This window comes from Thermodesulfobacterium thermophilum DSM 1276 (assembly GCF_000421605.1).
GTDB lineage: Bacteria > Desulfobacterota > Thermodesulfobacteria > Thermodesulfobacteriales > Thermodesulfobacteriaceae > Thermodesulfobacterium > Thermodesulfobacterium thermophilum.
Genome location: NZ_ATXI01000011.1, coordinates 1 through 57,123, shown reverse-complemented (window position 1 = coordinate 57,123; position 57,123 = coordinate 1). Strand labels below are relative to the sequence as shown.

Below are 57,123 nucleotides of genomic sequence, written 5' to 3'. Positions count from 1 at the left end.
TGCCTAAGGAGGTAGAAAAGGAGGCGTTAAAGCAACTTAAGCGATTAGAATACATGCATCCTGACTCTTCTGAGGCGGCGGTAATAAGAAATTACCTCGAATGGTTGATAGATCTTCCTTGGAACAAGTCTACTCGAGACAACTTAGACCTCAAACATGTTAAAAAAGTGTTGGACAAAGACCACTATGATTTAGAGAAGGTAAAAGACAGAATAATTGAGTTCTTAGCAGTCAAAAAAATCAATCCTAAGGCCAAGGGTGCCATCCTTTGTTTTGTAGGACCTCCTGGGGTTGGTAAAACAAGTCTTGGAAGATCCATTGCTGAAGCCTTAGGTAGAAAGTTTGTGAGAGTAGCCTTAGGTGGGGTAAGGGATGAAGCTGAAATAAGGGGCCATAGAAGAACCTATGTAGGAGCTTTGCCAGGAAGGATCATTCAAGGAATAAAACAAGCTGGGGTAAACAACCCGGTGTTTTTACTTGATGAAATAGACAAGCTGTGTAGTGATTTTCACGGAGACCCTGCAGCAGCTCTTTTAGAGGTTCTTGACCCAGAACAAAACAAAGACTTTGTAGACCACTATTTAGACGTTCCCTTTGACCTCTCTAAGGTTCTCTTTATAGCCACAGCCAACATGACAGAACCTATACCACGGGTACTTTTAGACAGAATGGAGGTAATCTACCTTTCAGGATATACCTATCAAGAAAAATTAGAAATTGCCAAAAGACACATCTTGCCTAAGCTTTTAAAAGAACACGGGCTGAAAAAGAACATTCTTAAAATCTCTGACGAGGTTATTCTAAAGGTTATCGAAGAATATACTTACGAATCAGGGGTACGTGAGTTAGAAAGAAAGCTTGCGGCTATCTGTAGAAAGGTAGCCAGAAAGCTCGCCGAAGGAGAAAAGGGAGCTTTTAAGGTTACAGAGGAAAATTTAGTAGAATTTTTAGGTCCTCCTGAATACATAGAGGAGCTTAAACAAGAAGAAGACGAAATAGGAGTAGCTACTGGCCTTGCCTGGACACCTAATGGTGGAGAGGTGCTCTACGTAGAGGCGGTAGTTATGCCAGGAAAAGGAAACCTCATCCTAACAGGGCATTTAGGAGAGGTGATGAAGGAAAGCGCCCAGGCAGCTCTATCCTATATTCGTTCTAAGTATAAAGAGTTGGGGATTGACCCTAAGTTTTATTCAAAGTATGACATCCACGTCCACGTGCCGTCTGGGGCCATACCTAAGGATGGACCAAGTGCTGGGATTACCATAGCAGTAGCGATGGTATCTGCCTTAACCAAAAAGGCTATTTCCAAAGATTATGCGATGACCGGAGAAGTCACCCTTAGGGGTAAAGTGCTTCCTGTAGGGGGGATAAAAGAAAAAAGTCTTGCTGCCTTAAGAAAAGGAGTTAAAAACGTCCTTATCCCTGATAGAAATTCAAAGGACTTGGAAGATATACCCAAGGAACTGAGAGAAAAAATAAACTTTATCTTGGTCTCACACCTTGACGAAGTTATAAAATTAGTTATCAAAAATTAATCCCAAGCCCTTTATTTTTTTTATTTTTCTGTAATATTTATCTCTAATTATAGTTACAAAGGTATATATTATAAAATGAATAAAAATTTCAACAATAAAAAAGGAAGGAAGGTTAAAGAAACTCCTGAAAGTCGCAAACGAGAACTATTGGAAGCGGTTGATGAAAACTGCAACCCCATCACCATCCTAAAGCGAGAAGAAATCCATCAAAAAGGCTATTTTCATAAAACAGTCCATATTTTTTTGTTTAACAAGGAAGGGGAAATCTATCTTCAAAAAAAATCTAAGTTGGTTGAGGAAAACCCTGGCTTGTGGACTTCCTCGGCTTCAGGACATGTTTTGGTAGGAGAAAGTTTTTTAACCACTGCTCAAAGAGAGTTAAAAGAAGAGCTCTCTATAAGAACAAAATTAGAGGAAGTACTTCGTATCGCCCCAAAAGACTTGAACAACGACATAGACTGTTTAGTCCTTTTTACGGGAACTACCAGTAAAACACCTAAGCCCAACCCTTTAGAAATAGAAACAGGCGGTTTTTTTCCCTTAGAAAAAGTAGATAAATGGGTACAGAAAAACCCAGAAGATTTTACCTTTTCTTTTAGGTTGTTGTGGCAACTTTATTGGAAGGTTATGACTCAAAAAGCTCTGAAGGGAAGATAAGACCTTCTTTTTCGATGATATTTTTTAACAGGTCTAAATCTCTATCTCTTATATATTGGGGTATAGGGGCCATCGCAAGCCGATGAAGTTTTACCTCCTTTTCTGTTGGAGAAAGGTTTAACTCAAGGATTTGTTTTCTTAAGTTCTCCATAAGCTTTAAGTATATTTCATATTCTGGGCCAAACTGCATTTCTAAACTTTCTCTTATCCTTCTTGCTACCGCAGGGCTTGCCCCAGAAGTAGAGATGGCTATGGTTAAACTTCCTCTTTTTACCACAGAAGGCACGATAAAACTGCAAAATTCAGGAACATCTACCATGTTACAAAATACCCTTTTTGCGTTGGCTTCGTCATATATAGACCTTTGGGTAGAAGGGTCGTTGGTTGCAGCAACCACCAACCAGGCTCCTTCAAGGTCTCCTGTCTGATAAATCCTTTTTTCCCAGATTATCTGACCTTCTTCAGCTAACTTTTGTAAAACTGGAGTAGCTTCAGGAGAAATCAACTTAACGAAAGCTTTAGCCTGAAGCAAAGACAAAACCTTTCTTTCACCAACTTTTCCTCCTCCTATAACCACACAAAGCTTCCCTTCTAAGTTTAAAAAAACCGGAAAATAGACGTTAGTCAACCTCTCCCCATCCTTCAAGTTTAGACCTCCAAAACTGAGTAGCCTTAGGGTATAGTTTTACAAATTCCACTTTTAAATAGCCTTTTTCTTTTACTACCTGTTTAACCTCGATGTTTATCTTTGCTGCCCTAAAATGTGCAAGCATAGCCAGATAACTACTCTCCTTTTTAAACCTTACCCTAAAGGTTTCGCTTACCACCTGATTTTTTTCAAAAAAACTTAAAACTTCTTCAAAAAGATTTACAGGTAGTTTATTATAAACCTCTTCTTTAAATTCTTCAAATTCATAAAGGTTCAGAGCAAGCCTTATCAATCTTAGGTAAATAAAATGAGGGTCTACCTCTCCCAAATAAGGAAAGACTACCCTTAAGTCCTCAAGATTAGAAAATGGAGTCACGTATTTAATCCTATATTTCCCATCTTCGGACTTAAAAACTACCCCTTCTCTTTTTTCTTGGTGGTAACGCCTTAAAAGTTCTCTTATGTTTTCATAATCCTTTACCGGGTCAAAAGGCCCATAGATTTCAGGGGCGTTAAAACCATAGGTTTCAAGGAGATTCAACTTTTCTGACTGAGACAAAAATCCTCCTACACCTGTTTTCATAAAATCAAAAACAAAGTAGTTTACATCCTCTGTGATATAAGCAGGATATTCACTAACAAAAGGATTCTCTGGTCCGGCTACTTCAGCACAAACCACTAAATTTGGATGTTTCTCAAAAAACTCAGGAAGATTAGGTAAAAAATCCTCCCATCGATCGGTAGCAAAAGGACAGATGAATCCTCTTCGGGTAAAACCTAAGATTTCATCTCCTACTTTAAAAAGTCTTACGTTATACCCTTCTACCTTTTCTTCAGCATAAAAAGGAGAAGTCATATATCTTACCAATCCAGTTTTTAATACATAAACCCTGGGAATCTGAGGGTAACCTCTTACCAAAACCTGGTCGTTAAAAAACGTTCCCATGGGAAAACTTTTAAAATCCTTGTTTAGCCTAAAAAAGCCTTTATCTTTCCAGGTAAAAAAGAGAATCTTCCCTGTTTGTAAACCTTTTTCCCATTCTTCTAAGGGATACCTTTTTAAATCTGGATTTTTCTTCCAGCAGTGTTGAAAATACTCCCTTACTTCTTTTTCATTCTCGGTAAAGACTAACATATCCCTTCTCTCCTTCTTTGTCTTCGATGGTAATTTTTAACTCAGGCAAAAATTTAGGGATCAACCAGGCTTGAGTAAGAAGATGTTTGGTTACTTTAGCAACAGAAAAACCAAAAAATTTAGCAGACCGCAGTTTTAAAAGGGCTAAACTTATAGGTATCAAGACCTGGTCTGCCAGATGTTCTTCAAACTGAGATTTAGTGCTTAGAAAATTTTTCCATTCTCTTGTTACCTTTTTCCCTATCTCCTCTGCTGGATAGCCACGTTTCCCCAGCTCGGTAAATCCAGCATATAGGACCTTTTCCTTATCTAAAGATTTTAAGAAAACAAAAGTTCCGTCAGATTTAGACTTCACTCTTTCTTTATAGACTATAAGGTTCTCACAGTTTGGTAACTCTGACAATACACCTTTTAGTTGCCTTTCTACGATATGTGCAGGAAGTCTTTCAGATGATACACTATAAACGGTGAGGTTTTCAGGAATAAAACACTCTGGTAAAGTCGGCAGAAAAAACTCTTTCCAGGGTTTAATGAAAGCTCTTATCTTCCCCCCACCTGCAGGATAAAACCCATAGGCTTCAAGATGAAGGTCTACCTCCAGACCAAAAAGTTTGGCCATTGGTAAAAAGACTTCTTTTACATAGTGATAACAGGGGCTAAAAGGAACATGGGTACCTCCTTTGATCACCACCTCTCCACCTTCACTTAAACTCAGAGGATACACAACTGTCTGGAAAAGAAGCAAGGTTGAGCCTGCAGTTCCTATATCAAAGGAATAGTGCAACTTTTCTGGAAGTTTTTTGGGAATAAAAACTATCTCTTGAGAACCTAACTCATCCCCTTTTACCTCTGCCTCTGAAAGATAGGCTAATGCTTTAACACAGGCTAAATGCTGAGGCTGAAGACCTGGTTTAGGTCTTTTAGCTCTAAGGTTAAAAATTTTAAAAGGTTTACCGGTGACTACCGAAAGCGATAAAGAGGTGCGTAAAACCTGACCACCACCTTCACCGTAAGCACCATCTATAACAAGCATTTTTCATCAAGCTCTTTTTCCATCTTTTCGATTTCACTTATCAAAAACTCTACCAACCACTCCACCATCTTTTTGCCTTTTTCAAAGGATGCCTTGCTTGGGTTACCCCATATTCCAGTACTCCAGTATTTTTCTTTCTCAAACACCACCCTAAACTTAGGAAATTTAGGATAATCTTCAAATCCCCCGTCTTTTACCAAATCTGGTTTTAGGTAAAGCATAAGGGAGGTTTCCCATTCTCCTGCATGAGAATCCTCCTCAGGAATACCCATATCTTTTAAACAAGGCCTAAGTAGCTGAAAAATGTCGGCTACAAAAAAATTACAATAAGGAACTAACGATATAAAAGATTCAGCTGCGTCTACCAGATAGGCGTTGTGGGTACCTCCTGCATGTCCAGAAAGAACCATAAAATTTTTAAAACCACAAAGATAAAACTGATGAAAAAGGTTTAGCATCAATTTTTTTAATATCTCTCCGGTAATACTTATCGTCCCAGCAAGGGTGCTCGTACTTCTACAAAGACCATAATAAATCGGTGGGGCTATAAGAACCTTTTTTTTCTCGGCTACCTTTTTACAGACCTCATAGATAGTATAAAGGTCTGTAGCTAAAGGTAAATGAGGACCATGAGCCTCAACAGAACCTACAGGGAAAATAACGGTCTTTACTTGTTTTTTAGCCTCTTCAAATTCTAAAGAAGTAATCTCCTCTACTAACATAATTTAACCTCTTGGAACTATCGATATTTTGATTATTTGAATTATAATTAAAATTTGCTATGAAGAAAAGGGTTTATATAAAAACTTTTGGTTGTCAAATGAATGAAAACGATTCAGAAAAGGTACTCATTCTTTTAAAAGAAGAGTATGTTCCTACCGATAACCCTGAAGAAGCAGACCTTATCATAGTAAATACCTGTTCTGTAAGGGAAAAACCTCAACACAAAGTCTATAGTGAGGTAGGGAGGTATAAACCCTTAAAAAAGAAAAAAAAACATCTCCTCATAGGTATTATGGGATGTGTTGCCCAACAAGAAGGAGAAAACCTGATTAAAAAACTTCCCTATGTAGATTTCGTGTTAGGAACCCAAAGTTTTTATCAAATAAAGGAGGTTATAACTAAACTTCAAAAGGATCCTAAACCTATTGTGTTAACCGAATTAACTAACGAGTTTAAACCACCTTTAGTGCTTCCTGAGGAGACTTTATCTAAAAACACCGAAAAGGTTACTGCTTTTGTCACGATAATGCAAGGATGTGATAATTTTTGTTCTTATTGTATCGTTCCTTATGTCAGAGGAAGAGAAACAAGTAGACCTCCAGAAGAAATCATAGAAGAGATAAAGAGATTGGTAGAATTAGGGGTAAGGGAGGTTACCCTTTTAGGACAAAACGTAAACTCCTATGGGCTAAAGGAAAAAGGTTATCCTGATTTTCCAGAACTCTTGAACCAAATTGCAGCCATAGAAGACTTATGGAGGATAAGGTTTACTACCAGTCATCCTAAAGACCTTTCAGAGAAACTAATAAGAACTATGGCTGAAAATCCCAAAATATGTCATCATATCCATCTCCCTCTTCAGGCTGGTTCAAACAGAATATTAAAACGAATGAACCGTAAATATACTAAAGAAGAATATTTAGAAAAAGTAGCAAAACTTAGGGAGCTAATTCCTGACATAGCCATCACCACCGATATCATCGTAGGATTTCCGGGAGAAACCGAGGAGGATTTTGAAGAAACTTTAGAGATGCTAAAAACCGTAAGGTATCATGAAATTTTTTCCTTTAAGTACTCAGATCGTCCGTTTACCACAGCTAAAAACTTCGAGGACAAAATTCCTGAAGAAGAAAAAGAAAGAAGACTAAAATTAGTTCAGGAGCTACAAAACACCATTACCCAAGAAATCTATCAACAATACGTAGGTAAAGAAATGGAAGTGTTGGTTGAAGGTTTTAGCTCAAAATCGAAAACTCAACTTATGGGACGCACCACCACCAACGTAATAGTGAATTTTTCCTCTCCAAGGCTTGACCTAAAAGGTAGTTTGGTCAAAGTTCTGATAGAAGAAGCAGGAAAACACTCTTTAAAAGGAAGCTATCTTAAAACTCTAAAATAAACTAAATAAATTATATTAAATATTGCAATTTATACAAAAATTGCAATATTTACAAACTTAAGTCTATTTTTTAGTTTATGCATTTTTGTATAACGTTTGGTAGAGCTATTATAAAAACGGTATGTTTTTTGCCAAAAGTTATATGAAAGTGTTTACTGACTATTCTTTAAAACTTTGAGAAAAGAGGTTTTATAAATGAGAGGTATAGCGAAAGGCTTGATAATACTTAGTTTTTTGAGTTTAGTATTTACAGATATAGGCTTTGGGAAAAAGGAAACGACGGTAGGAGGTAAATACTATCCTCCTAATCTAAACCCAACCAAGGTTAAAGAGTTTTGTCAAGAAATACAGCCTCTCTGGCAAAAACAACTGCAGCTTTCTTCTGAAGTGCGTGTCTTGTGGGCACAAACTCCACCTAATTGGGAGGCTATACAGCAAAAGGAAATAGAAATTCAAAAAATCAGGGTTGATATCCAAAAAAAGGCTTATGGAAAAGGACTTCCTTATGGTCCGAGGAAAGGGTTAAACTTCAGAAAACTATGTGGATGGTAAAAATTTCTCTTTTTACTATCAGAGTGGTTACAAACCTTAAAACTTAATGTTGTATTCCTTTAGTTTATAATAAAGGGTCCTCAGAGAAATCCCTAAAAGTTTTGCCGCCTCTTTTTTTATTCCCTTGGGTCTTTTTTAAGGCTTCTATGATGGCATTTTTTTCCAAGGATCTAAGGTCTACTACTTCTTCAGATAAAAAGCCTGATTTTTCTGAAGGTTTACTTTCTGTATAAAAAGGGAGGGACTTTTGGTATCCCAAATCTACCTCAATCTCTTTGCCTTCTGACATCAGGAAAGCCCTTTCTAACAAGTTTTCAAGTTCTCTTACGTTACCTGGAAAGGGATATTTTAACAAAAATTCCTTAGAATTTGAACTTAAAGGTAAGAGGTCTCGCTGTAACTTTTTAGCTAACCTATGGATGATAAACTCCGCTATCTTTAATATAGCTTGCTTTCTTTCTCTCAAGGGTTTTACCTCTATAGGAAATACATTAATCCTAAAAAATAAATCCTCCCTAAACTTACCTTCTTTAACCAACTTAATAAGGTCCCGGTTGGTTGCCGTAATAAACCTGACGTTAGTCTTTATAGAGGTTAAACTTCCTAATCTTTCAAAGGTTTTATTTTGTAATACACTTAAAAATTTTGCCTGTACGGTAAGGTTCATCTCTGAAATTTCGTCTAAGAATAACGTTCCATCTTTGGCTAACTCTATCTTTCCGGGTTTACTCTTTAAGGCCCCTGTAAAAGCACCCTTTTCATACCCAAATAGTTCGGCTTCTATTAACGTTTCAGGGATGGCTGCACAATTAACCTCTACAAATTTACCTGGCCTTCGGCTAAGACGATGGATGACCTTAGCTATCAACGACTTTCCTGTACCTGTCTCACCGTATAAAATCACAGTAGTGTCTGTAGGGGCTACTTTTACTACTTTATCGTAAACTTCCTCCATCCCTAAAAATAAGATTTCTAAAGGAGGAAGTTCTTCTTGGGTTTCTTCCTCAGAATCTTCCTTGGGTTTTTTAGCTAAGATGTTTTGAACTAAACTTAAAAAGTCTTCAGGACTGGAAAGAGGTTTGGTAATATAATCTACAGCCCCCTTTTTCATGGCCTCTACCGCAGAACTTACAGTAGCATAGGCGGTTATTACTAAAAATAAAGTATTAGGTAAGGCAGGTTTTACCTTTTTGATAAAATCTATTCCACTCATCTTAGGAAGTTTAAGGTCTGTAATGATAAGGTCTGGGTTAAAATCAAAAATCAAACACCTTTTTAAAAGCTAACTCAGGGTCTTCACAGGTTTCTACCTGATAACCTCCCTCTTTTAGCAACACCTCTAAAAGGGTGGCAAAAGAAAGGTCGTCTTCTAAGATAAAAATCTTGGCATTTCTAACCATATGGCTGTTCCTTCTCCTGGTTTGGTTTGAACTTTAATCTTAATCTTCATGGCCTCACATAGCTTTTCTACTATTGCCAAACCTAAGCCTGATCCTTTAGGTTTGGTAGTAAAAAAAGGAGTAAACGCTTTTTTCAAAGTCTCTTCATCCATACCTATCCCGTTGTCTATTACCCCTAACCTCAGGGTTTCTCCTTTGTCTTCTATTTCTACTTTTATCTCTTTTTTCTCCTGGTTGGTTTCTAACACAGCATCAAAGGCATTTTGAATTAAGTTTACCACTATTTCTTTTAATTTGTCAGGATCAGTTATGATACTAAAATCCTCTCCTTTAATAAAAAAGTTACGTCTACTTGAGGATACTTATCTTTAAAACTTAACCAAACCTCTTCTACCAGTTCTCTTAAGTCAAACTGCTTAGGTTCTATCTTGACAGGATTAACATAAAAAATCAACTCATCTGTTAACCTTTCTATCCTTAAAGCCTCGTTAAAAATAATTCCTAAATACCTTTTATAATCTCTTTCTGTTATCTTTTCTGCCAAATACTGAGAAAAGCCTTTGATACTTCCTAAGGGATTTCTGATCTCGTGAGATAAAATCTTCGCCATGGTAGAAATACTTTCTAATTGCTTCATCTTAAGTTCCATACGTTCATAACGGATGAGAAACTTGGTACCTATCCCACCTGCTGTTAAAAGCCCTAAGCAGGCCAACATTTTTAAGAAAAACAAAAACTGAGCCCTTTTTACGATAAACGAAAAGGTATTTATGTTTAGCCCCACCCTAAGATAAAGGTTATATTTTTAAGTATAAAAGTTAAAATCTGCCAGAAAAATCTGTTTATAAGGTTCTTCTTGGTCTGAATAAAAACGATAATAGGGTAGTTTGTGCCTCTTTAACTCTATTAATTCTTCAGGGTCTATTTTATAGCCTATCAGTTCTGGGTTAGAATGAAGGATAATGTCTCCGTCTTCGTCATAAAGCATGATAAATTCTAAGTTTTCCCAATTTTGGCTTAAAATGATGTTTAAAAAGGTGTTGTAGTTGATCTCATCAAGGTTGGCATAAGTCATAACTCCCTGAAGGGTGATAGCTATCATCATAGCTTGGTCCTCAAGGGCTTTCTGGGCTAAAAGCTTTGAATTTTTATAAAAAAAATCGCACTTAAAAACAAGGTAACTACAGCTAAAGCTACAACCCCCCATAGAATTAAGGTAGATTTAAAACTTATCTGTTTAAAAATTTGGTTTAATTTTTCCATAACAACTTTCTAATATACCACAACTCTGTCAATCTCATAAAATGAGGGTATAATTTTATCTGATGAAAAACCCTGTAGTAAGCGTAATCATCCCTACTTACAATCGAGCTTACATCCTGTTTAAGGCTATCAAAAGTGTACTTAACCAAACCTTTAAAGACTTAGAAATCATCGTAGTAGACGACGGGTCCACAGACCTAACCCCTAAACTTATTACCCCATACCCTGTAGTCTATGTAAAAAAGCCAAGAAAAGGGGTAGCTCATGCCAGAAATAGGGGGCTTTTTCATGCCAAAGGGCGTTACATCGCCTTTTTAGACAGCGACGATGTGTTTACCCCTACCAAACTTGAAGAACAGTTAACTTTTTTTGAAAAATACCCTTCTTATAAAATCGTTCAAACAGATGAGATCTGGTACAAAGGAGAAAAAAGACTTAACCCAAAAAAGATTCATAAAAAAGCCGAAGGCTGGTTTTTTGAAAGGGCTGTTAAGTTGTGCGTTGTTTCTATGTCTACGGTTTTGATAAAAAGAAAACTTTTTGAAGAAATTGGGGTGTTTGACGAAGAATTTTGGGTATGCGAAGACTACGAATTTTGGTTAAGGGTTGCGATAAAAAACCCTGTAGGATTGATACCTAAACCTTTAGTAATCAAAAGCGGCGGAAGAGAAGATCAGCTTTCTGCTACCAAAGGGCTTGATTATTATAGAACTTTAGCCCTTATAAAGCTCTTTAAAAACTACCAAAAGGAATTAAGTTTAGAACAGAAATTGATACTATTTGGAGAGGCTAAAAATAAGTTTAACATTTTTTATAAAGGAGCTTTAAAACACGGCAACCTTTATCAAGCTTTTAAGTTGAAAAAACTTTTTGAAGAAACCTTTAAAGAATCTGTAATTAGTCCTTTGAAACCTTTGCCTAAACCATGAAAGAAGAAAAAATGTTTAGCAAAAAAGATTGGTTGGTAAAGTTTACTAAACCCTTAGAGTTTGCCTATAAAAATAATTTTCAAAATCTACACAAAATAAAATATTTAGAAAAAACACTTTTAAAATTTATAGAAAACCTTCCCCAAGAATTTGAACCTTATCGAGAAAAATTTTTAGAACTTTGTTATGGTTTAGATCAGGCAGCTTTAGACGAAAAAAAGGAAAAAATAAAGGCGTTGTTTGATTTGTGTATTGCTTTAGGGATTAATAAAGAAGGAACTTCTGAGGTTGAAGAACCTCCAGAAGAACCGATAAACCAGGAGGTTTATCAAGAACCGACTTTTTCTTTAGAAGAATACAGACAAGCTAAAGAGGAACTTAAAAAACCTGTTCAGTTTTTAAAAGGGGTAGGGCCTAAGATTGCCAAAAAGTTTGCTAAAAAAGACATTCATACGATCGAAGACCTATTGTTTTTCCTGCCAAGGGATTATGAAGACCGAAGACATTTAATCCCTATTTCTAATTTAAATTTAAAAGAAGGACAAAAGGCGGTGGTTTTTGGTGAAGTCATCAAAAGTGGAATTGTTTATACCTCAAGAAGAAAGGTCTTTGAAGCCCAGCTTACTGATGGCACTGGATTTCTCCTCCTTCGGTGGTTTAACTTTAAGGACTTTTTTTTGAGAAACCTTTTACAATCGGGCAAAAGAGTTTATGCCATAGGGGAGGTAGGTAAATTCGGTAGGGTTTTTGAGATGGTCCATCCTGAAATAATACCAGAGGGAGAAGAGGATAAGCTCGAGTTAGAGTTAGGAAAGATTGTACCTGTTTACTCTGCGGTTGAAGGTTTGAGTGAAAGGCAACTAAGAAAGATCATCAAAAATGCGGTAGAAGATTATGCAGATTTTTTAGAAAATTTTATTCCACGCGAATTCTTAAAAAAAAGAAGGCTTTTGCCATTAAACTTAGCCATAAAAAATTTGCATTTTCCAGAGGATGAAAAAGACCTTTCTTTGCTTAAAAAAGAGGAAAGCGTCTATCACAAGAGCTTGGCTTATGATGAATTTTTCTTCTTAGAATTAGCCTTGGCTTTGAAAAAAAGTAAAGTCAAAAAAGAACAGGGAATATCTTTTAGAACTGACGGAGAAAAAGTAAAAGCCTTTTTAGCCAAACTTCCTTTTGAGCTTACCTCAGCTCAAAAAAGGGTGTTAGAAGAAATCAAAAAAGACATGGCCAGTCCAGTGCCTATGAACCGGTTAGTACAAGGAGATGTAGGGTGTGGAAAAACGGTTGTAGCCTTTATTGCTGCACTCACTGCGATAGAAAACGGATATCAGGTAGCGATGATGGCTCCTACTGAAATCCTTGCTGAGCAACATTACCATAACTTTAGACGTTATGCCCAGCTCATGGGAGTAAACGTAGCCCTTCTTTCTGGAGGGGTCCCTCCTGCTAAAAAAAGAGAAATTTATTATGGATTGGCTACTGGGTTTATAGATTTTGTGATAGGAACCCATGCCCTTTTTCAAGAAAGAGTAGAGTTTAAAAGACTGGGACTGGTTATCATAGACGAACAACATCGTTTTGGTGTTTTACAAAGGGCAGCCTTAAGAGAAAAGGCTAAAGGTATAACCCCAGATACCTTGGTTATGACAGCCACCCCTATCCCCAGAACCCTTGGGCTTACCATCTACGGAGATTTAGACCTTTCGATAATAGACGAAATGCCTAAAGGCAGAAAACCTATCATTACCAAACTTTTCATAGAATATAACAAACACAAAGCCTATGCAGCAGTTAAAGAAGAATTAAAGAAAGGACATCAAGCTTATGTAATCCTTCCTCTGATAGAAGAATCAGAAAAACTCGACCTTAAGGCAGTAACCACCTACGGTGAAGAGTTACAAACAAAGTTTTTTCCAGAGTTTAAAGTAGGGATTTTACACGGAAAGATGAGTTCTTTGGAAAAAGAAAAAATCATGCATCAGTTTAAGCGCAAAGAAATAGACATCTTAGTTTCTACCACGGTGGTAGAAGTCGGTGTAGACGTCCCCAATGCTACAGTTATGATAATAGAACATGCTGAAAGGTTCGGTTTGTCTCAACTTCATCAGCTAAGAGGAAGGGTTGGAAGGGGAGAGGCGCAGTCTTATTGTTTTTTGATAGCTTATAAGATATCTATGGAAAGCGAGGCTTACAGACGCTTGCAGATACTATGTCAAACAAACGACGGGTTTAAAATAGCAGAAGAAGACTTAAAACTCAGAGGCCCTGGAGACTTCTTAGGGACAAAACAATCGGGATATCTTGAATTTAAAAAAGCTGACTTAGTAAAGGACTACCCAATCCTTTTGTGGGCAAGGGAAGATGCCTTTTCTTTGATAGAAAAAGACCCAGACCTTAGTAAACATCCTATTCTTAAAGAAGAACTAACCAGAAGATGGGAGGAAAGATTAAAACTTTCAGAAATAGCCTAAATTTTAATAAAACAAGGAGCTTAAGATGGAAGATAACTTTAAGATAGGTATCATCGGTGGAAAAGGAAAGATGGGAGAATTTTTTGCAAGGTTCTTTCAAGGGAAAGGATATGAAGTACTTGTGTCAGACAAAGATACTAAACTGGACAACAAAAGCCTTTTGCAAGAAGCTAAAGTTATCCTTATCTCTGTCCCTATGTCTGTGTTTCCGAAAGTGGTAGAAGAGATTGCAGAGTTTACTACTCCAGAACACTGGATATTAGATGTGTGTTCTCTTAAATTAGAGCCTTATAAAATAATGAAAAGTTTACTTAAAAAACCTGAGGTGTTAGCTACCCATCCCCTTTTTGGTCCTTATGAGACCTCGCTAAAGGGAAAAACCATAGCCTATTTTCCGATACGCGGTAAAAATCTTTTAAACTGGTTTATCAAGGTTATGTCTGAAGATGGTTTAAATTTAATAAAAATTTCTCCCAAAAAACACGACCAGATTATGGGATTAGTTCAGGTATTAAACCACTTTTGGTTGGTATTGTTAGGAAACATCATAAACCATTCAGGTTTTCGCCTTGAAGAAATAGTCTCTTTAGCCACCCCAAGTTTTCTAAAACAGCTCGAAATATTGCAAAGATTAGCCTATCAAGACGAGAAATTATATGCAAAAATACAGCTTGATAACCCTTATGGGAAAAGGTTTAGAAACCTTCTTTACAGAGAGTGTAAAAAGTTTATCAAGGCTTTAAATTCCTCTGAGGCTCAGGATCTCTTTGAGACTAATTTCAGAGAAGTAAAAACCTTAGCTAAAACCTTAGAAAATCTTTTGAAAAGTTCTCATCCTAACTAAATAAAGAAGTAAAAATCCAAAGGCTATCATTCCTAAGCAAAGAACCTGCCCCATCGTCATCCAGCCAAAAATAAGGTCAAAACTCTGGGCAGGTTCTCTTAAAAACTCAAACAAGAACCGTAAGACCCCATAGCTTATTAAAAAAATAGCAAACTTTGTCCCTGGAGCCCATTCTTTTTTTCTTAAACTCCAGAGAAAAAGAAACAACAAAAGTCCGGTCACTAACCCCTCATAAAGCTGTACAGGATGGCGAGGTAAAGACCCTCCCTCAGGAAAAACCATACCCCAGGGTAAGGACGTAGGTTTTCCGTAAATCTCTCCGTTGATAAAATTACCGATCCTTCCCCAGAAAAGCCCTATAGGAGCACACACAGCTATCAAATCAGCCCACCATAAAAAAGACTGCCTTTTATATTTTACATAACCATACCCTACTACCAACGCACCTATCAATCCTCCGTGAAAGGACATCCCTCCTTTCCAAATAGCTATTATCTCCCATGGATGGGTTAAAAAATAATCAGGATAGTAAAAAAAACAAAAACCTAAACGTGCACCGAGGATTAATCCTAAAAAACTGTAAAAAAGAAGGTTTTCTAAAAAGGGATAAAGATGAGTAAGGTTTCTTTCTTTTAATTGATACCTTGTAAGAAAAAGTACACAGAAAAAACTTATAACATACATTAATCCATACCAACGGGCTTCAAAAGGGCCTATTTTAAAGATTACCGGGTCAATTTGTGGATGTATAAGCATCGCAAAGATCCTTTATCACACATTTTTCACATTTAGGCTTTCTGGCTAAACATACCTTTCTTCCATGAGCTTGCAAAAGATGAGGAAAGACAAACCACTCATCCTTAGGGACTATTTCCATCAGCTCTTTTTCTATTTTTTCTGGTTGATTAGATTTTACCAAACCAATCCTCTGAGAAAGTCTTCTAACGTGAGTATCAACAGGAATGCCCTCTACTATTCCGTAAGCATTAGCCAACACGATGTTGGCAGTTTTCCTTGCAACCCCAGGAAGTTCTAAAAGGGCCTCCATCGTCTTAGGGACTTCTCCGTTATACTTTTCTACGAGGATTCGGCAAGCCTCTTTTATATATTTAGCCTTTTGCTGATAAAAACCTGTGCTTTTGATATCTTCTGCAAGTTCCTCTAACGAGGCTTTAGCAAAATCCTCTGCTGTCCGATATTTTTGAAAAAGTTTTGCCGTTACCTCGTTTACCCTCTCGTCAGTACACTGTGCAGAAAGTATGGTAGAGATTAAAAGCTGTAAAGGATTTTCAAATTTAAGGGCTATTTTAGCGTCTGGATATGAAGTTTTAAGCCTTTCTATTATCAGTTTTACCTTTTGTTTAACCTCCATCCAAAGAACCTCCTATTTGTTTAAGCCCTTGCATAAGGTTTTGATAAAATACCTTTTTTTCTTCCTCTGAAAGAGGTGGTATGTCACTTTTAAAACCAAGGTTTAACTTATTCTCTACCTCTTTTGCCCTCTCAACCAACCTTGCACTTAAAGAACTCTCTAAGGTTTCTACAGCGTTAAAAAATCTTAACAATCTCAAAAATTGTCTTTCATTAAAAGTAGTTTCTGAGAAGGAACCTTTTTCTATGATCTCTTCTGCATCAAGAATAAGCTTTTTCAAACGGTCAAGAAGGGGTATCTGGATTTGTTTTCTAAGTTGCTCTTCAAGCATTAAAAACTCCCAAGCTACTCTTAAAAGGTCCGGTGATTGAAAATCTTTATGCAGTAAAACCTCCCGAAACCAAAAGGAAAACTCTTTACGTAAAAGGTCTACCAAGAACATAAAATCAAATTCTTGCCGATTAAAAAGAGCTTCTAACTCTTCTAAATCAACCTTTAAGGCCTTAAATATTTCTGGTAGATTTTGTTTTTTGTAAATATGAAGTAACGCCCAAAAAAAGAATTTTGGCTCAAAGCCTACCCCTTTTTCTTCGATAAAAAAACTATTTTCGCTATTTAAAAACTCTTTAAACAGCTCTTTTATCCATTCTAAGGTATAAAACTTCATCTTTCAAACCAAAACCTTTTTTATCTCTTCTTTAATTTTACTAACCTCTGGTTTTTCAGAAAAACTTCCTTGGGCCAAAAGTTCTTTTCCTCCTCCTTTAAGCCCCAGAGGTTGCAAGGCTCTAAAAAACTTAGATGCAGGATGTTTATCCCCCAAGTCTTTGGTAACCATACACAAGGCTAAACTACCCTTTTCCTTTTCTCCTATCAGGAAAATCACACAAGAACCTAACTTATTCTTAAACCAATCCCCTATTTCCCTTAAGTCTTCCATTTTTTCGGTTTTAAAAGAGGAAACCAATACTTTTATACCTCCTACCTCTTCTACCTCGGAAAGTTTTTGTTCTAAATCTTGTTTCAAATCAAAACTCTTTAGACGTTTAAGCTCCTTTTCTTTTTCTTCTAAAAGTGTAAGTAAGGCTTCTACTTTTTTCTCTAATTCCTTAGGAGAAGTCTTAAGAAGCTGAGCAAGATTCATCAGACGTCTTTCTTGATTTTTTATCCATTGATAGGCCTTCATACCAGCTACAGCTTCTATTCTTCTTATACCTGAAGCTACGCTACTTTCTGAAACAATTTTTACTAAACCTATCTCTCCTGTGCTCTTTACATGAGTACCACCACAAAGTTCGATAGAAACATCACCGATTTTAACCACCCTAACCACATCCTGGTATTTTTCTTCAAAAAGGGCGATTGCTCCCATAGCTTCTGCTTCTTCTCTGTTAACCCATGCAAACTCTAAGGGATAGTTCTCTAACACCCAACGGTTGACAAGTTCTTCTATATGGTCTATTTCCTCTTGGGTCAAACCAGAAAAATGGGTAAAGTCAAAACGCAAGCGTTCCTCTTCTACCAACGAACCAGCTTGCCTTACATGGGGACCTAAAACCCTTCTTAACGCTGCATGTAAAAGATGGGTAGCGGTATGATGCTTAGCGATATGGGCTCTTCTTTCTACGTCTACTTTTAACTGAACTTCTTCGTTTGGTTTAAGTATCCCTTCGATTAGTTTTACTTTATGGTAGATAAGGTCTCCTACCTTATATACTTCTAAAACTTGAGCTTTACCCTCTTTACCAAATATCCATCCTTGGTCATAAACTTGACCACCGCCTTCTGGATAAAAAGGAGTAACGTTGGTAATCAAATAGTAAATCCCGTTTTCTTTTTCTAAACCTAATATCTTAGCTGAAGCTTCTAACGTATCGTAACCTACAAAAAAGGTTTGTATGCCTTCTTTGGCCTTTTCTTTTATAAACTCAGGCAATTTTTCTAAGGTACCTTTCCAGGTCTTTCTGCTTTCTTCTCTTGCCTTTTCTCTTAATTTTTCAAAACCCTCAGTATCTAAGGTAAAACCCATCCCGATCGCATAGTCCCTTACCAAGTCATAGGGAAAACCATAGGTATCATACAACTTAAAAATTAAATCGCCTGGTATGAGATTGACACCTTTTTCTTTAAGTTGAGCGACTTCCTTTTCAAGGATGTTAAGCCCTGTCTCAAGGGTTTCTAAAAATTTTTCTTCTTCAACCCTGATTACCTTTTCAGCAAATTCCTGACCTTGTAAAACTTCAGGATACACCTCTTTATATTCTGCCACCACAGAGGGGACAATCTGGTATAGGAAAGGGTCTTTTAAACCTAAAAGACGTCCAAACCTTTCAGCCCTACGAATGATCCTTCTCAATACATAGCCTCTTCCTTCGTTAGAAGGAACTATCCCTTCAGCCAAAAGAAAGGTAGCAGCCCGGATGTGGTCTGCAATGACCTTAAAAGCCACTTCAGTTTCTTTATTCTCTTTAAAGGCTTTACCGGTAATCTCTGAAATTTTATCCATAATTCCTTTAAAAAGGTCGGTATCGTAGTTAGAAGGGACCTCTTGAAGAACGGCGGTTATTCTTTCAAGTCCCATACCTGTATCGATGCAGCCTTTAGGAAGAGGTTTTAGTTCTCCCTTTTTATTTCTTTCGTATTGCATAAAAACCAGGTTCCAAATTTCGAGAAAACGATCGCAATCACAACCAGGGCCACACTGAGGAGACTGACAACCAAAACTCTCTCCTTGGTCAAAAATAATTTCTGAACAGGGGCCACAAGGCCCTGTATCTCCCATCATCCAGAAGTTATCTTTTTCTCCAAGTCTTACGATTCTTTCTTCAGAAAGCCCTGCTATCTTTTTCCATAATCGGGCGGCTTCGTCATCGTCTTTGTATACAGTTACATAGATTCTTTCCTTAGGCAATCCTAAAACCTGAGTAATAAATTCCCAGGCATAAGAAATGGCTTCTTCTTTAAAATAATCCCCAAAGGAAAAATTACCAAGCATTTCAAAAAAGGTATGGTGCCTTGCGGTATACCCTACGTTTTCAAGGTCGTTATGCTTACCTCCTGCCCTCATACATTTTTGACAAGAGGTAGCCCTTTTATAAGGCCTGGTTTCTTCTCCTAAGAAGACCTTTTTAAACTGAACCATCCCTGCGTTGGTAAAAAGAAGGGTTGGGTCATCTGCTGGGATCAAAGGAGAGCTGGGAACAACCTCATGACCTCTCTCTTTAAAAAATTGCAAAAACCTTTGTCTGATCTCAGACCCTTTCATCTTATCACCTCATCTGAACTTTTAAACCCTTTTCATCTTTAAAGGTTCTATTTTAGAAGTTTTTTAGCATTTTTCAATAAAAATCAAAAAAAATTTTCCCTATTATTGCTTTATTTTAAAGTTATAGTAAATTTTCGTTAAAAGTTAACAATCTAAGCAGGAGGTAATCCCATGCTTGTACAAAATTTTTTATTTACCTCAGAGTCAGTTACAGAAGGGCATCCAGACAAGGTAGCAGATCAGATCTCTGATGCTATCTTAGATGCCATCTTAGAAAAAGATCCTTATGCCAGGGTAGCTTGTGAAACCTTGGTTAATACAGGAATGATCCTTATAGCTGGTGAGATTACCACAGAGGCTCGTATAGACTATCCTACCATCGCCCGTGGAGTAGTAAAGGAAATTGGTTACAACCATTCTGACTTAGGGTTTGACTATCAGACCTGTGCGGTCCTTATTAGTATAGATAGACAAAGTCCAGACATAGCTATGGGGGTTGATCGGGATGGAGAGATAGGGGCTGGAGACCAAGGGCTTATGTTTGGGTATGCTTGCGACGAAACCCCTGATTTTATGCCTATGCCTATCTGGTATGCCCATAAATTAGCCATGAGACTTGCTGAGGTTAGAAAAAAAGGCATCCTTCCTTTCTTAAGACCAGATGGTAAAACCCAAGTAACTATACGTTATGAGATGAGAAGACCGGTAGACGTTCATACAATAGTAATAGCAGCCCAACACGACCCAACGGTTACCCTTAAAGAATTAAGAGAAGCCATCATGGAAGAAGTAATCAAAAAAGTCATCGCGCCTGAACATTTAAAATCAGACACAAAGATCATCATCAACGGGACAGGTAGGTTCGTGATAGGCGGTCCTCTCGCTGATTGTGGAATGACTGGAAGAAAAATTATCGTGGACACCTACGGAGGAAGGGGACATCACGGAGGTGGTGCTTTTTCCGGAAAGGACCCTACAAAGGTGGATAGAACTCCTTCTTATTACGGAAGATATGTGGCTAAAAACCTGGTTGCTGCTGGAGTGGCTAAAGAACTTGAAGTACAGGTAGCTTATGCTATAGGAGTACCAGAACCTTTAGCCATCAATATTAATACCTATGGCACCGAAAATATACCTGTAGAAAAAATATTAGATATCATCCACAAACTTTTTGATTTTAGACCTAAGCACATGATAGAGTATCTCAACCTAAGAAGACCTATTTTCAGAAAAACCGCCTGTTATGGACATTTTGGTAGAAACGAACCAGAGTTTACCTGGGAAAAATTGGACATGGTAGAAAAAATTAAAGAACTTGCTGGTTTTGACAAATAGAACGTTGTAAGGGGGGTTTCAAACCGATGGAATATCATGTTAAAGACCTAAGTTTAGCTGAGGAAGGTTTACGGCTGATAGAATGGGCTGAAATGGATATGCCTGTGTTAAGGCAAATAAGAGAACGTTTTGCTAAAGAAAAACCTTTAGCCGGAATAAAAATAGGTGCTTGTTTACACGTGACTACTGAAACAGCCAACCTTGTAAGGACGCTAAAAGAAGGAGGAGCTGAGGTATTTTTATGTGCCTCTAACCCCCTTTCTACTAAAGATGAAGTAGCAGCAGCCCTGGTAAAACATTTTGACATCCCTGTTTTTGCTATCAGAGGAGAAGACCGAGACACCTATTACTCTCACATAAACGCAGTGCTTGACCAAACCCCACAAATCACCATAGACGACGGAGCAGACTTAGTAAGTACCCTTCATAAAGAAAGACCAGAGCAGACTGAAAAAGTCTGGGGAGGCACAGAAGAAACTACAACCGGGGTTATCAGACTTAAAGCAATGGCCAAGGAGGGACTTCTTAAATATCCCATCATAGCGGTAAATGATGCCTTAACCAAACATCTTTTTGACAACCGTTATGGCACAGGGCAGTCCACCCTTGACGGCATCTTAAGGGCTACCAATCGATTACTTGCCGGTTCGGTGTTTGTGGTTTGTGGTTTCGGTTGGTGCGGAAAAGGTCTTGCGATGAGAGCTAGAGGAATGGGGGCAAGGGTGGTGGTTACAGAAGTAGACCCTCTAAAAGCCTTAGAAGCGGTGATGGAGGGTTATCTGGTAATGCCCTTAGATGAAGCCGCTGAAATAGGAGACTTTTTCTGCACAGTCACCGGTAACAAATCAGTCATCAGAAAAGAACACTTTTTAAAGATGAAGGATGGTGCTATCGTCTGTAACTCCGGACATTTTGATGTAGAAATAGACCTTAAGTCCCTAAGAGAAATTTCTACCCAAGTAAGAACCATCAGAAAAGAGGTAGAGGAATATACTTTAAAGAACGGCAAAAAAATCTACGTGCTGTCTCAGGGAAGACTGGTCAATTTAGCTGCTGCAGAGGGGCATCCTTCTGGGGTTATGGATATGAGTTTTGCAAACCAGGCTTTATGTGTGGAATATATAGTAAAGAATCATAAAACGCTACAAAAGACTGTTTATTCCGTCCCGGAAGAAATAGACAAAGAGGTTGCTAAGCTAAAGCTTGCAGCCATGGGAATTAAAATAGATACCCTTACTCCTGAACAACAAAAATATCTTACTTCTTGGGAAGAAGGGACCTAAGGCTTGTTTACAGGACTTATAGAAGGAGAAGGTAGGATTACCTCCCTTCTCCCTGAGAAGGGAGGGTTAACCATAGAAATTCAACCCTCTTTTGCTTTAGAAGACACTAAAATCGGCGATAGTATTGCAGTAAACGGTGTTTGTTTAACGGCTATAGAGGTAAAACCCAAAACCTTTAAAGCCCATATTTCTCCAGAAACTCTAAACAGGACCACCTTTAAATACAAAAAACAGGGTGATTGGGTCAACCTTGAGAGAGCCTTAAAAGTAGGCGACAGGTTAGGAGGACACCTTGTTTCTGGGCACATAGACGGAATAGGGAAGGTATTAAACATCAATCCTTTAGGTGATTTTTATCAAATTTTAATCGAAATACCTGAGGCTTTAGCAGTTTACTTAGTTGAAAAAGGATCGATTGCCGTAGATGGAATAAGTCTTACCATAAACAAGGTAAAAGAAAACTCCTTTGAACTTATGATCATCCCTCATACCTACCAGGTAACCACCTTGAAATACCTGAAGCCTGGAGATTTAGTCAACATAGAAATAGACATGATAGCCAAGATGGTACATAAATGGCTTTCTCCTTACCTAAACCAGCAAGAAAAAAAATCGCAGCTTTCGTTAGAATTTCTAAAACAACATGGGTTTTTATAACCATCATCCTATAAGGGGGGTAGCTATGAAGGTCAATCCAGAATTGGAAATTGTAGAGGAGTTAGCTAAACAAATATTAGTTGCAGCAAGGACTGCTCCTAAAGCCAAAGGGGTAGACGATTTGGTTTTTGGTTTGATTACCGATCCTGAAGAAAAGGAAAGTCTTGCTCAAGAGATGGAAAAAATCGCTGAAGAAAAGGGCGCAGCTTTTAAATTTTTTAAGAGAGATGCAGATAACGTCAGAAATTCTGATGCAGTTATCCTTATTTCCCTTAATTTTAACAAACCCTTAGGGTTAGATTGTGGTATATGTGGTTTTAGGTGTGAAGAGCTGCTAAAACAGGAAAAAAGCTCACTTGATTTTGACGGACCTGTATGTGGAATAAAACTTTTAGACATGGGCATTGCCTTAGGGTCTGCTGTAGCTAAAGCTAAAGACCTTTGTGTGGACAACAGGATAATGTATACCATAGGAGTTGCAGCCAAACGGTTAAACTTGATAAAAGGCAACGTAATCATGGGAATACCCTTAAGTGTAAAGGGAAAAAACATCTATTTTGATAGGCCCCCTGTAAAATAAACCTCTAATGGGCTTAAAAACCAAGATAAAAATCTGTGGCTTGACCCGTAAAGAAGATCTGCTGTTTTTAAACCGATTTCCTGTAGATTATTTAGGTTTTGTGTTATACCCTCGATCTCCAAGGTATGTGGGAGAAAATCTGAAACATCTCTTAGGTTATGTAAGAGAAGGTATTCAAAAGGTTGCAGTATTGGTTAACCCAACCTATGAAGAAGTAAAGGCAGTTTTAGACACAGGTATTGATTTAATTCAACTTCACGGGGAAGAAACCGTTGAGTTTGCTAAAAAAATTGGTCTTTCCCGTGTTATCAAGGCTTTTAGAATTAAAGATAAGGTAGAGTTAGACCTTGTTGCCCCCTGGGAAAAGGCTTATGCGATCCTTACGGATACGTTTGTAAAGGGTGTACCAGGGGGCACAGGAAAAACCTTTAACTGGAGTTTAGCCAAGGTGTTGGTAGACCATGGCTATAAAGTCTTTTTAGCAGGAGGGCTAACTCCAGAAAATGTAAAACAAGCTATTTCAACCATAGGTCCCTATGGTATCGACCTCTCATCTGGAGTAGAAGTTTCTCCTGGAATCAAGGATTCTACCAAAATAAGCAATCTTTTTAAGCAGTTAGAAGTTTAACTACCCGTTAAACCAGATAACCTGCAGAAGCTACCGATACCGCTGAGCCTTGTCCAAAGGGTACAAACTCTTGATGATATAACTTTAACTCACCTTTGGCCCTTAACTTGTCCATAATCAGTTTAGTAAGATACAGAGTAGAAAGACCGCATACCTTTAAAGGTAGAGACTGTTTGGCTTTTTCTAAGAACTCGTCTTTGGTCCCATTGAAAACAAGGTTTAAAAGGGTTACATCGTTTTTTAAAGCTTGTTTGGCATGTTCTTCGGAGACTTCAAAGGGGTCTCCGTATCTTAAACCAAGATGACAAAAATCTATCCCTAAGACTAAGTAGGTGTTCTCATCCTCCATAAGCTGGGCTAATCCCTCGGAAAACTTTTCTGTCAACTCTGGATTTTCAAAAAGAGTAGGCATAGGACCTACCAACACAGGTAAAACCATAAACTGGTCTTTCAAGATATGATGTAAAAAGAGAGCTTGAAACTCTATAGAGTGTTCTAAACGGTGGGCTATATGGTCTGGGAATATCTCTAATTTTTTGGAAGTTCTTAAGAAAAACAACCCTCCTCTATCGTTTTTGATCAGACCAAAAGGGGTGGCTACGTCTTTTGTAAGCACGGAAAAAGGAAGGTCTAAGTGATGTCCCACCCCCAAAATAATTACTCTCGAGCCGGGTGGGATTTTAAACCTGTTATAACTTTCTGCGTAGGACTTAGCAGCTGCTTTTATGTCAATATGAGGGGCTATCAAAACCTTAGGTGGTTTGCCATCCTCAGAAGACCCAAGTTTTAAGATGTCTTCTACAAAAAACTTAGCCTCTGCCGCAGACAAGGGATAAGCAGAATTAGCATGTGCCATAGCCCTGAAAGGATAAGAAAACCATTTGGAATAGGCCTTTTCTTTGATTTTTTCAAAGGTTTTAGACCACAAAAGTCCTTTTTCATCCAAAAACCTGACTATTTTAACTATTTCTTCTAAGGGAATTACCTGGCCAAACTGTTTGGTAGCCTCAGACTGAAGGTCTCTTAAGTCATTTTGTCCGTTCATCAAAGCAAGTAAAAAAGCAAGATACTGAGGCACTACCACCAGTTCGTCTATAAACCCTAAAGGGTCTCTTAGCAGAAAAACAGGTTGACCTTCTTGCTCAGCAGGTATTACGTCTACATACCTTAAAATAGGTTTAAAATCTACCGGATATTCTAATTCCATTACTCTCCCTCTCCAAAATCTTGTGTAGTAAGGCTTTCACAGGACTTTTTAACCCTGTCTATGGCAGCATAGAATTCTTCTTCGATGGTTCTGACTCTTACACCAAAAGCCTTTTGTACGGCTTTACGGATAATGTCTCCTTTAAGAAGGGCATTATCCCAACCAAATTCAGCATATTTTCGGTTAACCACCTGATTTAAATCTATCAAAGCTTGCGCTCTGTTTCTTCTCTCTTCTACCGCCTCTTTCAAAGGTTTTCTTAAAAATTCATCTATTTTAGACACAAAGTTTTCATAAAAACTTGCAGGAAACTTAGGGTCAAACTCTTCTATCGCAAAACCAAAGGTGATATACATAGGGTCTTTAAAATAGGTAAACAACTCTTCCTCTATCAGATTTTCATCTTCTTTTAAAAGTTCCTGATACAGTCTATAGGCTTGCTTAGACTTTTCTTTAACGTTTGGTGGTTTCTCGGTGTTAAACTCTAAGATATGATGATACAGACTTTCATCTACGATTATTCCTACTATTTCTCTTGCCCCTATATCTCGCATAGCCTCAAGACGATGTTGACCGTCTACTACATAATACTTTCCGTCCTTATAAACCACAACAATAGGGGTCAAAAAACCCAACTTTTCTATAGCTATCTCTAAATGTTTCTTTAAACTTTCTGAAAGGTCGCGTTGAAAAGGTGGTCTATGAACCTCTTCTATTTCAAAAACAGCTAAGGTGAGGGGTTGTTTTTTTACAGGATCTTCAAAGGTGGCTACCTCTCTCATACCCTCTCCTATTTAAAATCTCCTCTTTAGTCTGCGTTCCTTCTAAGAAATGTTGGGATATCAAGCACATCTGTATCTTCTAAGGAATTTTCTTCTAATCTATTAACTTTTTCTCTCTCTTCTCTTCTCTTTACTCCTTCTTCTATGTTGACAACCTTACCGTTTTTCTCTTCTTTTTTAGCAGAGTCAAGCCCGGTGGCAATCACAGTAACCCTTAAAACATCCCCCAAAGATTCATCAAAAACCACACCCAAATATACCTTAGCATCTGGATGGATCTCCTTTGAAACCATACTGGTTATTACCTGGGTCTCATGGATGGTAAAATTTTCAGGGTTAACGCTTATGTTAAGCAACACCCCTTTAGCCCCTGAAATAGAAAGGTCTTCTAAAAGCGGACTGTAGACTGCCATCTGGGTAGCTATTTCTGCCCTACCCTCTCCTGCGGCTTCACCCATACCCATCAAAGCCATACCTCCGCTATCACTCATCACCGCCTTAACGTCTGCAAAATCAAGGTTGATATACCCTGGGGATAAAATAAGATCTGAAATACCTCTCACCGCATAATATAATACATCATCGGCTTTTTTAAACATTTCTGCCAATCTTTCCTGGGGAGAACCAAGGGTGAGCAACCGATCGTTTGGGATGGTAATCAAGGTATCTACAAACTTAGAAAGTTCTGCCAAACCCTCCTCAGCAATCCTAATTCTATGCCTTCCTTCAAAAGAAAAAGGTTTGGTTACTACTGCTACGGTGAGAATTCCAAGCTCTTTACATATATTAGCTATCACCGGAGCTGCACCAGTTCCCGTACCTCCTCCCATACCTGCTGCAATAAACACCATTTCTGCATCTTTCAAAACATCTCGGATCTCTTTTTCGCTTTCTTCTGCGGCCCTTTTACCTATTTCTGGCTTTCCACCTGCTCCCATTCCGTTGGTAAGTCTTTTCCCCAACTGGATCTTTATAGGGGCTGGGTTCAATTCAAGGACCTTGTAATCTGTATTGGCTACCACAAACTCTACACCTAAAAGTTTATTTCTAATCATGTTAGCAACAGCATTCCCTCCAGCACCACCTACACCTATTACCTTGATGTTAGGTTGTACCCGAATTTCTTCTTCTAACAACTCAAAAGAAATGCTCATATCTTAGCCCCCTTTAAAAATTTTTTTTATACCTTGTTTTATCTTTTCTATGATACCTTCTCCTTCCTCTTTAAGCCCTGGCCTTTCTCCATACTTGTATGCATAAAGCAACATACCTACCGCGGTAGAAAACTGAGGATGATAGACCTCTTCAGTGAGACCATAAAGTCTTACAGGATAGCCTACACGAGCAGGCAAGTCAAACATCTGGTCTGCTAAATAGACCAAACCAGGTATAAGGGAAGAACCTCCAGTAATTACCATTCCACTTCCTATCTTAGACTTAAAATCAAAACCTTTAAACTGACTTAAAACCTCTTTTCGAAGCTCATTTTCTATCAACTCAAAAAGCTCTTTAACCCTGGGTTCTAAAATCTCAGCCAAAAACTTTTTACTTACTTTCCTTGGGGGACGATTACCTATACCTGTTACCTCTAAAATTTCCTCTTCCTCCACAAGCTCCCTTAAACAAACCCCTTTTTCTATCTTAAGCCTTTCTGCTTCTTTTCTCGAAGTTCTCAGCCCAACCGCTAAGTCGTTGGTTAAATGTTCCCCTCCTACCTGAATAGAAAAAACTCCTCTTAAAACGTTATCCCAGTAGATAACTACATCTGTAGTCCCACCGCCAAAGTCTAAAAGCACTACTCCTAATTCCTTTTCTTCAGGGGTCAAAACTGCTTCGGCTGAAGCAAGGCCCTGGAAAATAACCCCGTCTACCTCTAAATTGAGATTTTCGAAACATCTAAGCAGATTTTGCAAAGAAGAACGGTTGCAAACTATAAGTTTTACATGAGCCTCTAACCTAACCCCTGTCATCCCAACAGGCTGGAGAATCCCCCCTTGCTGGTCTAAAATATACTCCTGAGGGATAACATGCAAAATCTCTGTTTCAGGGGGGAGATTTAAATTCTGAGCTGACCTAAGGACCTCCTCTACATCCTCTTCTGTAACACACTTTTGTCTTAAAGCTACCACACCCATCCCAGAAATAGTTCTGATATGAGGCCCAGCTATACTCACATAAATACTTCCTATGCCTATTTTGGCCTGAGATAAAGCCTTTTCGATAGCATTTTTGATACTCTGTGTTGCTTCATCGATGTTTAAAACCATGCCTTTTTTTAACCCTTGAGAAGGAGCTATACCAATTCCAGTAACCCAAAGTTCTCCTTCTCTCTCTTCTCCTATTAAAACACATACTTTGGTAGTCCCTACATCTACTACCAAAATTCCTGTCTCTTTACCCATCTTAATCACTCCCTAAATTTGATTAAGGCTTGCCCTAAAGGATAGTCTAACCGAATCAATTCTACTTTTTCTGTCTGTCCGTTTTCATAAAGATAGGCCATTATCTTGTCGAGGTTCTTATAAAAATAAACCCAATCTTTTTCAGAAACCAAAGGAAAATAAATCTTAATATGATTTTTGGTTACCATAACTATTTTGTTATCATCTAATACAATTTTAGCAATGTTTTCATAAACAGGCAAATAGTTTTTGTTGTTTTTTAACCAAAAAAGAAATTCAAAAAATTTATCTTTCGATACCTCGCTTTTTAACTCTAAAACAGGGTAAAAGAAATAATCTTCTGGTAAAATGCCTTCCATAATCACGCCTTTTTTATCTATTAAAAACCCTTTATTATCTTTTACTATGATAGCCAAAGGTTCTCTTTCCTTGATCACCAATTCTAAAGTGCCAGGTAAATGCCTAACAATCGTTACCTCTTCTATGTTCTTGTTAGTTAGTATCTGGTTTCTTAAATCTTTTAGTGAGATAGCAAAAAAACGCTCTCCTCCTTTAAGACCTGTAAGTTTAATTATTTCATCTTTACTTACCCTTTTGGTAGGGCTAACTTTAATCTCTTTTAAAACAAAAAGATCTGTAAAATAAAGTAAATAAAACACCAGCCCTACCAAAACTAAAAAACTTATACCCCCCCAGAAAACAGGTCTTTTTAGCAAACTAAAAAATTTCTCCATCTTTTATTCCCAAAAACTTTACCTCAGGTTCTAACTTTACCCTAAATTTTTCCCACACATTTGTTTTAGCCAACTTCATCAATTCTAACACCTCTTTAGCCTTGGCTCTACCCAGATTTACGATAAAATTAGCATGTTTCTTAGATATCTCTGCTCCTCCTACCTTATAACCTTTCAAACCACAGGCCTCTATCAACTGACCGGCATAGTAACAAGGAGGATTTTTAAACACCGACCCAAAGGTACTTTTAGAAATCGGTTGGGTAAGTCTCCGTTTGTTTAAAACCTCTAAAACTTTTCTTTTTACCACCTCTTTTTCACTTTTTTCAAGCTTAAGCTCTGCTTCTAAAATAACCCCCTCTTTTTTAAACCTTCTATAACTCCAGTCCTCCTCACTAACTTCACAATAGACTAAATCTCCCCTATGGTAAAGTAGGACTTTTTTTACTACCTGAGAAATACTTCTTCCAAAGGCCCCTGCGTTCATCCTAACTGTCCCACCTATGGTTGCAGGAACCCCTGCTAAAAACTCCATACCAGAAAAACCCTTTTTAAGACATAAACTTATAAGCTTATTAACCCCTGTCCCAGCTTTGACCTTCAAAACTACTTCGTCTTTTTCCTCATTTAAAAACTCAATCCCTTTTAATCTTTTTAGGCTAATCACCACCCCTTTAAAACCTTCGTCTGCAACCAAAAGATTGCTTCCTCCACCCAAAATATAAAAAGGTGTCCCTGTATTTTCCAAAAACTCTAGTAGTTTTACTAAAACCTCCTTTTCTTTGGGAAAAACCAAAAGATCGCAAGGTCCACCTATCTTTATGGTAGTATAGGAAGCCAACGGCTCGTTTTCTAAATAGAAAATTTTGTTTTCTTCTAAAAATTCTCTAATTTCTTGCCTCATCTTTTTCTAAGAGTAATTTGTGGATTTTATAAACGTTCCCTGCTCCCATAGTAATAACAACCTGGTTTTCATCTAATATATCTTCAAGAAGCTCTTTTATGTTATCTAAGTTTTCTACAAAAAAGGTAGGTTTTCCTCCTCTAAGATTTTTTAGGTTTTCAAAAAGGATATAACCTGAAATCCCAGGTATAGGTTTTTCACTTGCAGGATAAATCTCAGTCAAAACCAAAATATCAGGTTCTTTTAAGGTTAACAAAAACTTATCCCATAAGAACTTAGTCCTGGTATAACGGTGGGGTTGAAAAATAAGCACAAGCTTTTTATCTTTATAAACCTTTCTTAAAGCTTCAAGAGAAGCTTTGATTTCAGTAGGATGATGTGCATAGTCATCTATCAGGACTGCTCCTTTCCAAAAACCTTTAAACTCAAGCCTTCTGCCTGCCCCTTTAAACTCTTGTAAAATTTCTATCACCTGTTTAATCGGAAGACCAAGCTCTAAAGCTACCCCTATAGCAGCTAACGCATTACACACATTATGTTTACCAGGGATAGAAAGTCTCATCTGTCCTAAAAACTTTTCCTGAAACACAACCTTTACTAAAGGATAACCTTCGTCCTCTTCTATAACCTCTGCCCTCAACTGATTTCCTGACGAAAAACCATATAGTAAAAAAGGTCCTGCAATCTCTTTAAGAACTTCTTTAACCCCTGGATCGTCTCCACAGAGTATAACCCTTCCCTCAGGAGAACATTTTTTTATAAAATTGATAAAGGCCTTTTTGATAGCGTTGAAGTCTGCATAAAAATCCAAATGTTCTACGTCGATGTTGGTGATTACCTCTATGTAAGGGTTATAACATAAAAAGGAACCGTCACTCTCATCAGCTTCAGCCACCAAATAATCTCCCTTACCTAAAACAGAATGGGTTTTGATGTTAGATATGATCCCTCCCACTATGACCGTAGGGCTTTTATCCAGTTTAAGCAACATTTCTGCTATCATAGAGGTAGTCGTAGTTTTACCATGAGAACCTGCTACCACAATACTTTTTGGATAAAGGTTCATCACCTCTGCCAACATCTGGGCCCGAGGAATAACCCAAATTCCCATTTCTTTAGCCTTAGAAAGCTCTGGATTGTCCTGAGAAATCGCCGAGGAATAAACCACTATATCTACCTTTTTAAGGTGGTCTTCATGGTGTTGGTAATAAACTTTTATCCCTTGTTTCTCTAACATTTCGGTATATTTACTTTTGTTAAGGTCGCAACCACTGACCTTATGTCCCAAAGAGTGCAAAACCATAGCTAAGCTGCTCATTCCTACGCCGCCTATCCCTATAAAATGTATCCTTTTAGGCCCATCTTTATGACCAAAAACCTTAAACATTAGCCAACCTCTCAAGCTCCTCGATGATGATCTTTTCTGAAGAAGGGACAAAAAAACTTTTCATAGCTTCAGCCATCTCCTGTAGTTTTTTCCTATCGTTAAGCAAATTCTTCAAAACCTGTAAAACTTTATCTGGGGTCGCCTCTTTTTGGTCTACAACCACCGCCCCTCCTTTTTCAGCCACCCTCAAGGCATTCTTCTTTTGATGGTCTCGGGTAGCATAAGGGAAAGGAATAAAAACAGCTGGCAATCCCACGGCAAAAAGCTCAGCCAAGGTGGTAGCCCCAGCCCTTCCTAAAAACAGGTCTGCCTGAGAATATGCCCAACCCATATCCTCTATAAACGGAAAAACCCTAACCCTTTCTTGCCAATCCTTAGGTATTGTTTTATCGTAAGCATTTTTAACCTTTTCGTATTCCTCCATCCCTGTTTGATGAAAAACGAATAAATCTTTAAACTGGATCAGCAGTTTAGGCATAATTTCTAAGGCTAACTCGTTAATAAACCTTGCCCCTAAACTACCTCCTAAAATCAACAACCCTAAACCTGTATGTTCCTTAGGCCTTTTTGTCAAGATAGACTTTCTGACAGGATTTCCTGAAAAAACTACCTTTCCCTTAGGGAAAGACTTTTCGCTACCTGGGATACTTATAAAAACCCTGTCTACCAGGTAAGAAAGTATTTTATTAGCCAATCCAGGTTCTACGTTTTGCTCATGAAGGGCAGTAACCTTGTTTTTTATTTTTCCTGCGATCACCACAGGGAAAGAAATATACCCACCGGTAGCAAAAATAATATCTGGATTAAGATGGTTTATTAACCGGTAAGACTGAAATATCCCTTTTACCATCTTTAACCCAGCCCTAAACTTATCTAACACCGACCTTCCTAAAAACCCTTCTACGTCAAGTTCATAAACTTTAAAAGGTCTGTCTTTGAGGATGGTCTTTTCTATCTTTCTTTTGCCAGAAACAAAACAAATCTCTTTACCCAACCTCTGCAATTCTTCTGCAACCGCTATCCCTGGGAAAAGATGTCCTCCTGTTCCTCCGGCTACAATCAACCACCTCAATGGTATACCTCGTTTATTTCATGGTCTTTAAGAAAAAGAGGAGCATATTTAAAAACCAGGTCCCTAAAAACCTCGCCTCTTTCTTCATAGTTTTTAAACTGATCAAAACTTGAACAAGCAGGAGACAATAGCACACAATCTCCAGGTTCAGCTAATTTTAAAGCAATGGCTACAGCCTGCGCTAAGTTTTCGACAAGATAGGTTTCCACTACCTGGCCTAACTCTTCAGCTATCACATACCTTGCCTCTCCCATCAACACCAAAGCCTTAACCTTTTCTTTAATATAAGTAATTAGAGGACTATAAGAGGCCCCTTTGTGTCTTCCTCCCATGATAAGGATAAATCTCCCCTCAAGCCCTTTTAAAGCCTGCAAAGTGGCATCTACGTTGGTGGCCTTAGAATCGTTGATAAAAATCACCCCTCCCAAGGAGGTTACATACTCTATCCTGTGAGGGAACCCCTTAAACTCCGTTATCAGTCTTTCAACACTTGAGGGAGATGCCCCCATAAGACGTGCCCCCAAGCTTGCCACTATATAGTTTAACTTATTATGTAAACCCAATAACTTAAAACCCTTAAAAGAATATACCTCTTCTTTATCCCCTATCCTTAATACAAATTGGTTTTCATCTTTCAAATAGGCTTGAGCTGTCTTTTCTTCTTTTTCAGAAAAAAAGCAGATCTTACCCTTCACCAAGTCCTGAAAATGAGAAAACCAAGGTTCGTTTAAAGGAAGGATGCTATAGTCTTGAGAGGTTTGATTTTCAAAAAGCCTATACTTGTAATAGGCATACTCTTTTTCTGATTCATATCTCTCTAAGTGGTCGGGGGTAATGTTAAGTAAAATTCCTACCTTGGGTTTAAACGTTTCTACGGTTTCCAACTGAAAGCTGGATACCTCAAGTACGATTTTGTCTACCTCGGTTTCACGATAAACCAGTTCTGAAAGGGGGATACCATAATTTCCGCCGGTAAACACCTTATATCCTGAAAGTTTTAAAAGGTCAGAAACCATAGCGGTAGTAGTAGTTTTCCCGTTGGTACCGGTAATAGCTATAACTTGCTCTTTATTTCTTAAAAACTGCCAGGCAAGTTCAAGCTCACCTAACACCGGGATATCTTTTTTCAAACATTCCTGATAGACCTCTCTTGGAACCCCTGGACTTACGACTACTAAATCGGATTTCAAAAAATCTTCTATTTCATGACCTCCAAACTTAAACTCCACCCCTTGGGTTTCAAATTTAGAAATCAAAGAGGGGTCAAATTTTTCTCTGGGGTTGGTCTCAGAAACCAAAACCTTAGCCCCTTTTTTGAGTAAAAGTTTAGTAGCAGCCTGTCCACTTTTTCCAAAACCGATAACTACTACCTTTTTTCCTGAGATTTCCATTATCTTTCACCTACCTAATTTTTAAAGTACTTAAAGCTATAAGCCCAAAAATCAACGAGATAATCCAAAACCTTACCACTACTTTATTCTCTGGCCAACCTAAAAGTTCAAAATGATGATGTAACGGTGCCATCTTAAAAATCCTTTTTCCATGGGTAAGCTTAAAATAAGCCACTTGCAACATCACAGAAAGCGCCTCCATCACAAAAAGAGCTCCAGCTATCACCAACAAAAATTCCTGTTTTACTAAAATAGCGATAGACCCCAACCCTGCCCCTAACCCTAAAGAACCTACGTCTCCCATAAAAATCTCTGCTGGATAGGAATTATACCACAAAAACCCCAATCCCGCTCCTATAAAGATGGCACAAACGATAGCTAATTCACTGGCATAAGGTATGTAAGGTAATAAAAGATAGGTAGCAAACTTTATGTTACCTACAACATAACTTAACACGCTGTAAACTCCAGCCACTACTATAAAAGGTACTATGGCTAAACCATCAAGTCCATCTGTAAGGTTCATTGCGTTAGAACTCCCAAGAATCACCAACATGCTAAACAGAAGATAACCAATTCCTAAATCTATAATCAGGTTTTTGAAAAACGGAAAAACCAACTGCGATGAAAAACCAAGCCCTTTAAACGCTATAAAATAAAACAGGCCTACCAACACAATCTGAAAAAGGATCTTTTCTCTGGCTCTAAGCCCTAAATTTTTCTTTCTTTTTATTTTTAAGTAATCGTCTAAAAACCCTATCAAACCAAACCCTATAGTAACCAAGAGCACTAACCATACAAAAGGATTAGAAAGCTTACACCAGAGAATACAACACACCAGTATAGCAAAAAGCACCACAGTCCCCCCCATCGTAGGGGTTCCTGTCTTTTTTTTATGATGAGAAGGACCTTCCTCCCTTACTATTTGCCCAAACTGTTTGAGTTTCATAAACCGAATAAAGGGTGGCATCAAAAAATAAACTAAGAAAAACGAGGTTATCGCACCACAGATCATCCTAAACGTAATATACTTAAACACATTAAACAACGAAAAATAATCGGTTAAAGAGTACAAAAATTGATAAAGCATTACTCAAGTTCCTCCAAAAGTCTTTCTACCACCCTCTCAAGCCTCAAACCCCTTGAGCCCTTTACTAAAATAGCTGTGTTTCCAAAGAATAGGTCTTTAATCCTCAAAAATCTAAGAGCTTCTAAAAATTCCTCTGTGGTTGCAAAGACTTCCCAAGGCTTTGGAGAAAAGGTAGCTGCATAAAACTTAGCATTTTCCCCTATAAAATAGGCTTGATCAGCTACCTGTTTAGCCAAATCTCCTACCTCTTCATGATATCGCTTGCTCTCAGGCCCTAATTCTAACATGTCTCCTAAGATAACTATCTTTTGAGGATAATCTGAGAAGCTTCGTAACCACTCTAAAGAGGCTTTCATAGATCCAGGGTTGGCGTTATAAGTATCGTCTATTATCAAAAACCTTCCTTTTTTATAACACTTAGCCCTTTGATAAAGGGGCACTTCCTTTTCTATCTTTTCTGCGATAGAATCTAAATCTAAATTAAGGCTTAAACCCACAGCTATCGCTGCAAGTAGATTTAAAACATTATGTTTCCCTATTTGAGGTAAGATTAATGACTTTTTATGGGTTTTAAAAGCTATCTCTACCTTAAGCTTGTCTTTATCTAACTCCAAGTTTTTAGCCCTTAAATCAGCTCCTTCCTCAAAACCAAAGGAAATTTTTTCCTGTTTAAAAACTTTTACCTTTTCTCTTAGAGGTTCTTGGTCATAGAAATAAACCAACTTTCCGTTAAGGTCTGTATTTTTAAAAATAGATAATTTTTCTTCTAAAATCCCTTCTAAAGACCCCAGGCCTTCTAAATGGGCAGGATACACGCAGGTAATCACTGAAACCTGAGGAAAAACTATCTCTGACAAGCGAGCGATCTCACCAGGAGCATTTGTCCCAAGCTCTAAAACACCTACCTCAGTGCCTTCTTTCATAGAAAGGATAGAAAGAGGAACTCCTATCAGGTTATTATAATTGGCTAAGTTTTTGAATGTCTGGAAAAATCGAGATAAGATTTCAAAGGTAAGTTCTTTGGTGGTAGTTTTACCACAGGAACCGGTGATAGCTACTACCACGCAGTTCAGTTTTTTTCTCCAAAATTTTGCAAAATCCCCTAAAGCACTTAGTGTATCCTTTACTAAAATAACAGATATGGTTTTAGGTAAGTCTTCTAACCTAAAACCTGAAGAAAATCGAGAAATAACCAATCCCTTTGCCCCTTTTTCTATAGCCTCTTTCCAAAAATCATGTCCGTCAAAGTTCATCCCTTTTAAAGCCCAAAAGAGATAACCTGGCTTAATAATTCTCGTGTCAGTAGAAAGGCCCCTAAAACTTGAGCCCATGTCTCCGTTTAGCAACATCCCAGAAGTAGCTCTTATGATATCTTCGGTAAAAAACACGTTTTCTACGTTCATATCTTTAACCTCTTAGCCTCTTTATAGTTTCCAAAATCTCTTCCTGGTCAGAAAAGGGATACCTTTTTCCCTGAATCTCCTGATAGGTTTCATGCCCCTTTCCTGCGATTAACAATACATCTCCTTCTTCTAAAAGTTTTATCGCAAACTCGATAGCTTCTCTTCTGTCTGGAATCACTTCACAGGGTTTTATACCTTTTAGCCCCTTCTTTATATCGTTGATGATAGCCTCGGGCTCTTCAAAACGGGGGTTGTCTGAGGTAATAATTACATAGTCTGCAATAGTTTCTGCTATCTCACCCATAAGAGGTCTTTTACCAGCATCTCGGTTCCCTCCACAACCAAAAACCACGACAAGCCTGTTTTTCTTTAGAGGTAATAAACTTTTCAAGGCATACTCCAGAGCTGAAGGAGTATGGGCATAGTCTACAAACACCTTAGCCCCGTTAAACTCAGCTACCAGCTCTAACCTTCCTACCGGATTTCTAAGCTCCCTAAGCCTTAAAGCTATCTCTTCCTTGGGATAGCCTAAAGCTGTCAAAATCCCTACTGTCGTAGCCAGATTTTTTGCCTGGTATTCTCCAAAAAGTGTGGTTTTAACCCTATATACCTCACCAGTCTCTAAAAATTTTAACTCTACCTCAAGCCCATCTTCCATCCCTAAAATCTCTACCCTTAAACCACCATTATTTACAATAAAGATCCGGTCTTCAGGTAAAAAGGTTTTTAACTCCTGATAAAGTCTTTTCCCATACTCTGTCTCAAAAGATAAAACTACCTTGCCTTCTGGAGTTAAATAATCGGTAAAAAGTAACTTTTTAGCCTGAAAATAGGCTTCCATGGTTTTATGGTAATCCAAGTGATCTCTTGAAAGGTTGGTAAAACCTGCTATTTCAAAGGAAAGTCCTTCTACTCTTTTTTGGTCTAAAGCATGAGAAGAAACCTCCATCACACAGGCTTTAAATCCCTTATCTACCATTTCTTTCATCAACCAACCAAGTTTTATGATAGAAGGCGTGGTCTCAGTAGCAGGAATTCTTCTTTCTATTTCGTAAAAAATAGTTCCTATATACCCGGTTTTTACCCCAAGGCTTTGCAACAACGTTTTTGTAAAGTAGCATACCGAAGTTTTTCCGTTGGTTCCGGTAACCCCTATAAGGGTTAGTTTCTTTTCAGGGTGGTCAAAAAAATTCAAAGCCATCTGAGAAAGGGCTTTTTTAACATCCCTTACCTGGATTTGATAAACCCCTGAGGGAATTTTTTGGGGCTCTATAGGGGTCTCCCTAACGATAACCTTAGCACCTCTGTTAATAGCCTCAGGTATAAAGTCTTCGCCCTTAAGATTAGTCCCTTTCCTTGCTATAAACACGTAGCCCTCAGATATCTCTTTAGAGTTGTCAGCAATTCCATATGCCTGAATGGTTAACCACCCCTCATCCTCAGGATAAACCTTTAGTATTTCTACGTCCTGAATAATGTCCTTCAGAGTTTTCATAACAACCCTGCAAATAAGTCGTCAAACCGTTCTGAACAAAGACTAATCTTTATGTCCTCGGAAGAATTGTTCTTCTCTTTTAAAACTACAATTAACATTTTATTATCCTTAAAATAAACCCTTACCACCGATTTGTCCAATAAAAACATCATCTTGTCTTTGGAGAAATTTTCCAACTCTGGATTGCAAACCTTTTCGTTTTTTTTCACAAAATCAATAGAAATATTCTGACCACAAAGACTGGCCAAAAAGTATTCCCCTAAACCCCAGAGAGTTGTCTTTTGATTTTTATGAAATATCCCAAAAACTGATGAAGGGTAGGCTTCTTCAAACAACGGAGTTTCTTTTTCATCCACGTAAGCTAAAACCTCTCCTGTAAAAAGGTCTATTTCTGCTAAACCTAGTTTATAATTTTTTTCTAACTGTTTTTTTAGATTCAGAAACTTTTTTTCCTTTTTAAGGTCCAAAGATAACACCAGCGGCTCTCCTTTCTGGAGATAAGCATCAAACCTCTTTTCTAAACCTGAAACCCCATAACCATTAAACGTTTCTCCTATCAGAAAATCTATCTCTGGAACCAGTATCTTTCTTCTAAAAGATTTTTCTATAAGAACTCTTGACTCCTTTGAGAGCCTCTCTACTTCATCTAACGTCAAATCCTCAGAAAGAAGGATAATCCCCTTTTTTGGAAGGTTTAAGGTAGAAGGAAGGTAAGCCTTTACAACCTCAGGGATAGACTCAGCCATCCAGTTGTTGTTTTTAATAACATAGTAGGCCTTATAGTTTTCTAAAGTAATGACTAAGGGTTCGTAGTTTCTATCAAAAATATATCCTCGTTTTACCTCAGGAAGAGAAGATTTGCCGGTAACCTTTTCGACAGAAAAATTGAGCACCAACACCAGAAAAAACAGAAATATGCCCAAAAAACACCATAAACTGTAATGCTGTTTTTTACTCATCTTAGAAAAATATAATCCCCATTTTGAGGTGGTCTTAACCCAAGTTTTTTAGCCTTTTCTAACACTATTTCTCGACTGGTTAAGCTATAAAACTGATTTTTTAATTCTTTATTTTTGCTAAGAAGCTGGTGTTTTTCTACCTTTAGCTTAATCCAAACATAGGTTTTATAGGCTGTAGCTACCGACATTACAAAGAGCAATACCGTGGTTAGGATAAGAGCGGTATTAAAAGTCAGCTGTTTTATCCATTCTTTAAAACAAAACTTGGCCACGTTTTTCTTTTGAGAACTCGAAACCTGGTTAACCCTACGGTCTAAATGAGGCTTATAAACCAAGGTTTTATTGGCTATCATATTTTCTCCCCCACCCTTAGTTTGGCACTACGGGCCCTTGGATTTCTTCTTATCTCTTCTAAAGTAGGAACAACCGGCTTTTTTAACACAGGCCTTATCCTTGGGTCAACCTTAAAAAAATTTTTTACCAGCCTATCCTCTAAAGAATGAAAAGAAATTATCGCTATCCTTCCTCCTGTTTTTAAAACCTCGGGCACCTCCTTTAACACCTTTTCTAAATTCTTAAGTTCTTCGTTAACCTCTATTCGTAAGCTTTGAAAGATCACAGCAAGAAGGCTCTTTCTGCTACTTTTATAAAACTCCTTAACAGCCTCTACCAAATCTTTAGTGGTTTTAAAGGGTTTTCTTTTTCTTCTTTCGCAGATAAACTGAGCAAATTTAAGGGCACTTGGGACCTCACCTGTTAAAAAAACCTGAGAAAGCCTTTTTATATCATAGGTATTCAAGATTTTTTCTGCGGTAAGCTCTCTTTCCAAACTCATCCTCATGTCTAAAGGCCCATCTTTTTGAAAAGAAAAACCCCGTCCGCTATGTTCTAACAGAAAAGAAGAAATACCTAGGTCTAATAAAATCCCATCTGCCAACACACCTTCTTTCTGTAAAACTTCTTTTATATAAATAAAATTTAAGTTAAAAAGTCTTGCTCTATCTCCATACTTACTTAACCTTTGCTTAGCGAGCTCAAAAGAAGGTTCATTCCATTCAAAACCGTATAAAACACCTGTAGGAGAAGACCTTTCAAGAATAGCTTCACTATGCCCTCCCATCCCTACGGTGCCGTCTACATAGATCTTATCTGGAACCACTTCAAGCAAATCTATAACCTCCTCTAAAAGCACAGGCTCATGGAAAGAAATACTCTACCTCCCGGTCAGATAGGGATTTATCATCTGCATAATCTGGTTGAAATTATTCTTTGTCTCTCTAAACCTGCTTTCTAAATGAACTGGATTCCATATCTCAAAATGATAAAGCATTCCTAACAGCACCACCTCTTTTTCTAACCCAATTTCTTCTCTCAAAGACTGAGGTAACAAAATCCTTCCCTGTTTGTCAGGCTGGCATTCCTCAGCAGAACCTAAAAAATACCTTACATATTCCCTTACCTCTGGAACATCCCAAGGAAGCCCCAACAACTTCTCTTCTATCTTTTGCCATTCCTCTACAGGATAGGCTACCAAACACTCCGGATAGTTGGTAACCACTAAATTTTCGCTCCCATACTTAACCCTTAGAACCTCCCTAAACTTAGCTGGAAGACTAAATCGACCTTTCTCATCTAAAGAATGCTTAAACTTGCCCCTAAACATTATCTTCCACTTTTTACCACTATATACCACTTACAATATAAAAAACTGAATAAAAGTCAAGACCGATTTTTTAAATTTAATTGATTATAAAATAAGAATTTTTTTGATATAAGCTTCTGGTTAGGATTTTAGCTCGTACTAAGTTTTGATGCTTACAAATTGACGTTCGTAAAAAATAACTAAGTGATTTCTTCAAGAATTTTAAATATGAGTTGTTCTATCTTTCTGGCTAAACTACCTCTCGAAAATTTTAGATAAGGAATCCCAGCTTTTACTGACTTTAAAATTTCTTCAGAAAAGGGAATTACACCTATTACCTCAACTCCTTCTTTATCAAGATGGGTGGTTATATGCTGGCTCATCTCAGGATTTAAGTCATACTTATTGATAATCACCTTTAGGTCCACCTTAAAATGTCGAGCAAGATCTATCACCCTTTTTACATCGTGAAGACCAGAAACAGTTGGCTCGGTGATGGCTATGGCAAGGTCAACCCCGGTCATAGAGGCCATCACCGGACAACCTATCCCAGGGGGCCCATCAAGGATGATATGATCTGCCTTGGTTGTCTCAGCTATTTCTTTAGCTATCTCTCTCAGTTTAGCTACCAATTTCCCTGAGCTTTCTTGAGCAATCCCAAGTCTTGCGTGAACCATTTTTCCATACTCAGTTTGAGAAATAAAGTAGTGTCCTGATAATGCTTCATAAAGCACAATGGCTGAGGCTGGACACACATAACTACAAATGGTACAACCCTCACAAGAAATCGTATCCACCTGAAAATCATCATTTATAGCCTCAAATTGACAAACCTCCCTACAAGCCCCACATAAGGTACATTTTTCTTTGTCTATAAAGGCTTTCTTTCCTCCAAAAAACTCAAAAGATTGCTCTATAGAAGGATGTAAAAGCAGATGTAAATTAGCGGCATCCACATCACAATCTACGATAACCTTGTTTAAGATAGCTACTGCCAAACAACCTGTAAAAAAGGTTTTACCTGTTCCACCTTTTCCACTTATCACCAAAATCTGTTTCATCTTATAAATCCCTTTATCGATTCAATAAGATTTCGAAATTCTTCCCGATACTCAGGCATACCAACTACCAAAGGAATGCCCTTTGAATAAAGTTCAGCTATTTCTCTTTTAAAAGGTATCTTCATCAAAATGGGAAGGCCAACCTTTTCACAAAAGTTTTCCACAATTTTATCTTCCTGAGATTTATTAATAATTACCCCGCAGGGTATGTTTAAAGCTTTGGTCATTTCATAAGCAAGCTCTAAGTCATGAAGTCCAAAAGGGGTTGGCTCTGTAACCAGAATGCAGAAATCAGCACCTTTTATTGAGGCCACCGTAGGGCATGAAGTACCAGGTGGGGCATCGATGATTGCAATCTTATCAGGATCGATAAACTTTTTAGTTTCTTCGATTACCTTAGGGGCAAGCACCTCCGAAATGTTTAGCTTCCCCTCTATAAACTCTATGCCTTCTTTAACACCTTTGGTTATTTCTCCTATAGGCCTGAATCCAGAATAAATAGCCTTTTCAGGACAGAGTAAAATACAACCTCCACATCCATGACATAGATGAGGAAAAAAGAAAACCTCCCCACCTTGTTCAAACTTTAACACAGACAAAGCATTATAAACGCATATTTTGCTACAATAACCACAATAAGTACATTTTTCTTTATCTATCTCAGGAATCAGGGTATTTACTTGATAGGTTTCTTTGATCTCTGGGGTTAAAAAAAGTCGAACATTTGGTTCTTCTACATCACAATCGATTATCTGAGCGTTACCTATGGTTAAGGCTAAAGAAACCGCTACCGTAGTTTTACCTGTTCCTCCTTTTCCGCTGGCAACTGAGATTATCATTCGTTTATCTTGTATAACCTTTTCTTATTTGCTCTCAAAAGTAATTTTAGTCCCTACCCCTACCTTTAAAAACCTTTCTTTAAAATGTTGTTTAAAAAGCTTTAGAGCAAGGTCTCCGGTGCAATGAGATGGTGCGAGCAATCGGACATCTTTACTTTCTAAACAAGCTATCACGTTCCTAATTTCTTCCGCGTTTTTATCAAGCAGATGAAGACCTCCTAAAATCGCTAAAACCTTAGGGTTGATCTCAGAGATAACTTTTTCGATAATTTTTTCGATCCCAGGATGAGCACACCCTGTAAGGACTATCACCCCATCTTTGGCTTCTAAAACCAAGGAAGTTTCTTTGACCTTTCCTTCAAGCTCACCGGTAAGATAAACTCCTTGGGTAATCCTTAAAACCTCTGAAGAAACTTTAAACAACCTTGCGTAAGGCAATAACTTTTTAGCCTCTTTATAAAAAGAGACTCCGGCATAAATCTCAGCCTCAGGCATTAAACTCTGTATCTCTTTTAAACCACCTGTATGGTCTTTGTGGGCATGAGATAGAATGATTTTTGAAACTAAAGAAGGAGTTATCCCTGCTCTTTTTAAATTTTTTATCAACTTTTGTCCGTCGGCCCCGGTATCAAAAAGTAAAAATTCATCGTTTCTCTTAACAACGCAGCTATATCCCCAACCTGTTTCAAAACCTGGTTCACCCTTATAGTTATCAAAAACTATGGTAACTTCTATCAAGGGTTAAGGGCCTCCACGATTTTATCTACCACTTTTGCAAAAGCTTTAGCAGGTTCACTGTCAGGATAGTATAATAAAACTGGTTTTCCTTCGTCTCCTCCCTGAACTATCCTTGGGTCAAGAGGAATTTTGCCTAAAAAAGGAATGTTATACTCTTTAGCGATTTTTTCCGCTCCACCTGTCTTAAATATTTCGATTATATCTCCACAACGGGGACAAACAAACCCACTCATGTTTTCTACAACTCCAAGGATAGGGATCGAAGCCTCTAAACAAAACCTTATAGACCTTCTCACATCAGCCAAAGCTACCTCTTGAGGGGTAGCTACTATGACAGCTCCGTCAACTTTATCTAAAAGTTGATGGATAGAAATCACTTCATCTCCTGTACCTGGAGGAGAATCAACCACTAAATAATCAAGGGGTCCCCAACGAACCTCTGTTAAAAACTGCTCTATCACCCGATGTTTCAGGGGACCTCGCCAAATTACCGGTGTGTCTTTTTCCTGCAAGAAAAACCCTATAGAGATTACTTCTAAATTTTCAAAAGGCTTCAAAGGGAAAAGCCCGGCATCGGTAACCAAAGGAGGAATACCTTGTAAGCCTAACATATTAGGAATATTAGGCCCGTGAATATCTATATCCAAGAGTCCAGTAAAATATCCTTTTTGAGATAACCCCACCGCAAGATTGGTAGACACCGTACTTTTACCAACCCCTCCTTTTCCAGATAACACCAAAATTTTTCTTTTTATTTTAGAAACTGTATTTTTAAGCCCATCCTGACCCTCTTCATTTAATCCTTTTTTTGCATCACATTGTTTTGCATCACATTGAGGACTACATTGATTCTCACAGCTACAACCTTTTTCTTCCATACTTCAGGCCTCCTAACTCAGATTTTTAACCTGATTGATTCCATCTATCACCTTACCCGAAACTTCTAAAATTTTTATTTTCGCCGAACCAATTATCCTTTCTGCTTTCGGACCTAATTTACCACCAGTAACTAAAACTTGAACCTCCTTAGAAGCTACAAACTGGGCAGCCTGAACCCCAGCCCCTTGAGCAGCCTCTCTCCAGGTATTCTCTACTACCTCGTACTCTCCTGTTTCTGTATCGTAAAAAACAAAATATCTGCAACGTCCGAACCTTGAGTCTATCTCTGCCTCTAAATCCTTTCCTTGAGAGACTATACAAATTTTCATGGCATTAACTCCTGCTTATTTTTTAAAAAATTTTAAATTACTTACCCTGTTCGATTTCACTTAAACGTTTTTCTATAGCTTCAAGATTCTTTCTTAAAATCTCTGCCTCCTGCCTTAGTATTTCTGCTTCATTTACTGAAGGAGAACCTGCTCCAAAGGTCCTTCTCCAGAACCATCTCCACCCTCTTCCAAGACCTGCAAACCATCTCCAACAACCCCAACCACCTCTTCTACCTCTACCCCATCCTAATCCTCCAGGAATCATAAACCCAGGAGTATTAGCCCCAGAACAATATCCTAAACCTCTTCCTGTTCTTGGTCCTAACCCAAGTGGACCTGTTCTATCTCCCCAAGGCATACCCAACACCTCCTTTTAGTTTTTTAATGAAAATGATTTTCATTATTAAATTTAACCATACTCTTTAAAAAGTCAAGACCCTAAAAGATATTTTTTAATGTTAACATTCATGTTCTCCATGATCACAAAGGCTTTCTCCTCCCTCTAAACTTCCACTGATAAAAGCTTTCATCACTTCTTCAACTTTTCCTGTTACGCCAAGGATGACCTTTATCCCAAAAGACTCAAGCATATTTACTGCATTTGGCCCCATCCCCCCAGCTATAACACAGTCTACCCCTTGATTTCTCAAGAAAGTAGGCACTAACCCTGGTTGATGAGTCCTATAACCTGGGTTTTCTAAAACAGACTGATTAACAATCTGTCCATCCTTAACCTCTAAAATCGTAAACTTTGGACATCTTCCAAAATGTTGAGCCACATATCCATCCTCTGTAGCCACCGCTATTCTCATTTTATAACCCCCCTCTTTTAAATTTTTTTGATATTGAGAATTATAATCATATTTAAAATAAAAACAAGTTCTTAAAAAAGTTAAAAAACTACCATATAGCCTCAAAATCAAACGACTAAGCCTGAACAACAAATTATTTTTCTTAAACCTTATCAGAAGGTATATACAGGATTAAAAAATTCAAAAAATCTTAGCTATTTAAGTGTTGTAAAATTTAACGAATAAGTTATATTGTAATCAAAATAAAAACTATCGGGGCGTAGCGCAGCTTGGGAGCGCACCTGCCTTGGGAGCAGGGGGTCGGAGGTTCAAATCCTCTCGCCCCGATGTTTCTTGATGTTCAAGGGATAGGGTTTTAGTGTTGACATTCTGTGAGAGTATTGAAAATGCCCTATCTTCTGCCTTAAAGTCTCCTTCATTCTTATAGCTGGGCCTAACCTTACTTCCTTAATCCTTAAACTTTCTCTTTACCCTGCTTCTATTTGGAAGCTACCTCCAAATTTATACTCTAAGAATACCTAATTTTACAACACCCTCGCCCATACTTGACATTATTAATGTTTGGTGTTTTTATTAAAAAGTTATTTTTTGTTTTCCAAAATATTTTAAATGGAGCAAATAAAAATGATAAGAATTTCAAGATCTCAGGTTGAGCTTTTTATAGAGTGTCCCAGATGTTTTTGGTTAGAAGTAAAGCACAAAATCAAAAGACCCCAGGCAATAAAAGGAGGATTTATCGGCTCTAAATATGATTCAAAATTAAAATTGTATTTTGATAAATTAAGATTAAAAGGAGAACCCCTAAAAGAATTAGAAAGTGAAAAGTTAAAACTTTATACAGATTTTAAAAAATTAAAAGAATGGAGATATAAAGGCTTAGAATTTCATCATGAAGACCACAAAATAGTTTATTGGGGAAAGATTGATGATCTTTTAGTTAATGAAAATGGTTTACTTGTGCCATTTGATTATAAAGTAACAACAAGTAATACCTTACAAATCTATGATTCTGAAAAAAGGCAACTCGAATTTTATGGTTTTTTGTTTAGTAAATTAAAGTCACAATTGCAAAAAGAGGTAGCTGATATTGGTGTAATTTATAAAATTAGAGTTGACATAGATGAAAACTTCGAAAAAATTGAAGAGAGAAAATTTTTTCTTGTAGAGCTTGACTATTCAAAATATGAAGAATTATTGGAAAATTTGAAAAATACTTATTTTTCAAGTAATGAGCCAGAGCCAAGTGGAACTTGTGAGTATTGTAACAGAGATCAACATATTCTTCAGCTTAGAAATCGGAATAAGAGCGGGTAATCTGCACTAAAATCTATTTTTAACTTTAATCATCCATCTTCACCTGAACAATTAAAATCAGTAGTTTGTTTACTATAATTCCTATTATCTAACTTTTCTTCTGCTGAGAAAAATTTAAACTAATTGGTGATATAAACAGACTTTAAAAAGTTCCGTTAGAAAAAGAGCATTAAAGAGATATTGATTTTCTTAAACTTAAAAATAAAATTTTTAAAAAATAGAATAACAAACGATGTTATTAATAATTTTTTGGGTGTTTTAGGCGGTGGAGGAGTTTGATATGCCCTCAAATCCGAGACAGGTATTATGAGAGAGTCTTCAATTACATGCCACACTCTTGAGACACCTTTCATGTCACTACCCTTCTGTACCATGCCATACCTCCATAGGTGTCCTGTATCCAAAACCAGAATGATGTGGTATTTTCTTGCTACGGAAGCAACTGAATTGTTTGGTAGGTCTGCTTCGGCGAAGATATTAATAATTTGCTCGCTTGAGAACTTAGCACCATTCTACTCAATAACTGTCTCAAAAAAGAGAGCACTCCAATATCCCTCTTGAAAAATTTTTTAGAAAAGGAGCTTAAGATGAAAGTTATTGTCTTGGAAGAGTCCCCTTTTTTTAGGGGACATAGGGTCTGCTCTTTTTGAAATATCCATGCTTAAAAATTTAAATCATCCTCCTGTTCAAAAAAATTCTTCATGGATAGTGGGCCTTTAGTTTAAATCTTTAAGTTAAAGGTTAATGGGTTAGCGATTTTAAGAAAAAACTGACCTTATGTAAGCAATTGCCTCCTCACAATTGGAAAACTCTCTGAAGAAATTCTCCCCTCTCGAGTAGTGATAAAGGCTGCTGACAAGAGCGTTTTTGGTGCCGGACAAGAATTCCATATCCCCAACAACTATTATGCTCTCCTTCGCCCTTGAAACCAGAACGTTGAGCATGTGCTTGTCCATAAATACATTTTTATCCCTGTGTTCCCTGTCGTAAACTGTAGAGAAGATGATTATCTTCCTTTCTGCTCCTTGGAGTTTGTGGATAGTACCTACTACAAGTTTATCCTCATTTTTATCCTTATCCTGTTTTTTGTATATCATGTCTTTAAGCTTATACGTCAGAACTCTCTCCTGCTCCCTGAAGGGAGTTATGACCGCAAGTTCCTGCTTGACCCTCTCGCCTCTCAGCTTTTGGAACTCTTCCACTATCCTCTTAATGCATTTCGCTTCTTCCTCGTTACACCTGCTACCTCTTAACCGTTTAGTTTTTCCTTTTACGTGAACGAAGACCCACGGACAGTCAAGGATAGTGCCCTTTTTCTTTCTGTCCTCAAAGCTTTCAACTGGTCTGAGCCTTCCGTTGTAAAAGTTTATGTTGCAGAATTCTATGATTTCTTTTGGGCATCTTCGGTGTTCAAGAAGGTAAAGGCCTGGCTCTAAATCCATAAACTGTTTGTTGTAGGATGTCCTTTCCTGAGCTATCTTCATAAGGCTTCCGTTAGAGCAGTTATGGGGTAACTTTTCAAATTTCTCTTGGGAAATGTAAGGATTTACTATTCTTCTGTAAATGGCATAGTCTCTATTTGAAGTTATGTTGTAAACAGGCTGTAGCTGCATGGTGTCGCCAACACATATTATCCTTTTAGCAAGAAGAGTGGCGTGTGCTCCCGCTTCGGGCGAAACCTGTCCAGCCTCGTCCACAAAGAGGTAATCTATGAATTTCACCAGGGGGCCTTCTTTTTTGGAAAAACGGTTATAAAGAGCATGAGCAGTAGAAGAGTAGCACAGTATTACCTTAGAAGAATTTATATAAAGGGAAGCTTTTTCTTGGTTCTCGCCTTTATCGGCTCTCATAAGGCTTAAAATTTCATTCAGGCTTTCTGCCTTGATCTTTAACTTCTTGTTGGATGCAATCTTCTCTATTGCTTCTTCAAGTGTTTCTGCAAAAACCTCCTCAACCGCAGCAAGTTTCTTGAGTAATCTATGCTCTACCTCCTTCACCGCTTCTGTGAGGTTCAGGTAATTATTGATAAGAGGCTCTACAATATGCGAAAGTACCTCTTCAAACCCGGGAGACAATATGTAGCTCTTCAAAGCTGATTTGAGTATGTTCTTTATTTTTATACTCAATTCGTAAGCTACTCCCTGAGCAGTAAACTTCTTCCAGTAATCAAGCTCACATTTTCTCATCACGAGGTTGAACAACAAAAAAGCACAGAAGTTATCTATGATGTGAGATAGCTCCAGGTAGGCTTCCTTTGGCCCTTTTTCCAGAGCATTCTTAATGGCGCTAAAGTTTTCAAGAGGATAAACTCTCTGTAGGGTATCAAGCAGGGAATTGAGGCCGCGTATTTGTCCTTTTAACTTTTCAAAGCTCTTCTTTTTCTTTAAAAGTTCCTCTTCCTTTCTTTTCAAGTTTCCTTGGGTTTTAGTCCTTTCCGAAATTAAAAATCTTCTGACATCTCCAATTTTATAAAGACCCTCTGGCACATCAACAAGCCCACTCACGCTATGCAGAAAGCCCTCTAAATGGCTGGGCATCTGAAAGAAAGAAAACCATCTGACATAGAAGGGAAGAGTTTTAACATAATCTTCAAAGTTCTTCTCACAAACTTGAAGTGTCTCAAGCCTTTCCTTTAATTCATCGCACTTTCTTTCAAGGCTCTTTATCTCCTCCTCTAAGGGGTTAAGCTTGTTGAGGCATTCAGTTATATCCTTTCTCAGAGCATGCCAATCTATCAGCGCTTCGTAGGTTAGTTTGATCGCTTCTTCAAGCCTTTCTTCTAATTTCCCGTATTCAACATCCGCAAAAAGGTTTAAAAACCTTCCGATCCTCTCAATATTTTCCTTGAAGGTAACCCTTAGGAAATTTCTAACCTCTTGATTGTCCTTTAGAGTTTTCAGCCCATCTAAGAAGCCTTCAACATCCCCTATTAATTCCTGATAAAGTGATTTGTAGAAATTGTAATCCTGCTCGCTGTCACCATAGCCAAGGCTTATTCCGTAATGAAGAGGTTTTCCCTCTTTAGTCCTCAGAAATCTTCTTGCGATAACACCTATCCTTTTGTGGTTCTCCTGTTCTGTTTTTTCTTCAATCCTAAAGCCTTCAATTATGTTGTTTTTGGCTTGCCTTGTGAAGGACATGCCCACCATGATGGGTGATTTTTCCTTCTGCAGGTAGCTTCTGACAAACAAAGAAGCGGCAAGAGTTTGAAGACTTGTGGTTTTGCCCGTCCCTGGTGGACCGTTGAGAGCTTCAATCAAGTTTGGATTGCCATTTAGCATCTCATTGAGAAATATCCTTTGTTCTAAGTTAAGACCAAAGACCCTGTTTCCGGCAATGTTGAAATTAAACTGTCCATAAAGGGTTAGCTTTGGACTATGCAGGAGGCTCTCTATAAGCTCCCTTTCCATATTCTTTTCCTGTCTTTCAGGGTCTGAACCGGCTATGAACTCTTTCAAAAGCTCAAGCGAGACCTTACCTTCATCGCTTTTTTTAAGCCACTTGATTAGTTTTTCATAAGCTTCATACAGGCTCGTTATCCATGGAGAAATCACTATGCCGAGGTGCGTAGCAAAATTTATGGAACCTTTATATTCCGAAAATCGCTCTTTAATGGTATTTAGAAGCTCATCTACAAAGGGTTCCCACTTTTCTGGTAGCGATACAATTCCATTCTCGTCCACACTTAAGGTTTCAGGATACAGCCTTTCTAACTCGTCCTCTCTGAAAAGAGGCAGGTAAGCCTCTTCTTCGTCTTTTGAATAGACATAATGTTTGTTAACTTGCGGAAGGTCAAGAAGCCTTATTGTATAGGTGTCCTCACTGGAATCTAAACTTACCCAAACAAGTAGGGGAACAAGGAATTTTCTGCCTTCTTTGTATACGCATAGGGCAAGGGGAAGCTCCCCACCTTCTCCCTCCTCTTTAGAGCCTTTTCTCCTTTGTATTTCTTCAAGGAGTGCATCTGCAATAGGTTTGGCTATGCTTTCTAATGCGTTGGGCTCTTTTAAGCCCTTAAGAAAGTTCAACAGGTCTTCTTCGGAAACTTGAGGAAGGAGTTTTACTCCTTCTTCCTGTGTATTGCTCTTTTGACCTTTATTTTTAAACTCTTCGTGGCTTTCTTTGAACTCTTCGTAACTCTCCTTGAATAGAGAAGGCAGGACTATCTCCCTATAGTATTTAAGATGTCTTATCTCCAGAGCCTCTTTACCCAAAGCTTTGTTTAAATTTACCATACCCTACCTTTTTACCTCGGCAAAATAGCCATTCAACACTACGTAGCCAATAAGCCAGTTCCCCTGCCTCGGGAAAATCAACTCCCTCCCCTCTGTCCCAAGATTAACAAGTATGGCCCGCAAAAGCTCCGTCCCCGCTACTAAGTTCTCCTCAGAAAATACCTCCCTTACCCTCTGCAAAGCCTTTAACGCCCTCTCCCTCTTCTCCCCTGAGAGCTTTGAAAGATCTGGATTTAAAGCCCTCTTGGGATTAGCCCTTAAAGCCTTCCTCAGTTCCTCAACCTTTGAGACCTTTACCCTGACATAACTTTCCTCAACGCTTTCTGGCATGGTTAAGCTCACGGTCGCCCAAACTATACCACCTATCAGGAATACGCTTTTCCTGCTCTTGAAGGCTGGCTTCTTCTCCATCTCTCTCTTAACAAGGGGGATCACCTCTTTCTCTATCACTTCCCTCAAACCTGCCCTCAAGCTTCCCCTCTTTTTTGCCTCCTCGGTGAGGCTCACCGTCCCATAGGGTATCTCAAAGCTTCTCACAAAGGGCTTCCCTCCCACCTCCTCTAAATACCCAATCTTCGTATTTCCGCTCCCTATGTCCACAACAACAGAACTGTATAAATACTTGTTAGGCACGGCACCAACAATGTTGTAAAGAACCTCGCCATCCTTGTCAAGAAGGATTAGCTCATAACCTGTTTTCTCCTTTACAGCCCTTGCAAACTCATCCACGTTTGAGACACCGGAGATAGCACTGCTTGCCACAACAAAAATATTCTTCTCCGGGACCCCTACCTTTTTTATGCCCTCAATCAGAGAGGCAAGAGCCCTCATCGTCTCTTCGATGCCATCCTTAGAAAATCTTCCCGTCTCCTTGACACCCGCAATGATGGTCGTGTTTATGCTTTCACGGTAAAGCTCCTTTATCTCATAAAGCTCATCCCCTGAAAGCTTAAGCTCAAGGGCAATAGCCTTAACCCCCTTTGACCCAACCTCAACCCCTCCGTATAAGGTAGTCGCAACCTTTTCAAGCTCATAAAGATAAGCAAGCGCTTCAAGGGCAGATTCCTGCGCTCCTATCTCCTGAAAGGTCCTAAGAGCCTTGTTGAGGTATTCCTTAGCAAGGGCTCTGTTGCCCGTGTCTCTGTACAGCAAGCCAAGGTATACGTATGCCACACCTTCCCAAAATCTGTCTTCTATCTTCTTGACCCTTTTTAAACCTTCAAGAAGGCAAGCCTCTGCCTGCTTGTAGTCTTTCATTTTTCTATATATGTTGCCAAGGTTGAGAAGAGTTGCAGCATACCCATGGTAGTTACCATATCTTTCGTCAATTTCCAGAGACTTTTTGTAATGCTCCACAGCCTTCTTGTAGTCTCCAAGGTCTGAGTAGAGGGTAGCTATGTTGTTGTAGGTTACCGCTTTTTCCTTTTCATCCGTTTTAAGCCTCAGGGACTCATTGTAGTATTCAAGGGCCTTTTGATATTCACCTTTTCTCCGGTATATACCTGCTATATTATTCAAACTTGCCGCTTCCCCTCTTTTGTCTCCAAGCTCCTTACTAAGGTGGAGGTCTTTGCTGTAGTAGAGAAGAGCCTCATCCAGAAGACCTTTTTTATCGTATGCCATCCCCATCCAGTTGTAGACAACTGCAAGCTCTTCTTTTGTTCGGGATTCTCTTTCAGCCTTCTTAAAAGATTCAAGGGCAAGGTCAACCTGCCCTGTGTTCAAGTAAGCTTTTCCGAGGCAGAGGTGAGAGAGAGACACATTTGGATAAAGCCTTACAGCAACCTTTCCTGCCTCTATCGCCCTCTTGTAGTCCTGTGCCTCAAGGTAGTTAAAGCAGGTCTCAATCGGATTTTGAGCCCTTGCAAGGGAGGTTAGAGCAAGGACAAGAAGTAGGAAGCTTAAAATAGCTCTTAACTTCATACTTTACCCCCTTCTCAACTTCTCCATTTAATATAACCCGAAAGCTTTTTTCTGTCTAACAGGGGGAATATTTCCCAATTTTGCCGATAGAGAATAAAATCAGAAATCTTTCCGTAATCTTTAGACTTAAAAACTCCCATATCCTCTTTTTACCTCCTCATATATAAACTCTACTATCCCCACCTCTTACGTCAACCCATTTAACTCCTCTAACCGTGTTTTTATACTCAAATACTCCCTAAACTTGTCAACCCCCACCACAACCTTCAAAATTGACTGCCTCGCCTTACATGTCCATCATGCCTATTGCCTTCCTTAAATTCATGATAAACTATCAAAGGTATCTCTTTAAATGCCGTAATGATAGGTCTATATCCACGAAATCCCTTGTAAGTCATCTTGGCTGTCTGATTTTCTGCTTATATTGCCAGGCGCTGTAACCCCTGTTTGAACCCGGTAAAGGCATCAACAAAAAAAATCCTGAACGAGAGGTTAGGTTTTTGTGAGTTCTCAGGATTTTTGAAGTTAAGAGAATTTTGTGGCATAACAAAATCCTCTTAGGTTTAGGGATTTTTCACCTGATGGATGATATTATAAATCGTTTATATAAATTGGAAAATGGGGAACACATGAATGAATATAAATTTTTATTGGCAATTTGGGGAATATCTTAAATTGAAGGTAAATTGAAGGTAGCCCTGCAAATGCCCTTGATGATTTCAAACCTCCTCCCTGCTATAAAGTTGAAACCTTTAATTCCTTTTCTCCATCAAGATAGAACCTTCTATCTTAATACCTACCAACACTTTTTAAGCCCTTTCTGAAACATCCTTCTCAAAAAAGGACTCAAAAATGGAGAACACCTCAAGTTCCTTTTCTCATCTATTTAAGTCAGACTTGACACATGTTATTAGTTATTAATAATTAAGAAGGAAGTATAAAAGAGAAGACAAGCAAAAAATTAAGTGAGGGGAGGGGGCTATGATGGTTCGCCTGGTGATTTTTATTCTAACTTTTTTCAGCTTTTTTAATCTTTCTTTAGTTTTTGCTAGCGGTGATCCTTCTCCGTTAGGATTAACCATTGGCAAGGCAACTATAGCGGACCTGAAAGCAAAGTATTCCGTAAAATCAAAGGGTATTAATGCTTATAGCAGGGGTGAAATGTATGAAGTAGATACCACAAATATTGACATAGAAGGGTTAAGCTCAGCTACTGCTATTTTTGACGAAAGGGGCATTCTTACCGCAGTAATTATGGAATTTCCAAAGACAAAATTTGGAGAATTCTATTACTACTGGGATAAAATTTTCAAGTCCCTGAGGTCCAAGTATAAACTCGTGAAGTCTCAGGTTCCGTTTGTGGGGAACAGGTATGCTGAATTTGTTAGTGGGAATTCCAAAATCATCCTTGATGCACCCCATCTCAGCTTTGAAATGACTTTGATTTACGCAAGAAAGGACTTCTGGCAGAAGGTGAAGGAGGCTGAAAGAATGGAAAAAAGAAAAAAGGAAGGTTCGCTTGAGAGAAATTTATAACGATAAAAAAAGAGGAGGACAAAGGATGAAAATCAAGGTGGTAAGGGTGGTGTTAAGTTTTTTCGGTATTATTGGTATTTTTATGCCGGTTGCGACAGGTAGTGGGCTTATTGCTTACATTCATCATGTCGGAGGCATAGGTTACCTTCTTTACGTTATCCCTATAGTGCTTTTTGGTTTATCGGTTTTGAGTATTTATAGAGAAGTAAAGTATGTGAATGCTTGGTTTATATCTGTAAGTTTATTCGGACTGATTGTTTTAATTTTTACTGTGTATACTGGTATAAGTAAAATTAATGCAATGAGCAACTTGTTTACAACTTTCGGTCTTGCTGAAAATGAAGAATTAATCTCTAAAGCTTTACCAGGGACAGTATTTTGTTAGGTATTAGTTTTGCAGGCACTTTGGTGTGTGGTATACTTCCTGTTAGGAAGGATAGTGAGGAAAAATTAAAGTAGGGAGAAAAATGGAGGAAAAGGTAAAGATTTTAAATGCAAATTTAAATCACTTAAAGGACAGTGAGAAGAACGCACTTTACGAGTTTAAGGATATTCTTGAAAGCTCGCCAGATGTAGAAAAGGGTCTTTTAATTGGCGGTTTTTCAATCCCAGGGCTCCAACACAGCGAAACCGATATTGTATGTTTTGTAAAATTACGAAGCCCAATTCAGAGAAAGGACAAATTGGTTTCAAATCTTTTAATGATTATTGAGGTAAAAGAGCATAAAGAATTTAAGATCTCAGTAGAAAATGATATTGTAGTTTATTATTCAAACAAACCAGAGAAAGTTCTTTCCAAACTCAGTAAAAAAGCAAAAAATTTAAAATCATATTTAAAAGAAAAATTTAAAAAAATTGATAACAATTTCATTCTTCATTATGTTTATTGTGGTGTTTATTTTCCAGAGATATCCAAGACAAGAATAGAAAGTAACGAATTGAATAATGAAGTAATAGAAAGTTATGTGATTTTCAGCAAGCCAGATTTAGAGGATATGATTAGATTGATTATAAATCAAAGAAAGGATATTGAATTTAAACATTTAAATTCGTTTAATCAAAATGTAGATATAAGTGACATTAAAAAGGTTCTTTATTCAGTAGCTATATCCATAAAAATGACTGAAGCAGATAGAATAAGAGTAGAGGCAATCACTAAAGAAAGGGTGCATAAAGACAAGCCAAAATACGAAGACTACATTGGCAGCAAATTTGTAACCTTTAAAGGAAAGGCTGGAACAGGGAAAACAATAAGACTTCTCTATCATGCTTATTCACTACATAATGCGGGAGCAAGAGTGTTGTATCTTACTTACAATCATGCTTTGCGGGCTGATATAGAAAGGTTAGTTACCATCTTAAAAATTGAGAAATATATTCATGAGAAAATTGAAGTAGAAACTATAGACGAATTAATTTGGAAAATATATGGAGTTCTTTTTAATAAGAAGGAAGAAGTTTCGCCACAAAATTATGAGCAAATTTATCATGATAAAGTTTTGGAAAATGTTTATAATGAAATTATGATCGACACTGATGGCATTTACAAAGGTGCATTTATTCAAGAGTATCCAGAATACAATGTTGACTATATATTAGTTGATGAGGGGCAGGATTGGAATGAGAAGGAGCAGGAAATAGTTAAGTGGTTGGCTGGTGGATATCAACATTTAATCGTAGCCATAGGTCCAGACCAGGTTGTAAAGGGAAGACCAAAATATACAGACTGGTTCCCAAAATTGCCAAACGATAAAAGGCATACTGTCCCTCTCAGACAAAACTACAGACAAAAAGGTAAACTTTATAAATTTAACAAATTGATTTCTGAAAAATTTTTAGATGACAGCTGGACAGAGGAAGGACTTGAAAAAGAAATTGGGGAAGGTGTAATTGAGATAATACCTGATACAAAATTGTTAATAACAGATTTCTGGATATCCTTAATTAATGACTTAAGAGAGAAAAAAAATGATACTGTAGATTGTATAATCATAGAACCTGATAATATCCAAAAAAACAAGAAAATAACCGAAATTCTTGAAATATTTGGTTACATATATTGGGATGGAACAGTTAAAGATATTAGAAAGAAAAACTTCCCAGTTCAGGGTTTTAGAATTGTGAAATATCGATACTGTCGTGGATTAGAAGGGTGGTTTGTAATTTGTCGTTTGATTGATGAGCAGTATGACTTTTTAAAATTTCAGCTATCAAAGAGAAAAGTTCAGCAGTGGCAATTCTTTGACGGAGAAACCGAAACAGAAAAGGAAGTTTTTTACAAGTTAAGAATTGCCCTAACAAGAGCCATAGATAGAATTTATATCACTTACAGCAATCCCGAGCATCCGTTAATTAAAAAACTCAAAAATTTATTGAACCTACCTGATTCACAAGAAATATCTATTTAACTCAAGTTCTTACTTTTTTCAAATTTTCAAATTATCAACCGAGCCTGTTAGGAAATAGTTACATAGGAGAAATTTTTTATAAAAATCTGTAAAATAATAAAGCGATTTAAAATTCTCAAAAGGTGGAGGTGATGGACGGTAAACTCAATCCTGATGGATGGTCAAGCAAAAAACTTTTCAGGTCGTCCACGAATTTACTCCACTTCAGCTATCATAAGCCTTTTTCTTTATCAAATACTTAACGGGCTTTTAGTCTTTTTACTTATCATTACCGAGTAAGAAAACTCTTAGAAAGGCATTTAATGCCCTTTTTCAAGGTGGTTTTCCCATTTGCAAGCGAGATAAAGCTTTTTAACTTTTGAAAAATGATCTTAAACAGGTTTTCCGAAGAGCTTCATTACACTGTAGGGATTTTTGTTAAAATTTGAAAAATTAGATGAAACTTAGGGGCATTAGAAATTGCAATTTAGCAAAAATTTTTTAAATCAAAGAGGCAGTATAATTAGAATTGTGTCCATTGATTAGATATTTTGAAGTATTTTAATTTTGACTTAAATAAGATAACATAAGATACCCTAAAAAAACAAAATAGGGGGTGCAAAATGGCTGAATTTGATCTTGAAAGGATATTAGAAGAATTTTCAAAAATTGATTCAAAAGAGGGTTTGAGAACTTTAGCTGCTTTACTTCTGAATGAACTTATGAAAAAGGAACGGGAGATCTTTCTGAGAAATAGTATAGACAACAAAGCAAATGGCTATTTCCTTATTCGCCGACACTTGTCAAGAGAATTGTGTCTCCTTATAAAATCTCTTTACAAACATTTGCCTCAATTCGTATAAAGCAGACTTAATTAAAGGAAGTGGTT

At 37.8% G+C, this 57,123-nt stretch carries 56 protein-coding genes, 1 tRNA gene and 2 pseudogenes (1 of these 59 only partly in view); 19 read left to right on the top strand and 40 right to left on the bottom strand.

Features of this window, described 5'->3' with window-relative positions:
* Both lon and H529_RS10430 read left to right on the top strand, forming a co-directional pair.
* A protein-coding gene (gene lon, locus H529_RS0106530) for an endopeptidase La (protein WP_022855724.1) crosses the window boundary here: on the top strand, positions 1–1,535 show its 3' portion. It extends 832 nt beyond the left edge of the window; 1,535 of the gene's 2,367 nt are visible here — the last part of the coding sequence; the start codon falls outside the window, past its left edge; it ends in the stop codon at positions 1,533–1,535.
* Between the two features lie 75 nt (positions 1,536–1,610).
* Positions 1,611–2,192: an NUDIX hydrolase gene (locus H529_RS10430; RefSeq protein WP_022855723.1), complete on the top strand. Its 582-nt coding sequence runs from the start codon at positions 1,611–1,613 to the stop codon at positions 2,190–2,192.
* Here the strand turns inward: H529_RS10430 and H529_RS10425 are convergent.
* From H529_RS10425 to H529_RS0106505, 4 genes are read right to left on the bottom strand one after another with little or no spacing between them, the layout of a single operon-like run.
* A complete protein-coding gene (locus tag H529_RS10425; RefSeq protein ID WP_022855722.1) occupies positions 2,161–2,838 on the bottom strand; it encodes a precorrin-2 dehydrogenase/sirohydrochlorin ferrochelatase family protein in 678 nt (225 codons plus the stop codon). The two genes, H529_RS10430 and H529_RS10425, sit on opposite strands and share 32 nt — an antisense overlap.
* Positions 2,813–3,976 (bottom strand): RNA ligase, encoded by a 1,164-nt coding sequence (locus tag H529_RS10420; protein WP_022855721.1) that lies wholly within the window; start codon positions 3,974–3,976, stop codon positions 2,813–2,815. The genes H529_RS10425 and H529_RS10420 overlap by 26 nt, the downstream gene beginning before the upstream one ends.
* Entirely contained in the window at positions 3,954–5,009 is a 1,056-nt protein-coding gene (gene rtcA / locus H529_RS0106510; RefSeq protein WP_022855720.1) for an RNA 3'-terminal phosphate cyclase, read from the bottom strand. The genes H529_RS10420 and rtcA overlap by 23 nt, the downstream gene beginning before the upstream one ends.
* Positions 4,997–5,731 (bottom strand): creatininase family protein, encoded by a 735-nt coding sequence (locus H529_RS0106505; RefSeq protein ID WP_022855719.1) that lies wholly within the window; start codon positions 5,729–5,731, stop codon positions 4,997–4,999. Before H529_RS0106505 ends, rtcA begins: the two co-directional genes overlap by 13 nt.
* A 59-nt stretch (positions 5,732–5,790) precedes the next feature.
* Between H529_RS0106505 and miaB the strand changes: the two genes are divergently transcribed.
* Together miaB and H529_RS0106495 are read left to right on the top strand one after the other, a co-directional pair.
* Complete coding sequence (gene miaB / locus H529_RS0106500) at positions 5,791–7,131, top strand: tRNA (N6-isopentenyl adenosine(37)-C2)-methylthiotransferase MiaB (RefSeq protein WP_022855718.1); 1,341 nt, start codon at positions 5,791–5,793, stop codon at positions 7,129–7,131.
* A 195-nt stretch (positions 7,132–7,326) separates the two neighbouring features.
* Positions 7,327–7,683 (top strand): hypothetical protein, encoded by a 357-nt coding sequence (locus tag H529_RS0106495; RefSeq protein WP_022855717.1) that lies wholly within the window; start codon positions 7,327–7,329, stop codon positions 7,681–7,683.
* Positions 7,684–7,719: 36 nt separating this feature from the next.
* On the opposite strand, the gene H529_RS12175 is transcribed toward H529_RS0106495, so the two are convergent.
* From H529_RS12175 to H529_RS0106475, 6 genes and pseudogenes are all read right to left on the bottom strand, one after another.
* Complete coding sequence (locus H529_RS12175) at positions 7,720–7,803, bottom strand: helix-turn-helix domain-containing protein (protein ID WP_422821903.1); 84 nt, start codon at positions 7,801–7,803, stop codon at positions 7,720–7,722.
* Between the two features lie 199 nt (positions 7,804–8,002).
* Positions 8,003–8,896: pseudogene (locus H529_RS12170) on the bottom strand (sigma-54-dependent transcriptional regulator); the annotation flags it as partial.
* Between the two features lie 43 nt (positions 8,897–8,939).
* Positions 8,940–9,083, bottom strand: coding sequence for a response regulator transcription factor (locus H529_RS11870; RefSeq protein WP_211209645.1), 144 nt, complete (start codon positions 9,081–9,083; stop codon positions 8,940–8,942).
* On the bottom strand, positions 9,053–9,364 hold the full coding sequence (locus H529_RS0106485; protein ID WP_022855716.1) for an ATP-binding protein: 312 nt from the start codon (positions 9,362–9,364) through the stop codon (positions 9,053–9,055). Before H529_RS0106485 ends, H529_RS11870 begins: the two co-directional genes overlap by 31 nt.
* Before the next feature lie 26 nt (positions 9,365–9,390).
* The gene (locus H529_RS0106480) at positions 9,391–9,816 is read right to left on the bottom strand and encodes a histidine kinase dimerization/phospho-acceptor domain-containing protein (RefSeq protein WP_022855715.1); all 426 of its coding nucleotides are present in this window, start codon (positions 9,814–9,816) and stop codon (positions 9,391–9,393) included.
* A 72-nt stretch (positions 9,817–9,888) separates the two neighbouring features.
* Positions 9,889–10,188: a hypothetical protein gene (locus H529_RS0106475; RefSeq protein ID WP_022855714.1), complete on the bottom strand. Its 300-nt coding sequence runs from the start codon at positions 10,186–10,188 to the stop codon at positions 9,889–9,891.
* Positions 10,189–10,408: 220 nt separating this feature from the next.
* On the opposite strand from H529_RS0106475, the gene H529_RS0106465 reads away from it, so the two are divergent.
* The 3 genes from H529_RS0106465 to H529_RS0106455 are packed head-to-tail and all read left to right on the top strand — an operon-like array spanning position 10,409 to position 14,593.
* Entirely contained in the window at positions 10,409–11,275 is an 867-nt protein-coding gene (locus H529_RS0106465; RefSeq protein ID WP_022855712.1) for a glycosyltransferase family 2 protein, read from the top strand.
* Between the two features lie 11 nt (positions 11,276–11,286).
* Positions 11,287–13,749, top strand: a complete 2,463-nt coding sequence (gene recG, locus H529_RS0106460; protein WP_245540275.1) for an ATP-dependent DNA helicase RecG — start codon at positions 11,287–11,289, stop codon at positions 13,747–13,749.
* Positions 13,750–13,774: 25 nt separating this feature from the next.
* Positions 13,775–14,593 (top strand): prephenate dehydrogenase/arogenate dehydrogenase family protein, encoded by an 819-nt coding sequence (locus tag H529_RS0106455; protein WP_022855710.1) that lies wholly within the window; start codon positions 13,775–13,777, stop codon positions 14,591–14,593.
* On the opposite strand, the gene lgt is transcribed toward H529_RS0106455, so the two are convergent.
* From lgt to alaS, 4 genes are read right to left on the bottom strand one after another with little or no spacing between them, the layout of a single operon-like run.
* Entirely contained in the window at positions 14,558–15,349 is a 792-nt protein-coding gene (lgt, locus tag H529_RS0106450) for a prolipoprotein diacylglyceryl transferase (RefSeq protein WP_022855709.1), read from the bottom strand. The two genes, H529_RS0106455 and lgt, sit on opposite strands and share 36 nt — an antisense overlap.
* On the bottom strand, positions 15,327–15,965 hold the full coding sequence (nth, locus tag H529_RS0106445; protein ID WP_022855708.1) for an endonuclease III: 639 nt from the start codon (positions 15,963–15,965) through the stop codon (positions 15,327–15,329). Before nth ends, lgt begins: the two co-directional genes overlap by 23 nt.
* Positions 15,955–16,632 (bottom strand): hypothetical protein, encoded by a 678-nt coding sequence (locus tag H529_RS0106440; RefSeq protein WP_022855707.1) that lies wholly within the window; start codon positions 16,630–16,632, stop codon positions 15,955–15,957. Before H529_RS0106440 ends, nth begins: the two co-directional genes overlap by 11 nt.
* A 3-nt stretch (positions 16,633–16,635) precedes the next feature.
* A complete protein-coding gene (gene alaS, locus H529_RS0106435; RefSeq protein ID WP_022855706.1) occupies positions 16,636–19,230 on the bottom strand; it encodes an alanine--tRNA ligase in 2,595 nt (864 codons plus the stop codon).
* Between the two features lie 171 nt (positions 19,231–19,401).
* On the opposite strand from alaS, the gene metK reads away from it, so the two are divergent.
* From metK to H529_RS0106410, 5 genes are read left to right on the top strand one after another with little or no spacing between them, the layout of a single operon-like run.
* Positions 19,402–20,565 (top strand): methionine adenosyltransferase, encoded by a 1,164-nt coding sequence (metK, locus tag H529_RS0106430; RefSeq protein WP_022855705.1) that lies wholly within the window; start codon positions 19,402–19,404, stop codon positions 20,563–20,565.
* Positions 20,566–20,591: 26 nt separating this feature from the next.
* On the top strand, positions 20,592–21,848 hold the full coding sequence (gene ahcY, locus H529_RS0106425) for an adenosylhomocysteinase (RefSeq protein ID WP_022855704.1): 1,257 nt from the start codon (positions 20,592–20,594) through the stop codon (positions 21,846–21,848).
* A gap of 3 nt (positions 21,849–21,851) precedes the next feature.
* Positions 21,852–22,505 carry a riboflavin synthase gene (locus H529_RS0106420; protein ID WP_022855703.1) on the top strand — a complete coding sequence of 218 codons (654 nt, stop codon included), beginning with the start codon at positions 21,852–21,854 and terminating at the stop codon, positions 22,503–22,505.
* Between the two features lie 25 nt (positions 22,506–22,530).
* Positions 22,531–23,085, top strand: a complete 555-nt coding sequence (locus tag H529_RS0106415) for a ferredoxin domain-containing protein (RefSeq protein ID WP_022855702.1) — start codon at positions 22,531–22,533, stop codon at positions 23,083–23,085.
* A gap of 7 nt (positions 23,086–23,092) precedes the next feature.
* Positions 23,093–23,713 (top strand): phosphoribosylanthranilate isomerase, encoded by a 621-nt coding sequence (locus H529_RS0106410; RefSeq protein WP_022855701.1) that lies wholly within the window; start codon positions 23,093–23,095, stop codon positions 23,711–23,713.
* Between the two features lie 7 nt (positions 23,714–23,720).
* Here the strand turns inward: H529_RS0106410 and amrB are convergent, their stop codons facing one another.
* The 23 genes from amrB to H529_RS0106295 all read right to left on the bottom strand — a co-directional run bounded on the left by amrB (position 23,721) and on the right by H529_RS0106295 (position 44,839).
* Positions 23,721–24,920: an AmmeMemoRadiSam system protein B gene (amrB, locus tag H529_RS0106405; protein WP_022855700.1), complete on the bottom strand. Its 1,200-nt coding sequence runs from the start codon at positions 24,918–24,920 to the stop codon at positions 23,721–23,723.
* Positions 24,920–25,702, bottom strand: a complete 783-nt coding sequence (locus H529_RS0106400; protein WP_022855699.1) for a ParB/RepB/Spo0J family partition protein — start codon at positions 25,700–25,702, stop codon at positions 24,920–24,922. The genes amrB and H529_RS0106400 overlap by 1 nt, the downstream gene beginning before the upstream one ends.
* 26 nt (positions 25,703–25,728) lie before the next feature.
* The gene (ftsZ, locus tag H529_RS0106395) at positions 25,729–26,856 is read right to left on the bottom strand and encodes a cell division protein FtsZ (protein ID WP_022855698.1); all 1,128 of its coding nucleotides are present in this window, start codon (positions 26,854–26,856) and stop codon (positions 25,729–25,731) included.
* A gap of 3 nt (positions 26,857–26,859) precedes the next feature.
* Positions 26,860–28,104, bottom strand: coding sequence for a cell division protein FtsA (gene ftsA, locus H529_RS0106390; protein WP_022855697.1), 1,245 nt, complete (start codon positions 28,102–28,104; stop codon positions 26,860–26,862).
* A 5-nt stretch (positions 28,105–28,109) separates the two neighbouring features.
* Complete coding sequence (locus H529_RS0106385; RefSeq protein ID WP_022855696.1) at positions 28,110–28,838, bottom strand: cell division protein FtsQ/DivIB; 729 nt, start codon at positions 28,836–28,838, stop codon at positions 28,110–28,112.
* Complete coding sequence (murB, locus tag H529_RS0106380; protein ID WP_022855695.1) at positions 28,822–29,742, bottom strand: UDP-N-acetylmuramate dehydrogenase; 921 nt, start codon at positions 29,740–29,742, stop codon at positions 28,822–28,824. Before murB ends, H529_RS0106385 begins: the two co-directional genes overlap by 17 nt.
* The gene (gene murC / locus H529_RS0106375) at positions 29,726–31,129 is read right to left on the bottom strand and encodes a UDP-N-acetylmuramate--L-alanine ligase (protein WP_022855694.1); all 1,404 of its coding nucleotides are present in this window, start codon (positions 31,127–31,129) and stop codon (positions 29,726–29,728) included. Before murC ends, murB begins: the two co-directional genes overlap by 17 nt.
* A complete protein-coding gene (murG, locus tag H529_RS10410; protein WP_022855693.1) occupies positions 31,122–32,201 on the bottom strand; it encodes an undecaprenyldiphospho-muramoylpentapeptide beta-N-acetylglucosaminyltransferase in 1,080 nt (359 codons plus the stop codon). Before murG ends, murC begins: the two co-directional genes overlap by 8 nt.
* Positions 32,198–33,592 carry a UDP-N-acetylmuramoyl-L-alanine--D-glutamate ligase gene (murD, locus tag H529_RS0106365; RefSeq protein WP_022855692.1) on the bottom strand — a complete coding sequence of 465 codons (1,395 nt, stop codon included), beginning with the start codon at positions 33,590–33,592 and terminating at the stop codon, positions 32,198–32,200. The genes murG and murD overlap by 4 nt, the downstream gene beginning before the upstream one ends.
* Before the next feature lie 10 nt (positions 33,593–33,602).
* Entirely contained in the window at positions 33,603–34,682 is a 1,080-nt protein-coding gene (gene mraY, locus H529_RS0106360) for a phospho-N-acetylmuramoyl-pentapeptide-transferase (protein ID WP_022855691.1), read from the bottom strand.
* Positions 34,682–36,085, bottom strand: coding sequence for a UDP-N-acetylmuramoyl-tripeptide--D-alanyl-D-alanine ligase (locus H529_RS0106355; RefSeq protein WP_022855690.1), 1,404 nt, complete (start codon positions 36,083–36,085; stop codon positions 34,682–34,684). Before H529_RS0106355 ends, mraY begins: the two co-directional genes overlap by 1 nt.
* 4 nt (positions 36,086–36,089) lie before the next feature.
* Entirely contained in the window at positions 36,090–37,580 is a 1,491-nt protein-coding gene (locus tag H529_RS0106350; protein WP_022855689.1) for a UDP-N-acetylmuramoyl-L-alanyl-D-glutamate--2,6-diaminopimelate ligase, read from the bottom strand.
* Positions 37,577–38,539, bottom strand: a complete 963-nt coding sequence (locus tag H529_RS0106345; protein ID WP_022855688.1) for a penicillin-binding protein 2 — start codon at positions 38,537–38,539, stop codon at positions 37,577–37,579. The genes H529_RS0106350 and H529_RS0106345 overlap by 4 nt, the downstream gene beginning before the upstream one ends.
* Entirely contained in the window at positions 38,536–38,892 is a 357-nt protein-coding gene (locus H529_RS0106340; protein WP_022855687.1) for a hypothetical protein, read from the bottom strand. Before H529_RS0106340 ends, H529_RS0106345 begins: the two co-directional genes overlap by 4 nt.
* Complete coding sequence (rsmH, locus tag H529_RS0106335) at positions 38,889–39,749, bottom strand: 16S rRNA (cytosine(1402)-N(4))-methyltransferase RsmH (RefSeq protein WP_028843096.1); 861 nt, start codon at positions 39,747–39,749, stop codon at positions 38,889–38,891. The genes H529_RS0106340 and rsmH overlap by 4 nt, the downstream gene beginning before the upstream one ends.
* A gap of 3 nt (positions 39,750–39,752) precedes the next feature.
* Positions 39,753–40,202 (bottom strand): division/cell wall cluster transcriptional repressor MraZ, encoded by a 450-nt coding sequence (gene mraZ, locus H529_RS0106330; RefSeq protein WP_028843095.1) that lies wholly within the window; start codon positions 40,200–40,202, stop codon positions 39,753–39,755.
* A 179-nt stretch (positions 40,203–40,381) separates the two neighbouring features.
* Positions 40,382–41,242, bottom strand: coding sequence for an ATP-binding protein (locus H529_RS0106325; protein ID WP_022855686.1), 861 nt, complete (start codon positions 41,240–41,242; stop codon positions 40,382–40,384).
* Complete coding sequence (locus H529_RS0106320) at positions 41,239–42,081, bottom strand: ATP-binding protein (RefSeq protein ID WP_022855685.1); 843 nt, start codon at positions 42,079–42,081, stop codon at positions 41,239–41,241. Before H529_RS0106320 ends, H529_RS0106325 begins: the two co-directional genes overlap by 4 nt.
* 24 nt (positions 42,082–42,105) lie before the next feature.
* Positions 42,106–42,819: an MBL fold metallo-hydrolase gene (locus H529_RS0106315; RefSeq protein ID WP_022855684.1), complete on the bottom strand. Its 714-nt coding sequence runs from the start codon at positions 42,817–42,819 to the stop codon at positions 42,106–42,108.
* Positions 42,816–43,697: an Mrp/NBP35 family ATP-binding protein gene (locus H529_RS10405; protein ID WP_022855683.1), complete on the bottom strand. Its 882-nt coding sequence runs from the start codon at positions 43,695–43,697 to the stop codon at positions 42,816–42,818. Before H529_RS10405 ends, H529_RS0106315 begins: the two co-directional genes overlap by 4 nt.
* Before the next feature lie 12 nt (positions 43,698–43,709).
* On the bottom strand, positions 43,710–44,027 hold the full coding sequence (locus H529_RS10400) for a NifB/NifX family molybdenum-iron cluster-binding protein (protein ID WP_022855682.1): 318 nt from the start codon (positions 44,025–44,027) through the stop codon (positions 43,710–43,712).
* Positions 44,028–44,064: 37 nt separating this feature from the next.
* Entirely contained in the window at positions 44,065–44,385 is a 321-nt protein-coding gene (locus tag H529_RS0106300; RefSeq protein WP_022855681.1) for a DUF5320 domain-containing protein, read from the bottom strand.
* A gap of 100 nt (positions 44,386–44,485) precedes the next feature.
* Positions 44,486–44,839, bottom strand: a complete 354-nt coding sequence (locus H529_RS0106295; protein ID WP_022855680.1) for a NifB/NifX family molybdenum-iron cluster-binding protein — start codon at positions 44,837–44,839, stop codon at positions 44,486–44,488.
* Between the two features lie 253 nt (positions 44,840–45,092).
* Here H529_RS0106295 and H529_RS0106290 point away from each other — a divergent pair.
* Together H529_RS0106290 and H529_RS0106285 are read left to right on the top strand one after the other, a co-directional pair.
* Positions 45,093–45,166, top strand: a tRNA-Pro gene (locus H529_RS0106290).
* A gap of 297 nt (positions 45,167–45,463) precedes the next feature.
* Complete coding sequence (locus H529_RS0106285) at positions 45,464–46,153, top strand: PD-(D/E)XK nuclease family protein (RefSeq protein WP_022855679.1); 690 nt, start codon at positions 45,464–45,466, stop codon at positions 46,151–46,153.
* A 758-nt stretch (positions 46,154–46,911) separates the two neighbouring features.
* Here the strand turns inward: H529_RS0106285 and H529_RS0106270 are convergent.
* The 3 genes from H529_RS0106270 to H529_RS12100 form a co-directional block, all read right to left on the bottom strand.
* Complete coding sequence (locus tag H529_RS0106270; protein ID WP_022855676.1) at positions 46,912–50,388, bottom strand: DEAD/DEAH box helicase; 3,477 nt, start codon at positions 50,386–50,388, stop codon at positions 46,912–46,914.
* Positions 50,389–50,391: 3 nt separating this feature from the next.
* A complete protein-coding gene (locus H529_RS0106265; protein WP_022855675.1) occupies positions 50,392–52,311 on the bottom strand; it encodes a tetratricopeptide repeat protein in 1,920 nt (639 codons plus the stop codon).
* Between the two features lie 266 nt (positions 52,312–52,577).
* Complete coding sequence (locus H529_RS12100; RefSeq protein WP_281166819.1) at positions 52,578–52,709, bottom strand: hypothetical protein; 132 nt, start codon at positions 52,707–52,709, stop codon at positions 52,578–52,580.
* 583 nt (positions 52,710–53,292) lie between these two features.
* Between H529_RS12100 and H529_RS0106250 the strand changes: the two genes are divergently transcribed.
* From H529_RS0106250 to H529_RS0106230, 5 genes and pseudogenes are all read left to right on the top strand, one after another.
* Positions 53,293–53,847, top strand: a complete 555-nt coding sequence (locus H529_RS0106250; protein WP_022855671.1) for a hypothetical protein — start codon at positions 53,293–53,295, stop codon at positions 53,845–53,847.
* A 25-nt stretch (positions 53,848–53,872) separates the two neighbouring features.
* Positions 53,873–54,232, top strand: a complete 360-nt coding sequence (locus H529_RS0106245; RefSeq protein WP_155984468.1) for a hypothetical protein — start codon at positions 53,873–53,875, stop codon at positions 54,230–54,232.
* 82 nt (positions 54,233–54,314) lie between these two features.
* Complete coding sequence (locus H529_RS0106240) at positions 54,315–56,255, top strand: DEAD/DEAH box helicase (protein ID WP_022855669.1); 1,941 nt, start codon at positions 54,315–54,317, stop codon at positions 56,253–56,255.
* A 153-nt stretch (positions 56,256–56,408) separates the two neighbouring features.
* Positions 56,409–56,534 (top strand): hypothetical protein, encoded by a 126-nt coding sequence (locus tag H529_RS12095; protein ID WP_022855668.1) that lies wholly within the window; start codon positions 56,409–56,411, stop codon positions 56,532–56,534.
* A gap of 323 nt (positions 56,535–56,857) precedes the next feature.
* Positions 56,858–57,019, top strand: a pseudogene (locus H529_RS0106230) (IS256 family transposase); the annotation flags it as partial.
* Positions 57,020–57,123 lie beyond the last annotated feature (104 nt).

Bases quoted from the DNA above. Each gene is read 5' to 3' on its own strand.
- H529_RS10430 (WP_022855723.1), top strand. From the start codon at position 1,611: ATGAATAAAAATTTCAACAATAAAAAAGGAAGGAAGGTTAAAGAAACT.
- H529_RS10420 (WP_022855721.1), bottom strand. From the start codon at position 3,976: ATGTTAGTCTTTACCGAGAATGAAAAAGAAGTAAGGGAGTATTTTCAA.
- rtcA (WP_022855720.1), bottom strand. From the start codon at position 5,009: ATGCTTGTTATAGATGGTGCTTACGGTGAAGGTGGTGGTCAGGTTTTA.
- H529_RS0106505 (WP_022855719.1), bottom strand. From the start codon at position 5,731: ATGTTAGTAGAGGAGATTACTTCTTTAGAATTTGAAGAGGCTAAAAAA.
- miaB (WP_022855718.1), top strand. From the start codon at position 5,791: ATGAAGAAAAGGGTTTATATAAAAACTTTTGGTTGTCAAATGAATGAA.
- H529_RS0106495 (WP_022855717.1), top strand. From the start codon at position 7,327: ATGAGAGGTATAGCGAAAGGCTTGATAATACTTAGTTTTTTGAGTTTA.
- H529_RS11870 (WP_211209645.1), bottom strand. From the start codon at position 9,083: ATGGTTAGAAATGCCAAGATTTTTATCTTAGAAGACGACCTTTCTTTT.
- H529_RS0106475 (WP_022855714.1), bottom strand. From the start codon at position 10,188: ATGATGATAGCTATCACCCTTCAGGGAGTTATGACTTATGCCAACCTT.
- H529_RS0106465 (WP_022855712.1), top strand. From the start codon at position 10,409: ATGAAAAACCCTGTAGTAAGCGTAATCATCCCTACTTACAATCGAGCT.
- recG (WP_245540275.1), top strand. From the start codon at position 11,287: ATGTTTAGCAAAAAAGATTGGTTGGTAAAGTTTACTAAACCCTTAGAG.
- H529_RS0106455 (WP_022855710.1), top strand. From the start codon at position 13,775: ATGGAAGATAACTTTAAGATAGGTATCATCGGTGGAAAAGGAAAGATG.
- lgt (WP_022855709.1), bottom strand. From the start codon at position 15,349: ATGCTTATACATCCACAAATTGACCCGGTAATCTTTAAAATAGGCCCT.
- nth (WP_022855708.1), bottom strand. From the start codon at position 15,965: ATGGAGGTTAAACAAAAGGTAAAACTGATAATAGAAAGGCTTAAAACT.
- H529_RS0106440 (WP_022855707.1), bottom strand. From the start codon at position 16,632: ATGAAGTTTTATACCTTAGAATGGATAAAAGAGCTGTTTAAAGAGTTT.
- alaS (WP_022855706.1), bottom strand. From the start codon at position 19,230: ATGAAAGGGTCTGAGATCAGACAAAGGTTTTTGCAATTTTTTAAAGAG.
- metK (WP_022855705.1), top strand. From the start codon at position 19,402: ATGCTTGTACAAAATTTTTTATTTACCTCAGAGTCAGTTACAGAAGGG.
- ahcY (WP_022855704.1), top strand. From the start codon at position 20,592: ATGGAATATCATGTTAAAGACCTAAGTTTAGCTGAGGAAGGTTTACGG.
- H529_RS0106415 (WP_022855702.1), top strand. From the start codon at position 22,531: ATGAAGGTCAATCCAGAATTGGAAATTGTAGAGGAGTTAGCTAAACAA.
- H529_RS0106410 (WP_022855701.1), top strand. From the start codon at position 23,093: ATGGGCTTAAAAACCAAGATAAAAATCTGTGGCTTGACCCGTAAAGAA.
- amrB (WP_022855700.1), bottom strand. From the start codon at position 24,920: ATGGAATTAGAATATCCGGTAGATTTTAAACCTATTTTAAGGTATGTA.
- H529_RS0106400 (WP_022855699.1), bottom strand. From the start codon at position 25,702: ATGAGAGAGGTAGCCACCTTTGAAGATCCTGTAAAAAAACAACCCCTC.
- ftsZ (WP_022855698.1), bottom strand. From the start codon at position 26,856: ATGAGCATTTCTTTTGAGTTGTTAGAAGAAGAAATTCGGGTACAACCT.
- ftsA (WP_022855697.1), bottom strand. From the start codon at position 28,104: ATGGGTAAAGAGACAGGAATTTTGGTAGTAGATGTAGGGACTACCAAA.
- H529_RS0106385 (WP_022855696.1), bottom strand. From the start codon at position 28,838: ATGGAGAAATTTTTTAGTTTGCTAAAAAGACCTGTTTTCTGGGGGGGT.
- murB (WP_022855695.1), bottom strand. From the start codon at position 29,742: ATGAGGCAAGAAATTAGAGAATTTTTAGAAGAAAACAAAATTTTCTAT.
- murC (WP_022855694.1), bottom strand. From the start codon at position 31,129: ATGTTTAAGGTTTTTGGTCATAAAGATGGGCCTAAAAGGATACATTTT.
- murD (WP_022855692.1), bottom strand. From the start codon at position 33,592: ATGGAAATCTCAGGAAAAAAGGTAGTAGTTATCGGTTTTGGAAAAAGT.
- mraY (WP_022855691.1), bottom strand. From the start codon at position 34,682: ATGCTTTATCAATTTTTGTACTCTTTAACCGATTATTTTTCGTTGTTT.
- H529_RS0106355 (WP_022855690.1), bottom strand. From the start codon at position 36,085: ATGAACGTAGAAAACGTGTTTTTTACCGAAGATATCATAAGAGCTACT.
- H529_RS0106350 (WP_022855689.1), bottom strand. From the start codon at position 37,580: ATGAAAACTCTGAAGGACATTATTCAGGACGTAGAAATACTAAAGGTT.
- H529_RS0106345 (WP_022855688.1), bottom strand. From the start codon at position 38,539: ATGAGTAAAAAACAGCATTACAGTTTATGGTGTTTTTTGGGCATATTT.
- H529_RS0106340 (WP_022855687.1), bottom strand. From the start codon at position 38,892: ATGATAGCCAATAAAACCTTGGTTTATAAGCCTCATTTAGACCGTAGG.
- mraZ (WP_028843095.1), bottom strand. From the start codon at position 40,202: ATGTTTAGGGGCAAGTTTAAGCATTCTTTAGATGAGAAAGGTCGATTT.
- H529_RS0106325 (WP_022855686.1), bottom strand. From the start codon at position 41,242: ATGAAACAGATTTTGGTGATAAGTGGAAAAGGTGGAACAGGTAAAACC.
- H529_RS0106320 (WP_022855685.1), bottom strand. From the start codon at position 42,081: ATGATAATCTCAGTTGCCAGCGGAAAAGGAGGAACAGGTAAAACTACG.
- H529_RS10405 (WP_022855683.1), bottom strand. From the start codon at position 43,697: ATGGAAGAAAAAGGTTGTAGCTGTGAGAATCAATGTAGTCCTCAATGT.
- H529_RS10400 (WP_022855682.1), bottom strand. From the start codon at position 44,027: ATGAAAATTTGTATAGTCTCTCAAGGAAAGGATTTAGAGGCAGAGATA.
- H529_RS0106300 (WP_022855681.1), bottom strand. From the start codon at position 44,385: ATGCCTTGGGGAGATAGAACAGGTCCACTTGGGTTAGGACCAAGAACA.
- H529_RS0106295 (WP_022855680.1), bottom strand. From the start codon at position 44,839: ATGAGAATAGCGGTGGCTACAGAGGATGGATATGTGGCTCAACATTTT.
- H529_RS0106285 (WP_022855679.1), top strand. From the start codon at position 45,464: ATGATAAGAATTTCAAGATCTCAGGTTGAGCTTTTTATAGAGTGTCCC.
- H529_RS0106270 (WP_022855676.1), bottom strand. From the start codon at position 50,388: ATGGTAAATTTAAACAAAGCTTTGGGTAAAGAGGCTCTGGAGATAAGA.
- H529_RS0106265 (WP_022855675.1), bottom strand. From the start codon at position 52,311: ATGAAGTTAAGAGCTATTTTAAGCTTCCTACTTCTTGTCCTTGCTCTA.
- H529_RS12100 (WP_281166819.1), bottom strand. From the start codon at position 52,709: ATGACTTACAAGGGATTTCGTGGATATAGACCTATCATTACGGCATTT.
- H529_RS0106250 (WP_022855671.1), top strand. From the start codon at position 53,293: ATGATGGTTCGCCTGGTGATTTTTATTCTAACTTTTTTCAGCTTTTTT.
- H529_RS0106245 (WP_155984468.1), top strand. From the start codon at position 53,873: ATGAAAATCAAGGTGGTAAGGGTGGTGTTAAGTTTTTTCGGTATTATT.
- H529_RS0106240 (WP_022855669.1), top strand. From the start codon at position 54,315: ATGGAGGAAAAGGTAAAGATTTTAAATGCAAATTTAAATCACTTAAAG.
- H529_RS12095 (WP_022855668.1), top strand. From the start codon at position 56,409: ATGGATGGTCAAGCAAAAAACTTTTCAGGTCGTCCACGAATTTACTCC.